Below are 56305 nucleotides of genomic sequence, written 5' to 3'. Positions count from 1 at the left end.
CAGCCACATCGTCAGGTCATTGGCGTACGCGTGCAGCAACCACATGCCCGCGCCGCCCAGCACGGCCGAGAAGATCAGCGTCTGGACGGTGGTGATCTCGCCGGTGGCCGAGGGGCGCCACGCCGTACGGCGCATCCGCGCGTCGATCTTCTGTTCCACCAGGCAGTTGATGGCGAATGCCGCGCCGGCCAGCAGCCAGATACCCGCTGCGCCGCCGATCAGCACCGGCCACGGCACCATGCCCGGCGTGGCCAGGAACATGCCGATGACGGCGCAGAACACGGCCAGTTGCGTCACGCGCGGCTTGGTCAGCGCGGCGTACTGGCGGGCCAGGTGGACGAATCGGCCCACCGGGGAACGGGGATGGGCAGCGGTGGCGGAAACGGCGGGGGGCATCTTGTCCTTCATGTGACGCGCGCGGCTATCCGGGTAGGAGCGGCGGCGCCTGCGGAGCGGGTCGCGAGGCCGATATTGTAGTTGAGACGGAGTAACAGTATCAAAAGCAGGGCTGCTCCACCATTGTGTAACACCGCCGCGCCGAGCGGCCAGTCGAACACGATGTTCGACAAACCCGTCGCCAATTGCAGCGCCAGCACCGCCAGCAACCATTTGCCGTGGCGCGCCAGACCCTCCAGCCGCATCGTCCGCAGGCCGAACCAGAGCAGGTAGCCGAGCACCACGAATGCGAAGCCGCGATGCACCCAGTGAATGGCCACCAGCGCCGCGTGCGGGATGTAGTCGCCATCCGCCGTCATCCCGAGTTGTCGCCACAGCGTGAAGCCGTGCCGGAAGTCCATCTCGGGCACCAACTGGCCGTTGCAGAGCGGGAAATCGGTACAGGCCAGCACCGCGTAGTTGGTGCTCACCCATCCGCCCAGGAAGATCTGGATGACGAGCAGCACCACGGCCAGCACGCCGGCCCGGCGCAGCGACGCCGCCTGCGGCGCCACCGGATGCGGCGGATCGTTGCGCGAACCGAGCCAGATCAGCGACGCGAGCAGCAGCATCGCCAGCATCAGGTGCGTGACCACGATGATCGGCTGCAGCTTCATCGTCACGGTCAGCGCGCCGAACAGCCCCTGCACGCAGACCAGCACGAATACGCCCGTGGAGAACCACGGCGATTGCCGCAGTTCGCGCCGCTTGACCCAGGCCAGCACCATCAGCGAGATGATCAGCACGCCCACCGCCATGGCGAAGTAGCGATGGATCATTTCGATCCACGCCTTCATGAGCGTGACCGGGCCGCTGGGCAGCGCGGTCTCGGCAGCGCGGATCGGCTCCATTGCCGAATGGGGATTGGAGTGGCCGTAGCAGCCGGGCCAGTCCGGGCAACCCAGCCCGGAATCGGTCAGCCGCGTGAAACTGCCGAACATGATCAGGTCCAGCGTCAGGAACGCCGTGATCCACACGAGCTTGCGGTATTTGTCACGGCTGCCGCGCACCATCACATAGGACAGTGGCAGCAGGGCGATCAGGATGCCAATGATGGCGAGCTGGAGCAGCATTGCGATACAACCGGTGAAATCGTAAAAACCTTAGAAGCCGACCATTATCCGATACGCGAGTACTTGAGCAGCTTCTTGAGGTCGCTGCTGACCTTGGCCGGATCGGGATCGGCGGGCCAGCGCATCATCAGGTTGCCGAGCGGGTCCACCAGGAAGATCGTGTCCTCGACGCGGCCACCCTCGCGGGCCGGCAGCCATTTTGCGATGGCCCCGGCGTCCATGCGCAGGAATCGCACCCCCGCATAGGGTTCGTTGTAGGCGGCGGCGAGCCGTCCGTCCACCTCGCCCGCATCCTGGATCAGCCAGACCGGCACGATCCGCTCGCGGTTCTCGCCTTGCCCCGCCCGGATCTGACGCATCGTGAACAGCTTGCGCGCGCAGGCTTCGCCGCAGGCCGACGGATCGGTCATCAGCATCACCCACTTGCCGCGCAGTTGCGCCAGCGGCATTGGCTGGCCGCGCTCGTCGGTCAGCGTGACGGCCGGCATGGGACGTTGCGGATCGATCAGGGCGCCGTAGTTGGTGCTGCCGCCCTCGGGCTTGATCACGTAGTACGTGAAGTACGAGAACAGCACCGGCGAGGCGCAGACCAGCAGCAGCATGAGCATCTGCAGGCGGCCACGGCGTGTGCGCGCATCGATGCGGGCGTCGGCAGGTGGCTGGGGCGTGGCCGAAGGATCTTGCTGCGACATGGGTTCGGTCTGTACGTTCATCGTTCGGTTAGGTTCTGTGCCGATGCGGCCTGCGGCCCCTCCCGGCGTTCGAGTCGGGCGCGGCGCCAGCCGAGCACGGCCAGCAGCACCAGCGTCAGGGCGGCCAGCCCGAACCACTGCGCGGCGTAGCCATAGTGACGATCGGCGCCGAGGTCGGCCGGCGCCCAGTCGCGCGCCAGGCCGTCGGCGTTATCGCTGGATTGCTCCAGTACCAAAGGCAGCAGTGGTGCGCCGATCTCGCGCGACAACGCGGCGAGGTCCACATTCTGGCGGATCTTCTGCCCGGCTTCTGCCGCCGGGTCACGGCCCATGCTGTAGACACGCGGCACACCGGCAAGTGCCGTGCCGTCGATCTGCACCTCATCGGATGGCGTCGAAAAAGGCGCGATCCGCGTGCGGTCCTGTACATTGCGCGGCAGCCAGCCCCGCAGCACCAGCACCGCGGCACCATCGGCCAGACGCAACGGCGTCAGAACCAGAAATCCCGCGCGCGTGTCCGTGCCGTTGCCATGCGGACGGTTGTCGAGCAGCACGGTATGCGCCGCGTCGAACGTGCCCCATGCGCGGACCTTGCGATCGACGAGTTGCGCGTCGCTGCCTGCAGCAAGTTCCACCGGCGGCTGTGCCGCCAGCGATGTCAGCCGCTCCGCGCGATCGATCTTCTCGTGCGCGCGACGCAGTTGCCAGTTGCCGAGCGCACAGGTCACGGCAATCACCACCAGCGCCGCGATGATCGGCACCGCACCGGGTGAGCGCCACAACACGCGCTTCGTACGGGTCGTCACGGGTTTTCCCGCTGCGATGCGATGCCATAATGGGCGCTTCCCAGAACAGGCCCCGCCATGCGCTTTGTCATCATTGTTGCCTTCATCCTGATCATCGGCAGCCTGGCCTCCGCGCTGTTCTTCATGATGCGCGACCGGGGCCGCACGCCCAACATGATGCGCTCGCTGATGCTGCGCGTGGGCTTCTCGGTGGCGCTGTTCCTGTTTATCCTGTTTGCCAACTGGATGGGCTGGATTCACAGCACCGGCATCCAGATGTCGCCCTGAGCGAGCAACCTTCCCCGACAAAAACAGAAGCGCCGCCGGACCCCTGGCCCTCGCGGCGCTTCGACTCTGCATCGGTACGGCAAGCCGCCACGCGGGCGGCCGCGCTTACAGCCAGTACACCACCACGTAGAGACCCAGCCACACCACGTCCACGAAGTGCCAGTACCAGGCGGCGCCTTCGAACGCGAAGTGGTGATCCGGCGTGAAGTGGCCCTTGAGCACGCGGCCCAGCACCACCGCCAGCATGATCGCGCCCATCGTCACGTGGAAGCCGTGGAAGCCGGTCAGCAGGAAGAACGTCGAACCATAGACACCCGAGGTCAGCTTCAGGTTCAGGTCGCGGTAAGCGTGGATGTACTCGTACGCCTGCAGCCCCATGAAGATCGCACCCAGCAGCACCGTCAGCGCCAGGCCCTGGATCACCTGGCTACGCTTGCCGGCCAGCAGTGCGTGGTGCGCCCAGGTCAGCGTCACGCCCGATGTCAGCAGCAGTGCCGTGTTGATCGTGGGGATCGGCCACGGACCCATCGTGCGGAAGTCTTCCACCACGCCCGCCGGGCCGGTGTTGGGCCACACGGCGGCAAAGTCCGGCCAGATGATCTTGTTGTTCAGGTCACCGAGCCACGGCATGGCGATGGTCCGCGCGTAGAACAGTGCGCCGAAGAACGCCGCGAAAAACATCACCTCGGAGAAGATGAACCAGCCCATCGACCAGCGGAACGACACGTCGATGTTCTTGCCGTACAGCCCGCCTTCGGATTCGCCGATGGCGTCGCCGAACCAGCTCTTGAGCACGAACAGGAACCAGATCAGCCCGAAGCCGCAAACATAGGGCGCCCAGGGCTGCCCGTTGACCCAGCCGGCCGCGCCGGCACCGGTCAGCAGCAGGCCGAAAGCCGCCGTGATCGGATGGCGCGACGGGCCCGGCACGAAGTAGTACGGGGCGTTTGCGCGATTCGCACTCATTCTTCTATCTCCAGCTCAAAGTCTCGATTTCATGGTTTTCCGCCCATCCGGCCCCAGACGTCTGCCGGTGGCGTGCTCGCTTTGTATCTGCTGCCCTGCTATGCCTGGCTGACTACGATCTTCACGATGACGATCAGGATCGCCACGAATGCCGCCGCCGCAATCAGCCCTGCGATGATCACGTGAATCGGATTGAGCCGCGCCATATCAGACTCGTGCTCCGATCCCTTGCGCAACCCGATGAACGACCACAGCACCGCGCGTATCGTCTGCCCGAAAGACAGCTTGCGATTGACGGGATCGTTCGTCGGCATCTCAACTCCCCTTCTGCTCGGTGGCCGGTTCCGCCGGGGCCTGTGCCACCGGGGTGCCAACCTCGAAGAACGTGTACGACAGCGTGATGTTCTTCACATCCTTCGGCAGCTTCGGATCGATCACGAACACCACCGGCATCTCGCGCGCCTCGTTCGCCTTCAGCGTCTGCTGCTTGAAGCAGAAACACTCCACCTTCCTGAAATACTCGGTCGCCTGCTTCGGCGCGTAGCTCGGAATGGCCTGCGCCGAGATATCGCGCGTCTGGCCGTTCGCCACTTCGTACACGATCGTCGTCAGCTCGCCCGGATGCACTTCCATCGAGTGCTTCACCGGCCGGAACGCAAACGGTCCACGCGCGTTGGAATCGAACTCCACGGTAATCGTGCGGCTCTTGTCCACCTGCGTATTCTTCAGCGATCCGGCGCCGTGCAGGTCGCGCGTGGTGACCACGTTCAACCCGGTGATATCGCAGATCGCCTTGTACAGCGGCACAAGCGCGTAGCCAAAGCCGAACATGAGCGTCACCAGCACCAGCAGCCGCATCAGCATGCCGCGGTTGAAACGCTTTTCTAGGGCTTTGTCCTGCGCATCCACGCCTGTCTCCTGCTATGTCATTTTTCTTTTCTGGGTTCAGCCGCCAAGGAAAACCATCTTGGCGAAGAACCCCAGGAAGAAGACCGCCACGATCGACAGCAGGATCAGGCCCAGGCGCCGGTTGGCGGCTTTCTGGCTGGCTTGTCTTTCGGTGTGCGACGGGCTTTTTGCTGGGGTCTGCATGATTCTCGTGTTTTCAACTGAGTGGCCGGATGCGCGAGGCATCCGGCCCTGCTGCAAATACCTGTTACCGAACGTGCGGCGGTTCTTCGAAGGTGTGGAACGGTGCCGGCGACGGCACGGTCCACTCCAGACCTTCGGCGCCATCCCACGGCTTGTCACCAGCGGGTTCGCCGCCACGGTACGACGGCAGCACCACGGCGAAGAAGAAGTACACCTGCATCAGACCGAAGCCCAGCGCACCCAGCGAGGCCACGGCGTTGAAGTCCGTGAACTGCGTCGGGTAGTCCGCGTAGCGGCGCGGCATGCCGGCCAGGCCCAGGAAGTGCATCGGGAAGAAGGTCACGTTGAAGAAGATCAGCGAGCCCCAGAAATGGATCTTGCCGCGCATCTCGTCGTACATGAACCCGCTCCACTTCGGCCCCCAGTAGTAGAAGCCGGCGAACAGCGCGAACAGCGAGCCCGCCACCAGCACATAGTGGAAGTGGGCCACGATGAAGTATGTGTCCTGCAACTGGATGTCGATCGGTGCCACGGCGGGCATCAGGCCCGTGAAGCCGCCAATCGTGAACACGAAGATGAAGCCGATGGCGAACAGCATCGGCGTCTCGAACGTCATCGAGCCGCGCCACATCGTGGCAATCCAGTTGAAGATCTTCACGGCCGTAGGCACCGCGATCAGCATCGTCGCGTACATGAAGAACAGCTGGCCCGTCACCGGCATGCCCGTGGTGAACATGTGGTGCGCCCAGACGATGAACGACAGGATCGCGATCGACGCCGTGGCGTACACCATCGAGCTATAGCCGAACAGACGCTTGCGCGCGAAGGCCGGCACCACGTGCGACACGATGCCGAACGCGGGCAAGATCATGATGTAGACCTCGGGGTGCCCGAAGAACCAGAAGATGTGCTGGTACATCACGGGGTCACCACCACCGGCTGCCGAGAAGAAGCTCGTGCCGAAATGGCGATCGGTCAGCACCATCGTGATGGCGCCAGCCAGCACCGGCATCACGGCGATCAGCAGGTAGGCGGTGATCAGCCACGTCCAGCAGAACATCGGCATCTTCATCAGCGTCATGCCGGGGGCGCGCATGTTGAGGATGGTGACGATGATGTTGATCGAGCCCATGATCGACGACGCGCCCATGATGTGCATGGCGAAGATCGCCATGTCCATGCCGGGGCCCATCTGCACCGACAGCGGCGCGTAGAGCGTCCAGCCCGCGGCGGTGGCGCCGCCCGGCACGAAGAACGAACCCACCAGCAGCAGCGCGGCCGGCGGCATCAGCCAGAAGCTGAAGTTGTTCATGCGCGCGAACGCCATGTCCGATGCGCCGATCTGCAGCGGGATCATCCAGTTCGCGAAGCCCACGAACGCAGGCATGATCGCGCCGAACACCATGATCAGGCCGTGCATCGTGGTGAACTGGTTGAACAGTTCGGGGCGGAAGAACTGCAGGCCCGGCTCGAACAGCTCCAGGCGGATCAGCAGTGCCAGCGCGCCGCCTGACAGCAGCATCGTGAACGAGAACAGCAGGTACAGCGTGCCGATGTCCTTGTGGTTGGTGGCAAACAGCCACCGGCGCCAGCCATGCGGATGATCGTGCGCGTGGTCGTGATCGTGGTCATGGCCGTGGCCATGCCCTTGATCGTGCGCGTGGTCGTGCGGATGGCCCAGTGTCTCCGGGGTAACGGTACTCATCGCAATGACTCCAATTGCTGAATGCGGGGCAGCCGCGGGTCAGCCTGCGACGCGGTTGCCCGCGAGGCTGGCCTGCTTGTCTTTGGACTCGGTCGGCGTTGCGGCCTTGGGGGCTGCATCGCCAGCGCCGGCTTGTGCGCCGCCGCCTTCCGGGAACTTGCCCGCACGGGCGTTCACGAAGTCCGCCGGCTGAATCACTTCGCCGGTCTTGTTGCTCCAGCTGTTGCGCGTGTACGTCATCACGGCAGCCAGCTCGGTATCGGACAGTTGCTTCCACGACGGCATGCCCGCCTTGCCTTCCAGCAGGATGTGCATCTGGCCGGCCTTCGGGCCGGTGACCACCTTCGAGCCGTCCAGCGCCGGGAATGCGCCGGCGCCCTTGCCGTTGGGCTGGTGGCAGACCGCGCAGTTGGCGGCGTAGACCTTCTCGCCGCGCACCTTGATCTCGTCCATCGTCCACGTCTTGTTGGGATCGTCGGCGGCAGCGGCCATGGCCTTCTTGCGATCGTCGACCCACTTCGTGTACTCGGCGTCGGACACCACGCGCACCACGATGGGCATGAACGCGTGTTCCTTGCCGCACAGCTCGGCGCACTGGCCACGGTACACGCCGGTCTTCTCGGCGCGGAACCACGTGTCGCGCACGAAGCCGGGGATCGCGTCCTGCTTGACGCCGAAGGCCGGCACCATCCAGGCGTGGATCACGTCATTGGCCGTCGTGACGATACGGACCTTCTTGTTGACCGGGACCACCAGCTCGTTGTCCACCTCCATCAGGTAGGTGTTCGATTTTTCCTGCTGGTTGTTGATCTGCTCGCGCGGCGTGGTCAGCGTGGACACGAACGAGATGCCCTCGCCCGGCCCCTTGAGGTAGTCGTACCCCCACTTCCACTGGTAGCCGGTGGCTTTGATCGTGATGTCCGAGTTGGTGGTGTCCTTCATGGCCACCACGGTCTTGGTGGCAGGCAGCGCCATTGCGATCACGATCAGGAACGGGATGACGGTCCAGACCACTTCCACGGTGATGCTTTCGTGGAACGAGGCTGACTTGGCGCCCTTGCTCTTCCGGTGCTTGAAGATGGAATAGAACATCACGCCGAACACGGCGATGAAGATCACCGTGCACATGATGAGCATCATCCAGTTCAGCCAGTGAATCTGTTCGGCGATTTTTGTAACGGGTTCGGTCAGGTTCAGCTGCCGTACGGCGGGACCGCCTGGCATGTCGCTGACAGCAGAGGCCGCCTGGCTGACGAGCAGGGATGCCCCCGCCAGACATGCTGCGGATGCCTTCTTCCACATTTTCATTGTTTATCTACCTAATCTGCAGATTCAAATCTGTCCCCGCCCTGCCCTGCGTCGCATCCGGTCCGGATGCCATGCAGGGCCGCCACGAGTTCCTGCGCGAACTTGCGCCGCCGATACGGGTCCAGATACGACCCCACCCGTACCGTGCGCTTGTCCGACCGCAAGACCACCAGCGCCCGGAACGATTCACCCAGTTCAACCCGCACCCAGTGCGGATTGAAGACTTCCCGCGTGATCCGGCTGGCGCTGGCTGTCTCCACGACCAGCATGCCGTCGGTTACACACACGCGTTCATAATCCGTCGCATGGCGCGCATACGCCAGCAGGGCAATCCCCAGCCCCGCGAGTTCCAGGCTCGCAAACGGCAACACGAGCCAGGCCCCATGCCACACGGTGACAAACGCCGCGACGGCAATCGAGAAACATGCGATGGAGAAGTAGAACCAGGCAACCTGGCGGGGAGAGAGCGAGCAATTCCGCTTCATCAGCCAGTTGCTCGGCAAGGGGGTGCGTCCGTCGAGATTTCCGCCGGAGTCACCTACTGCCGTCTGGAATGCGATACCCAAGTCTTGCATCGCCAACCACTCTGCATCGGATGCACACCCGGGACGAAAGGCGCCACAAGGAGAGCACGTGCGAAGTGCATTCCAGAAGCGTTCTTGTGCCAGGGGACCACTGCGACAAACCGGGCCATTATATGACCCTTCGCATACTCGAACAACTTAGGATTTGACCGAAGTGCTTGCCTCGTGCGCATTTTTGTGCATGACACCACAGGCCCCGATAGGCAACACAAACGATGCGGTCCGATTGTCGGGCAACCGTGGTGCCCCCCGCGCGTCAGCGGGGGCGAGGTGCGCGGCCGATCTTGTCGACCGGGATGATGGCACGCCCCTGATCGTCAGTCGCCTGTTTGCCACGCGGGGGAATTTTCCATGCGTGGCCGTAGACAATCTCGAATGTCAGCGGGATCACGCCATCCGCGTTACGTTGCCGATCGAGCGCGGCCAGCACGGCGCGATGCCAGCGGCGGCCCCGTAGCCCGGGGTTGCCCGGACGACGGAAGCCACCGAACGCCTGCACTTCCTGCAACAGCTTCTCCGGGGATTCGTAGGTGACGGTCAGCGTCTCCATGTCCATCACGGGTGTGGACCAGCCGCTGTGCACGAGCATGTCGCCGATATCGTGCATATCGACGAAACGCAGCGTGTGCGCGTCCAGATCGACATCGGCAAACGCGTTGCGCAGTTCTTTCAGCGTATCGGGCCCGAACAGCGAAAACATGACAAGGCCCTCATCGGCCGTCACGCGGTGCCACTCGGGCATGACGCGATGCGGCTCCGGGTGCCAGTGCAGCGCGAGGTTCGACCACAGCAGGTCGAAGCTGGCGGCGCCGAAGGGCAATGTGGCAAGATCGCCCTGCACCAGATCGAACATCGGCCGCTTGCCCAGCATGCGGCCGATCCAGCCGGGCCGGCGCTGCGGATCGCGCTGCCCGGCCTGTTGCAACATCGCGCCGGAGATATCGAGCCCGGCAATCTGCGCGTCGGGAAAGCGTGCACGCAAACCCGCCAGACCCTGCCCGTGGCCGCAGCCGATATCGAGCGCGCGGCGCGGTTGCAGCTTGACCACCTCCATCCGCTCCTGCATGCGCTGGCCAATCTCGCCAAGCAGGAAATCGAGTTGGCCGAAGCGCGGGCTGCGGCGGTCGAAGGCAAGCCGGGTCAGCCGCGCGGGCGGCAACCAGGCATCGGGGGATTCAGAAGCATGCAGGGACACGGACGGACAGGGCAGCAAGAAACGGATGGGGATCGGCGGGCGATGCGACAAACTGTCGCACCTTCCATGGACGAGGCCGCGCGAGGCGGCCGGGCAGGCCCCGAAGTATACGCGCGCGGATGGAAGGCTGCCGGAGCGGCCCTCGTCGATCACGTGACAAGCCTGTGGCCAGATCTGCTGCCGTCGGCGTGCCTGATCTGCGAGCAGGTCCAGCGTGAAGTGGTCTGCACCGCTTGCGCGGACGCGCTGCTGCGGCCCGTGCCACGCTGCCCCCGATGCGCCATGCCCGATAGTGTGGGCCTGTGTGGCACTTGTGCCGACGACGATCCGATCGACGCCACGCTGACGCTTGGCGACTACGCCGCTCCATTCGACCGATTGATCCTGCGGCTCAAGTTCGGCGCCCGGCTGCCCGCCGCCGGGTGGATCGCTGTGCAACTGGCCAGCCAGCTTCGCGCGACGCCCCTCCCCGACCTGCTGCTGCCCATCCCGCTTTCATCGCACCGCCTGGCAGAACGCGGATTCAATCAGGCATGGGAGATCACCCGGCCGCTGGCCCGGCAGCTCGGCATCGCCAGTTCTGCAACCCAGCTGGTCCGCGACCGCGACACGCCAAGCCAGCGTGCACTCGATCTCGCGTCCCGGCATGCCAACCTGCGCGATGCGTTTGGGCTGAGCGATGCCGGGGCCGTATCTGGCACCCATGTCGGCCTGATTGACGATGTGATGACAACCGGCGCCACGCTGCGCGAAGCCGCCAGATTGCTGAAAGCGCACGGCGCGGCGCGCGTCACGGCCATCGCGGCACTGCGCACGCCGTGACACCCGCGCCGGTAAGCGGTAAGCTGCGCCCCGTTTCCCGAGTCCATCCCATGTTCAACGTCGTCCTGGTCGAACCCGAAATCCCGCCGAACACCGGCAATGTGATCCGCCTGTGCGCCAATACCGGCGCGCAGCTGCATCTGGTCAAGCCATTGGGATTCCCGCTGGAAGATGCGCGCATGCGCCGCGCCGGACTCGACTATCACGAGTTCGCGCCGATGCGCGTGCATGAGAACTGGGAGGCGCTGATGGCTACCGAGCAACCCGACCCGTCGCGCATGTTCGCGCTGACCACGCATGGCTCCACGCCTTTCGCGCAGATGAGCTTCCAGCCGGGCGACTGGTTCGTGTTCGGTTCGGAAACACGCGGCCTGGCGCCGGAACGCCGCGAGTGGTTTCCTGCTGCGCAGCGCATCCGCCTGCCGATGCGCCCCGACAACCGCAGCCTGAACCTGTCGAACACGGTGGCCGTGGTGGTCTTCGAAGCCTGGCGCCAGAACGGCTACGCAGGCGGCGCCTGATCAGTTCTCGGGCGTGACGCCCGCCGCGCGGATCACGCGCTCCCAGCGCGCTTTCTCCAGCGCCATCATCTGTCGCAATGACGCAGGCGCCGTGCCGGCTGGCGAGAAGTACTGCGCCCGCATCCGCTCGCGCACGTCCTCGCTGCCGATGATCTTCACCAGTTCCCGATAGAGCCGATCCACGATCGATACCGGCGTACCCGCTGGCGCAAGAATGGCCTGCCACGAGATCGCCTCGAATCCCGGATAGCCCGATTCCGCAACGGTCGGCACCGACGGCAACAGTGCCGTGCGTCCCGTGGTCGTCACGGCCAGCAGCCGCAACTTTCCCGCATTGACCATCGGCATCGCAATCGCTGGCACCATGAAACCCGCCTGCACCTGCCCGCCCACGATGGCCGTGGTGATCTGCGGAAAGCCGGGATACGGTACATGCGCCAGATCGATCCCGGCCATGGCCTTCAACTGCTCCATCGCCAGATGCGCGGCGCTGCCATTGCCGACCGACCCATAGTTCAGCGCGCCCGGCTTCGACTTCGCCAGCGCCACGAACTCGCGCAGGTTATGCACCGGCAGCTTTGCATCCACCACCAACACATTGGGTGACGTGGCCACCAGTGTGATCGGCGCCAGCTGCTTCATCGGATCGTAGCTCAGGTTCCGGTACAGCGACGGCGCGGTGACCAGCGGCCCATTGATCGTGAACAGCAGCGTGTAGCCATCGGGGGCTGCCTTGGCGACGAGTCCCGTGCCGATATTGCCGCCCGCCCCGGGCCGATTCTCCACGACGACCGGCTGGCCCAGCACATGCGCCAGTTTCTCCGTGACGATGCGTGCAATCAGGTCGGGGGAAGACCCGGCAGGAAACGGCACGATCATGCGGATCGGGCGGGTGGGCCAGGTGTCGTTGGCGAAGGCGGGGAAAGCTGTCGCAGTGGTGACGGCGAGCAGGGCTTGAAGGGATTGGCGGCGGGTTGGCATGTTTTCGAAAGAGATGCGCCTGCCCTCTCCCCAGCCCCTCTCCCGCGTCGCGGGAGAGGGGAGAAACCACGGGCATATCGAACCCAATCGGTTTGCTCCCCTCTCCCGCCTGCGGGAGAGGGGCGGGGGAGAGGGCTAGCAGTTCAACAGAGACAGCGCAGGGATTTCACTCATCCCGCGCATCCCGCTGCAACAACCTCGCCACGGCATCCGCCACAGGCAATCCCTCAAACAGCACCGCACACACAGCCCGCGTGATCGGCATCTCCACACCCAATCGTCCCGCCAGCGCGGCCACGGCCTGCGCGCAACGCACGCCTTCGGCCACATGACCAAGATCCGCCAGAATCTGCTCAAGCGTCTTGCCGCCCGCCAGTTGCTGGCCGACCTTGCGATTGCGCGAGAGGTCGCCCGTGGCGGTCAGGATCAGGTCGCCCATGCCGGCGAGACCCATGAAGGTTTCGGTACGCCCACCGAGCGCCAGCCCGAGGCGCGTCATCTCGGCAAGTCCACGCGTCACCAGCGCCGCGCGTGCGTTGAGCCCAAGACCCAAACCATCGCTCGCGCCCGTGGCAATCGCCAGCACGTTCTTGACCGCGCCGCCGACCTCGACGCCCGTCAGGTCATCGCTGCCATAGATCCGCATCGCGTGATGGTGGAAGGCCGCCTGCGCGCGATCGGTCAGCGCGTGCGTCGTGCCTGCCACGGTCAGCGCGCACGGCAGGCCCTGTGCCACTTCGCGGGCAAAGCTCGGACCGGTCAGCACGCCGTACTCGATCTCGCCGGGTGCCACGCCAAGCGCGTCCAGTTCCTCGCGGACCATCTGGTGCGGCAACGCGTGTGTCTCCGCTTCAAACCCCTTGCAGAGCCAGAGCATGGCCAACGTCCCCTTGCGACGCGCAGCCAGTCGCCGCGTCATCTCGCGCAGGCCCGACACGGGCGTGGCGACGATCAACAGGCCATTGGCATCCGACACCGCATGGTCTACGGCGCGGTCGAAATCGGGATCGTAAGCAAGACGTCCGGACAGTGGTACGCCCGGCAGGTAGGCCGCGTTGATGCCGGTGGCGAAGATAGCGGCCAACTGGTCCGCGTCGCGGCCCCAGAGCACCACATCGTGGCGGGTATCGGCAGCGGCGTGGCTGGCCAGCGCGGTGCCCCAGGCGCCTGCACCGAGTATCGTGATTTTCATGGCTGTTCCGCGAGATTGGCGGTGGGCAGTGTCATGGCGACAGTATGGACGCCAACGGATCGATCAGCGCCCGACAAAGCAAAACGGGGCCGAAGCCCCGTTTGCCGAAATCCGAATGCGATTCGGATCACGCGCCTGATCAGTGACGCAATCAGTGGCGAGCCTGGCTGCCGTCCGGCAGCACGATGCCCGACTCTGCGCCCTGGCCTTGTGCTTCTTCCATCGCGGCTTGCAGGCGTTGCTCGTACAGCGCCTGGAAGTTGATTTCCGACAGGTGGATAGCCTGGAAGCCGGCACGCGTGATCACGTCGGCGATGTTGCCGCGCAGGTACGGGTACAGGATGGTCGGGCAGGCGATGCCCAGCAGCGGGTCGAGCTGCTCGGCGGGCACGTTGCGGATATCGAAGATACCGGCCTGGTGTGCTTCCACGAGGAAGGCAACCTTGTCCTGCACCTTGGTCGTCACGGTGCCGGTCACCACGACTTCGAAAATGCCTTCCTGCAGCTGGGCGGCACCCACATTGACCTGCACCTCGACGGACGGCGCTTCCGATTCGAGGAAGATGCCCGGCGAGTTCGGCTGCTCGAGCGACATGTCCTTCAGGTACACGCGCTGGATGTTGAAGAAGGGCTGGTCGTCCTGCTGGGTAGCTTGTTGCTGGTCGCTCATGAAAGGCTTCCGGATGGATCGGTTTGGGCGCGCTGCGCCATGCGCTGCCGGCGGTCTAGATCCGCCGGCCGGCGGTTGGGAGGGTAGGAGCATACCATTGCTGGTTTGCTCCCCCCTAAGAACCGTACGTGCGAGTTTCCCCGCATACGGCTCAAGCCCTTACAAAATGCTGGACATCTCCAGCACCGGTTTCACAACGGTTCGACCATGATGGTGTACTTGGACGTGGCAGTTGGGATGCAGCAATACGCGATTTCCTAGAGCGTCTGAACCTCCGTGGGTTCTGTAGACGATGTGATGGTCATCCCACCCGGTCTCTTTGGTTATCTTGCACTGACACACCGCGCATAAGCCCCGCTGATCGACATATAGCCTGATCCACTGTTTCCGGTGAGACATGCTTTCCAGCATGCGGTCCCGGCGTAGATTTTCGCCATACATCTCTTGCGCTGGATCGAAAGGATTGAAGTCCCCCCGAATCTTCTTGTGCCGTCTGATGGGCGTGCTAGCAAGCGAATACAACTCCTGCCAGCGCCGTTCCCCATCGTCTTCCACAAACTCAGTCCCGAACACCCAGTTTCGATCACCAAACGAAGCGAAGTATTTCTTCCGCACCCATTCGGCGTTCTTCCCTCTGTGTCGCCGTTTTGTCCACCAGAGCAGCGCCCGGAAAACTCGGCTCTGCATCTTGCTGAACGCTTCTTTTGCCACTACCGGGCTGTGATACTGCGCCCAGCCTCTCAGCATCGGGTTCAGCAGGCGAATGATGACCTCCTGCTTTACCGTCTTGTTAGCACTGATAACCTCCTTAACCTTGCGATAGAACGCTTGCGCGTTTTTCCTGCTTGGCTTAATGAGCAGCGTTCCGGAATACTTCCGGAAATTCCACCCAAGGAAGTCAAAACCCTCGTCAATGCTCACGATCCGCGTTTTCTCCGTGGACAGGGACAATCCTCGAATTGCGAGGAACTGTTCCACCCACGGCTTCACCTCGTGTTCCAAAACTTCCGGCGTGCTGCCGGTGATCACGAAATCGTCCGCATAGCGCACAACATTTACTTTGAGCTTCCGGGTCTGGTTGACACCCAGCGTGGTTTCGAGAAACCGAGCTAGCTGTTGTTCCAGTCCGTTCAGCGCCACATTGGCTAAGGTCGGGGAGATGATGCCCCCCTGTGGCGTACCGGCTTCGGTCGCCTGAAACTGGCCCTGAAATACCACGCCAGCTTTCAACCACTTCCGAAGGATCGCTTTGTCCATAGGGACATTGCGCTCCAGCCAGTCGTGACTGATATGGTCAAAACACCCGCGGATGTCCGCCTCCAATATCCATGAGGCCGAGACCTTTCTGGATAAGTTGACGAATAGCTGGGACATAGCATCCGCAGTAGAACGATTGGACCTGAACCCATAAGAGTTCGGATCGCTCGTCCCTTCGGATACCGGTTCCAGCGCCAGCAGATATAGCGCCTGCATGGCCCGGTCCAACATGGTCGGGATACCCAGAGGGCGTTCCTTTCCGTTGGCTTTGGGGATGAAGACCCTCCGTAATGGCATGGGCCGATACCCCCGGCGTCTCAACCGTCCAATGGCTACCCATCGAACTTCAGGCGAGTCCCAGAGTTCGCGGTCGACACCTGCCGTCCGTTTACCTTGGTTCTCCGTCACTCGTCGCACCGCCGATGCCTTGGCGGAAAACGAGCGGGTCAGAGACCGCTGCAGAGCTTTCACCCTGCGCCAGTCCCGTTCCTGTGTCGCCTTCGCAATTCGAATCTGCATTGCTCGAACATTCTGTTCGACGCGGCGCCAATTGATGTCGCCCCATCGCTGCGGAATGCCGGAGGGCGCAGATTCATCCTCGCGGATCAATGCTTCCATGCTGCTCTCCTATCTTGAGGACTTCCCCAACTAGCAGAGACAACATGCCCCTTGCGGGGTATGTCACCCCCCAAGGGAAGAAAATTAAACAAGCGAGTTCAGTCAGCCGTCTTGCGACGAAAGACCAGTTGGAAGTCTGCCCGCTTTCGCGTGGGATGATGTTTCAACCCCTATCCGGACCATTACAGCCCGACGTTCGCTTTCTCCAACCTCCCATACCCGCACAGCCAACAGCGTTCCTTGCGGTTCGCTTGCCAGAGCCATACAGCGCCCCGGCAGCCATACGGGCTTACCACGTTCCCTGCACGTTACAAGACCGGGTTAGGGCCTGCCTCTTCGCCGGTGGTCTTACAGCGACGTATTCCGAGCTTCCAGCGGAATAACCGACCACGTACCTTTTGGTTAGTGCCACGCAGCAGCTTAGGCACCGTCATATTCACGGCGTTTATCAGCAGTTCACTTACATTACCCATACCAGCCAGCCTGGCTCCTTGACCCCATTGCTGCTCGGAGTCTCTGCGCCCTTATCTCACGATAATGACGCACCCTTGCGGGGGCTACGTTGTCAGGAAAGCTTCACACCCCACCGTTGTCAGTGACGCATGTCTCCCTAGGCTACTGTCAGTCGCATGACAGGTTCTCTATCGAGGTACCCTCGCGGGTGTGTTCGACCGAACCATAACGCGCAGAGCTAGACGCTCCGGGAAACCTCACTTCATTACTTCAGTGCCTCCATAGTGGCAGGCGCTTGACGGCGGCGGTCTCTTTCGAGCGCAGACCCGTCCCAAAGAACGTAGCGCCGACCCAACCGGGCCGGTTTGAATGCTATGTAGCGGAGATGCAACGAAAACTACAGTTGCAAACCCACCCGCACCTACCGAAGTAGGGCGTTTAAAGAGAACTTGCCCAAAGGCAAGCGTCCCCGCCTTTGGGCAATGGCTGGACATATATCCAGCAAATAGCAAGCTGCGAGTCAGCCGATGGTCTGGCCTTCCCACAACACATGGACTCGCTCCAACCTTACGGCTGGGCTTGTCAAAGCAAGAAATGGTTGAGATTGGACGGTTCTGGCCGAAGCCTTTCCCTTGTCTCAACAAAGGTCGATGCTCTTAACGTAGAGCTGCCGGACACGAAAGTGCGTGTCGCACGAAAGCGCATATGGTACATGACGCCGATGTCGAATTCACCGTACGGCGGCAGAATCAGAATCGTCTATTGATTTGCCGCCGCACGGCATGCCGCGTGGGTCGGAGCAACCTCAGGCCGCGAGCAGGGGCACGAGTCCGCCCTGGCGGTCGAGCGCCGACAGGTCGTCGAAGCCGCCCACATGGGTATCGTCGATGTAGATCTGCGGTACGGTGCGCCGGCCGGTGCGGGTCATCATTTCCTCGCGGCGGCCGGGTTCACGGTCGATCAGCACTTTCTCGATCTCTTGCACGCCACGCTGCTTGAGCAGGCGCTCTGCCATCTGGCAATACGGGCACACAACCGTGCTGTACATGACGACGCGGGCCATGCGGGTTCTCCTTTGACTAAAAAAACAACGGCGCGGACCACCCAGGGCACCCCGGGCAATACCGCGCCGCGACTGCGTTCGAAAATGGGGCTTTGCTTTCGTGCTTACTTGACGACCGGCAGGCCGGCCTGCTGCCAGGCAGCCAGGCCGCCCTCCAGCGCGTAGACCTCACTGTAACCGGCTTCCTTCAACGCTGCTTGGGCCTTGCTTGAGCGCTGGCCCGTCTGGCACACCACGATGATGGGGACCGCCTTGTCCTTTGCAAGGCCGGCAGCGCGGCCAGGCAGGTCGGCAAGTGGCGCGCTCTTGGCCTGGGGCAGGTGACCCTTGGCAAAATCGGCGGCGTCGCGGATATCCACGACCACCGCATTGCGACGGTTGATCAGCTGCGTCGCGGCAGCCGTATTCAGACGCTTGCCGCCCGTACCGGCCTTGATTTGCGGCCAGGCCAGCAGGCCGCCCGAGACCACGGCGATCGCGATCAGGGCCAGGTTGTTGTAATCGGCGAAGAAATTCACGTTGGCATTCCGTTGGGTTGGGTCGGCGGCATTATAAAATACGCGGTTTCGCGCCAGCGCCGATATTTGCAGGTCGTGTTTCGCGCACCCGCGCCGACCCGCCGGCCCAGAGCCTCGATAGCCTCGATGGCGCCACAGGTTACCTACTACCCTGGAAGCTGCAATGTACAAGCTCGTCCTCATCCGCCACGGCGAATCCACGTGGAACCTCGAAAACCGCTTTACCGGCTGGGTCGACGTCGACCTGACCGATACCGGCGTGGCCCAGGCCAAGCAGGGCGGCCAACTCCTCAAGGAAGCCGGTTTCGGCTTCGATGTGGCCTATACGTCAGTGCTCAAGCGCGCCATCCGCACGCTGTGGCACGTCCAGGACGAAATGGACCAGATGTGGATTCCGGTGCGCAATGAATGGCGCCTGAACGAGCGCCACTACGGCGCCCTGTCCGGCCTCAACAAGGCGGAAACCGCCAAGCAATACGGCGACGACCAGGTGCTGGTGTGGCGCCGCAGCTACGACACGCCGCCTCCCGCACTGGAGCCGACCGACGAGCGCGCCTCGTTCGACGATCCCCGCTATGCCAATGTGCCGCGCGAGCAGATCCCGCTGACGGAATGCCTGAAGGACACCGTGGCCCGCGTGATGCCGTTGTGGAACGAATCCATCGCTCCGGACATCAAAGCGGGCAAGCGCGTGGTGATTGCCGCCCATGGCAACAGCATCCGCGCGCTGGTGAAATACCTCGATCAGATTTCGGATGACGACATCGTCGGCCTCAATATTCCCAACGGTACCCCGCTCGTGTACGAGCTGGACGCCGACCTGCGCCCCCTGCGCCATTACTACCTGGGTGACCAGGCGGCCATCGCCGCGTCGCTGGCCGCCGTGGCCAACCAGGGCAAGGCCCGCTGACAACCGGTGCGCCGCAGCGCCGGCCCGGACTGCGTCCGGGTAGGCGCTGCACCCGTTGTGTGGCCACCCCCACCGTGGTCTGGTGGCCCGCAGGCCTTTTTCTGCGCACGCTCTTATACTGTCGGTCAAATCCGCGCCGGTCGCCCTCCGCCTTCGGCTGGATTTCACCTTGCAAAAATCCTCACACGTTCAGGCTGCCCTCATGCGTAAGACGCTCAAGAACATTAGCCTCGTCTCGGTCGGCGTCGTTGCCGGCGTGCTGGCCACGCTGCAAATCTCGGCCACGGCCCAGAATTCCTCCGGGCCACTGCCACTCGACCAGTTGCGGCTGATGTCCGACATCTTCGGGCAAATCAAACGCGAATATGTGGAGCCCGTGGACGACAAGAAGCTGCTGACCGAAGCCATCAAGGGCATGGTCGCCAGCCTCGATCCGCATTCGGCCTATCTCGACGAGAAGGATTTCAAGGAACTGCAGGAAGGCACGCGCGGCCGCTTTGCCGGCCTCGGTATCGAGATTTCGCAGGAAGAGGGCCTGGTCAAGGTCATCAACCCGATCGAGGACACGCCGGCCTTCCGCGCTGGCATCCAGCCGGGCGACCTGATTACCCGTATCGACGACAAGCCGGTGCGCGGCCTGCCGCTGGAGCAAGCGGTCAAGCGCATGCGGGGCGAGCCGGGCACCAAGGTTACGCTGACCATCTATCGCAAGAGCGAGGAACGCACGTTCCCGGTCTCGATCACGCGCGCCGAGATCCGCGTGCAGTCGGTCAAGACCAAGATGCTCGACAACAACACCATCGGCTGGGTACGCCTGACGAGCTTCCAGGAGCGCACCGTGGCCGACCTGGGCCGCCGCCTCAAGGAAATGGCGGAGAAGAACCCGAACCTGAAGGGCATCATCCTGGACCTGCGCAATAACGGTGGCGGCGTGCTGCAGGGCGCGGTCGGCGTGGCCGCGGCGTTCCTGCCCGACGATTCCACGGTGGTGTCCACCAACGGCCAGGTGCCCGACGCCAAGCGCGTCTACAAGGCAACGTTCAACAACTATCGCCTCTCGTCGCTCGAGGATGATCCGCTCAAGGATCTGCCGCCGCAGTTCAAGAAGCTGCCGATGGTGGTGCTGACCAACGCCTACTCGGCATCGGCTTCGGAAATCGTGGCCGGCGCGCTGCAGGATCACAAGCGCGCGCTGATCATGGGCAAGACCACGTTCGGCAAGGGCTCGGTCCAGACCGTGCGTCCGCTGACCAACGACACCGGCATCAAGCTGACGATCGCGTACTACTACACGCCGTCGGGCAAGTCGATCCAGGCCAAGGGCATCCGTCCTGACATCCCGGTCGACCAGAATCCCGAAGGCGATCCGGATGACGCACTGATCACGCGCGAGATCGACACCGAGCGCCACCTGCACAACAAGCAGGAATCGGAAGAGCCGGAAATGAACGAACGCGAGCGTCGCCGCGTGGACGAACTGCGTCGCCTGGAAGAAGAAAACTCGAAGAAGACGGCTGAAGAGCGCGAAAAGGAACGCAAGAAGAAGCCGGTGGAGTTCGGCTCGCCGGAGGACTTCATGTTGCAGCAGGCCATCGCGCAGCTCGACGGCAAGCCCGTGCAACGCTCGAAGTCACGCCTGGAAGCCACTGGCACCGCCGGCAAGCCGGACACCAAGGAAGAAAAGCAGGACGGCAAGGCCGCGAAGCCCGCTGCCAAGCCGGCGCCCGCCAAGCCTGCGGCACCGGCCAGCCAGCCGCCTGCCAGCGCGCCGATCGGCCAGCCGCTGGGCACGCCTACCGGCAAGAAGTAAGCAGAAGGCGCGCGGCTGCGGCGGCGCGTTTTCGCCCATATTCACGGCCCACGGTATCGCACCGTCGGGCCGTTTTCATTGGTATCGAGCCATGAATGACGATCAGTTGCTGCGCTACTCGCGCCACATCCTGCTGGACGAACTGGGCATCGAAGGCCAGCAACGGCTGCTGGCCGGCCACGCGCTGGTCATCGGCGCGGGAGGCCTGGGCGCTGCGGCACTACCCTTCCTGGCCTCGGCTGGCGTGGGACGGATCACCATCGTCGATGATGACGAGGTGGACCTGACCAACCTCCAGCGCCAGATCCTGCACACCATGGCCAACGTCGGCCGTCCCAAGGTGGAGTCAGCGCGTGAGGGCCTGCTGCGGATCAATCCCGATATCGACATCCGCCTGGTGCCGCAACGCGTGGGCGATGCCGAACTGGACGCCCTTGTGGCGCAGGCCGATGTCGTGCTGGACTGCTGTGACAATTTTGCAACGCGACAGGCTGTGAACCGCGCCTGCCTGACACATCGAAAACCGCTGGTGTCCGGCGCCGCGTTGCGGTTCGACGGCCAGGTCAGTGTGTACGACCTCCGCCAGCCCGACGCGCCCTGCTACGCCTGCCTGTTCCCGCCATCGGAACCCGCTCCCGAAGCCGCGTGCGCCACGATGGGCGTCTTCGCGCCGCTGGTCGGCATGGTCGGTACGGTCCAGGCCGCCGAGGCTTTGAAGCTGCTGACCGGCGTCGGTCAGACCCTCTCGGGACGGCTGCTGATGGTCAATGCACTGTCGATGGAATGGACCACGATGCGGCTGGCACGCACCCCGGGCTGCGAGGTCTGTAGCGGAAAAACCGAGGGGATTTGAGAGGGTCGGCGCCGGTGCTGCCGGCGACCCGTCGGTGGAGCCCCCTCCCCGTTGGGTCGCCGTGACTGGCGCGATGCGTCGCAGAAGACGAACGACTGGATGAAGACAAGAATCCGAATGAGAAAGGTTATTGCACCGCTTCACACTCGGGCGCGGCGCCATCCTGCGCCACGCGCCTGACCCGCCACCCCGTTTCCGGAGGCGGCCGGCCGTGGACCGGCGCGCTTATTGCGCGCCCGGCTCCATCTGGGACTGCAGGTAGTTCTGCAGTCCAACCTTGTCGATCAGGTCCAGTTGCGTTTCCAGGTATTCGATATGTTCCTCGGTGTCCGTGAGGATATCGACCAGGAGTTCGCGGCTGACGTAGTCACCGACCGACTCGCAATACGCAATACCTTCCTTGACCGTGCCGTGCGCAGTCTGCTCGAGCTTCAGATCGCACTTGAGGATCTCGGGCGTGTCTTCGCCGATCATCACCTTGTGCAGGTCCTGCAGGTTCGGCAGGCCGTCGAGCATCAGGATGCGGTCGATCAGGCGGTCGGCGTGCTTCATTTCGCCGATCGATTCCTTGTACTCGACATCACCGAGCTTCTTCAGGCCCCAGTGGCGATAGATACGTGCGTGGAGGAAATACTGGTTGATCGCGGTCAGCTCGTTCTTGAGCTGGGCGTTCAGATGCTGGATGACCTTCTTGTCACCTTTCATGGGGGCTCCTGTTGGATTGCAGACAACAATGAACCCGGCTTCCACGAAGGCCAGCACGACAAAACACGCAAGCAACAAAGCGCGCCGCGGATATCCTCCGTGGGCGCGCTTCTCAATTCACGCTTTGTTCTGTGAACAGTCTCGCTGTGCTAAGTGAGCTAACTCAGCCAAAAAGGCTTCAGGCAACCAGCGCCGTGCGCTGATCGTTCGCAACTGCCGGGTCACGAGCCTCGATTATGGCATGTGACGAAGCAGTCGAACAAACGGAAATTTCCACGACCTTGATGGCCGAGAGGCTGGAGACCTTCATATCCTGTACGGCGGCCACGCCTTCGCACAGCACTTGCTTCGCGCAATCGCGGCAACGGCCACAGCAGGTTCCTACGCCAAGCGTTTCGGCAAGCTCGTCCATCGTGGTCACGCCAAGATGCACAGCGCCGTGAATCTCACGGTCGGTAACCTGGTTGCAAATGCAAACGTACACAAAAGCCTCCTGCGGAGCAGCGTCGGCACCGGCATGCCGAACGCGATGAGAGGCAGAATAACAGAGAACCAAAATGATAACAATTCCCATTAAACGAATGAGAACTGCCGTGCACGCGACGCATTGCCTGGACAATTTCAAGGATCGATTGCCGCACTTTCACTGATGAAAAGTGGCGCAATCGGTAAAACGCCAACGTAAAAAAACCCTTCACAAGGAAGGGTTGGTTGGCTCGGCCGCCTTCACGCTGCCAGCTGCTTCAGGGCGCTGGCCAGTTCGTCGGGTTCGTAGCAGTTCAGGATCTGATCCACGACCTTGCACAGGCGCTCGCAGTCGGCGTGGATGATCTCTTGCTTCACGCGGAGCAATTGCGCCGGGTGCATCGAGAACTCGCGCAGACCCATGCCCAGCAGCAGTCGCGTCATGACAGGGTCTCCTGCCATTTCGCCGCAGACCGCCACAGGCACGCCGGCGTGGTTGGCTTCGCGGATGGTGCGGGCGATCAGTTGCAGCACGGCCGGATGCAGCGGGTCATAGAGATGCGCCACGGCGTTGTCGGCGCGATCAATGGCCAGCGTGTACTGGATCAGGTCGTTTGTGCCGATCGACAGGAAATCCATGCGCTTGAGGAACAGTGGCAGCATCAGCACGGCGGCCGGAATCTCGATCATGGCGCCGATCTTGATGCCAGGGTCGTACGGCAGGCCGCGCTGGTCCAACTGGCGCTTGGCCTGCGCAATCAGGTCCAGGGTCTGATCGATCTCACTGGCATGGGCCAGCATCGGAATCAGCAGGCGAACCGGTCCGAAGGCCGACGCCCGCAGCAGCGCGCGCAACTGCGTCAGGAACATCCCGGGCTCCGACAGCGACCAGCGGATGGCGCGCAGTCCCAGAGCCGGGTTCAGTGCCGTCTCGAAATCATCGCTCAGTCCGTCCAGCGGCTTGTCGGCGCCCACGTCGATGGTGCGGATCGTCACCGGCAAGCCGTGCATCGCCTCCACGGCGTTGCGATAGGCCAGGAACTGCTCTTCCTCGTCCGGCATCTCGCTGCGCCGGTTCATGAACAGGAATTCGGAACGGAACAGACCCACGCCCACGGCACCGGCGGACAGCGCTGCGCCGGCGTCCTCCGCCAGTTCGATATTGGCCAGCAGTTCGATTTCCAGCCCGTCCAGCGTCACCGCCGGCATATGGCGCAGGCGCTGCAGCCGCTTCTTCTCCAGCGCGCGTTCGCTCTGGCGGTGGCGGTATTCCTCGAGGATGATGGCCGACGGATCCACGATCACCAGGCCGGCATCGCCGTCGATGATCACCCAGTCGTCCTGCCGGATCAGCTCGCTGGCGCTCTTGACGCCGACAGCGGCCGGGATATCCAGGCTCCGCGCGACGATGGCCGTGTGCGAGGTGCGCCCGCCCAGGTCGGTCACGAAGCCGTGGAACATCGTGTGCTTGAACTGGAGCATGTCGGCGGGGCCGATATCGTGGGCCACGACGATCACGCCCGGTGCCGCCTCGCCATCGGGCGCCAGCGCCGGTACAGGCGCCGGGGCCAGCACAGGCGCGCCGGCCAGCACCTTCAGGATCCGCTCCACCACCTGCTGGATGTCGGCCTTGCGCTCGCGCAGGTATTCGTCCTCGATTTCGTCGAACTGGCGCATCAGCTCTTCGAGCCGCGTGGTCAGCGCCCACTCCGCGTTGTAGCGGCGAGTCAGGATCAACTGTTCGGGTTCGCGCGACAGGGCTTCGTCGTCGAGGATCATCGCGTGGACATCCAGGAACGCGCCCATCTCCTCGGGCGCATCGCGCGGCAGGTCGCGCTTCAACGTGACAAGCTCGGCGCGCACGGCGGCACGCGCCGCGCGCAATCGCTCTACTTCCGCATCGAGCCGATCCTCATCGACCAGGTAATGCGAAACATCGAGCGCCGCGGGCGCCAGGATGTGGGCGCGCCCGATGGCGACCCCACGCGAAACCGGAATGCCGTGCAAGGCAAAGGGCATGACCCGCTCCGTCAGGAACGTTTAAGAAATTTTTATTGTGGCGACACTCACTCGCCCTCGCCGAACCGGTTGGCGATCAGCGCCAGCAGCGCATCCATCGCTTCCTGCTCGTCGGGGCCATCGGTCTCGATAGAAACCGTCGAGCCGATGCCGGCGGCCAGCATCATGACGCCCATGATGCTCTTGGCGTCAACCTGGCGACCGTTTCGCGACATTTTGACCTGGCTTGTAAACTTTCCGGCGAGCTGTGTCAGCTTGGCGGACGCACGGGCATGCAGCCCGAGCTTATTGATGATGGTTGTGTCCCTCTGCAGCATATTTGTCGGGATGATTTGCGGTTTGGTTCTGGACTGAGGTGGTACCCACCTGCAGCACCCCCTGGGCGCCACCGGCGAGGGCCTTGGTGGCCAGCTGGTCGAGTTTTTCGGTGCGATAGCAGATCGCGCGCACGAGCATCGGCAGATTCACGCCTGCCAATACCTTGACCCGGCCTGACTCGGCCAGCTTGGCGGCGATGTTGGCGGGCGTGGCACCGAAGATGTCGGTCAACACCAGCGCGCCGTTTTCTTCGCAGACGGCTTCCAGGCCGCGGCGCGCCTCGGCCAGCACGGCTGCCGGGTCGGCGTCGGCGGCCACGTCGATGGCTGCGAGCCGGGGTGGCTGGCCGCAGTACACGTGGGCAGCACAATCGCGCAGCGCCGAGGCTAGCGGCGCATGCGCGATGATCAGAATTCCGGCCATGATGTGAATCCGTTGGACTGCTGCGAATTGTAGCAGGCAGCCTTACGGCCCCTTCCCGTCTTTATGGCTGAGATCCCCACTGTGGCACTTCCGCATCGGATTGCCAAATTTCGTGGATAACTCAGCGCCGCTCGGCTGCCACCGCGGCTTCCAGCGCATCCACGAACATCCCCGCCACATTGAAACCGGTCTGCTGCGCGATTTCCTGGAAACACGTTGGACTCGTCACATTGACTTCGGTGAGGTAGTCGCCGATCACATCCAGTCCCACCAGCAGCAAGCCCTGCTTCCACAGGCCCGGCGCCAGGGTTTCGGCAATCTCCAGGTCACGCGCGCTCAGTTCCTGCGCACGGCCCAGGCCGCCTGCGGCCAGGTTGCCCCGGATCTCGCTGCCCTGCGGAATACGAGCCAGCGAATACGGCACTGGCTTGCCGCCGATCAGCAGGATGCGCTTGTCGCCCGCCTTGATCTCGGGGATGTAGCGCTGGATCATCAGCGTCCGCGCCCCGTTGTCGCCCAGCGTCTCGACGATGGCACCCAGGTTCAGCGCGTCCGGGCCCACCCGGAAAATGCCCATGCCGCCCATCCCATCGAGCGGTTTGACGATGATGTCCTGATGCTCGGCGTGGAAGGCGCGAATCCGGTCGGCATCGCGCGTGACCAGCGTCGGCGTGATGAACTGCGGAAACTGGCCGATCGCCAGCTTCTCGGAATGGTCGCGGATCGCCTGCGGCTTGTTGAACACGCGGGCGCCCTGCTTCTCGGCCAGCTCCAGCAGCCAGGTGCTGGTCACGTATTCCATGTCGAACGGCGGGTCCTTGCGCATCAGCACGGCGTCGAACGTGGCCAGGGGCGTCAGGGCGGCATCGCCCAGGCGGAACCAGTCGTGCGCGTCGTCGGTCAGGTCCAGCGGACGCGTCACGGCCTCGACTACGCCTGCCGACAGCGAGAGTTGCGACTGCAGGCAGAACGCCAGTTCGTGGCCGCGCGCCGCGGCCTCCTTCATCATGGCGTAGGTGGAATCCTTGTAAGTCTTGAAGGATTCCAGCGGATCGGTAATGAAGAGGATGCGCATGATGGGGTGTCGCGTTCGCGTCAGGAAATGAACATCCGGCTCAGCCGAGCCGGACCGGGGGCGGACAGGGAGGCGGGCGGCCCGTGGAGACCGCGCCTCGCATCAAAGGATCGGATTCGGGTCGGTCTTCTCGAGTTCCACCGAAGCGGCCAGCAATGCCAGCCGCGCCACCACGCCGTACATATAGAAACGGTTCGGCACGGCCGCGCCCGGCTTGGCGTGGCTGTCCGGAATGCCGTTCGGCGCAAACGCCAGCGGCACGAAATGCATGCCCGGCGCATTCAGGTTCTCGTCGTTGCCCCGGCCCGTGTGCACGCGATAGAAGCCACCCACCACGTAACGGTCGATCATGTAGACCACGGGTTCCGCCACGGCCTCGTTGACCTTCTCGAACGTGTGAACGCCTTCCTGGATGATGACGTCGGAGACTTCCAGCCCCTCCTTCACCACGCTCATCTTGTTGCGTTCCTTGCGGTTCAGGCCCTTGATCTCGGACGGATCGCGCACGGTCATGATGCCCATGCCGTAGGTGCCCGCATCGGCCTTGACCACCACGTAGGGGGTCTCCTTGATGCCGTATTCGCGGTACTTCTTGGCAATCTTCTTGAGCACGCCTTCCACGGAATCGGCCAGTTCTTCCTCGCCGATGCGCTCATGGAAGTTCACGCCAGTGGCGCGGGCAAAGTAAGGGTTCACCATCCACGGATCGACGTCGATCAGCTTGGCGAACTTCTTGGCCACCTCGTCATAGGCTGCGAAGTGGCTGCTCTTGCGGCGCGTGGACCAGCCCGCATGCAGCGGCGGCAGCAGGTATTGCTCGTTGATATTCTCCAGGATCGGCGGGATGCCGGCCGAGAGGTCGTTATTCAGCAGGATCGAGCAGGGATCGAAGTCCTTGAGCCCCAGGCGGCGGCCCTTCGAACCCAGGCGCGCCAACGGCTCCACGACCAGTGTCTGGCCGTCGGGCAGTTCGATCGGGGTGGGCTCGGTGATTTCCTCGGACAGCGAACCCAGGCGCACGTTGAGGCCGGCCTGGCGCATGATCAGCGACAGTCGCGCCACGTTCTGCAGGTAGAACATGTTGCGAGTGTGGCGTTCGGGGATCAGCAGCAGGTTCTTGGCATCCGGGCAGATCTTCTCGATCGCGGCCATGGCGGCCTGCACGGCCAGCGGCAGCATTTCGGGCGCCAGGTTGTTGAAACCGCCCGGGAACAGGTTCGTGTCCACCGGGGCCAGCTTGAAGCCGGCATTGCGCAGATCGACGGAACAATAGAACGGCGGGGTATGTTCCTGCCATTCCAGCCTGAACCAGCGCTCGATGGACGGTGTGGCGTCCAGGATCTTCTTTTCCAGCTCGAGCAGTGGACCGTTCAGCGCGGTGATGAGGTGCGGGACCATATCCATCCTAAATTTTCAGCTTTATTGTCCGCCCCGATTGTAAGGGAACGGCCAAGGGGCTGCTGGCCCACAACAAATAACCTTATGCGGAGCCAGCTTGAGGGAGGAAGATATTGGGCCGATCCGCCTATTTCAAACCCCGCGGCGGCGGGCGAGCCGCATGCGGCATGCGGCTCGCCCGCCAGGGGCAGGGGAAAAAGCAGACAAAAAAAAGCGCGGCTGGCGCCGCGCTTTCAAATGGCCTGACAGATACGGGGAGCGTTCTGCAGGTGGAGGAAACTGCCTCACTGGCACTCTATGCCCGCGCTCACCTAAAGACAATTGAGACTTTTTAAGATCCGATTTAAGCACTCTGCGAATACTGCATCCACGCCCATTCAGCCGCTGATTCGCGTGCCGCCAGCGCCAGCCAGTGCGGCGCCCATGTTGGAAATGTCGGTCACGATCCCCTCCCCCTGCGGGTTGGCGCGCACATAGTCGAGCACTGCCTCGATCTTCGGCCCCATCGATCCCTTGCCGAAATGCCCCTCCTGCATGTACCGCTCGGCCTCCGCCACAGTCAGATGATCCAGCCAGCGCTGTTCGGGCTTGCCGAAATTGATCGCCACCTTGGGCACCGCCGTGACGATCAGCAGGCGTTGCGCCCCCAACTGGCGTGCCAGCAGCGCGGACGCCAGGTCCTTGTCGATCACCGCCTCGCGATTGCATAGCGTGCCGTCCTCGGCCATCGTGACCGGAATCCCGCCGCCGCCGCAGGCGATGACGATGTGGTTCTGCGCCAGCAACGTCTGGATCGTGTCCGTTTCCACCACGGTTTTGGGCTGTGGCGACGCCACGCACCGGCGCCAGCCGCGACCGGCTTCCTCCATGATGCTCCAGCCATTGGCCTGTGCCCGCTGGCGCGCCGTGGCCTCGTCCATGACCGATCCGATTGGCTTGGTCGGGTTCAGGAAGGCCGGGTCATGTTCATCGACCACCACCTGGGTCACCACCGTCACCACGCGCGTGGAAACCCCCCGGCAGTGCAAGGTGTTGTAGAGGCTGCGCTGGAACATGTCGCCGATCGCGCCCTGCGTATCGGCGGTGGCATAGTCCATCGGCACCGGGGGCACCTCCCCCATCGCCAGTTCCGACCGGCGCAGGATGTAGCCCACCTGCGGCCCGTTGCCATGCGTCAGCACGATGCGCCACCCCTGCTCCGCCACATCGACGATATGGCTGGCCGCGTCGGCCGCCGCGCGCGCCTGGTCGTGCAGGCTCGTGCCGCCGCCCTCGGGGGCCAGTGCATTGCCGCCGACCGCAATCACCGCGATGGGCGCGTCCTTGTCCGCAACGTTATGCATGCTCGACTCCTTACTGGGGGGCCGGCAGCGTGGCTGCCAGAGCCTCGATTGCCTGGCTGAAGCACGCCAGTGGCGCATGCGTGATCCCCGCGCCGATCTGGCCGACCCCTGCATCCTTGTGTGCGATACCCGTATTGATGACGGGCTGGATGCCGGTATCGAGCACGCGCCGGGCATCGATGCCCGCCGGCGTGCCGGTGAAATCAAGCGCCGGCAGCGTGAACGCGCCGTTCTGTCCCAGCGTGATATGGAGCATGCGGCGCGTGTTGGCCACCGCATCGCGCGGCGTGCCGCCAATGAACTGCACGATGGCCGGGGACGCCGCCATGGCGAAGCCGCCTACCCCAGCCGTCTCCGTGATGGCACTGTCGCCCAGATCCCGTGCGGCATCTTCCGTGCCGAAGCCGGGAAAGAACAACCCGTCGATGATCGCGGCAGGTGCCACGAACCATTGATCAAGTCCGGACAGCCGGATACCGAAGTCGACGCCATTGCGCGCCATGACGGTCACCATCGACGCATGCGGTACGCCGTGCGCGGCGTCGAGCATGACCTTGCAGGCTGCCATCGACAGGTTCAGGAAGAAATGGTCGTTGCTGGCGATGAACGCCAGTGACTCGGACACCGCCCGCGCATCGAGCCGGGTGGATGCGAGCGCCGCCACGGTCAGCTTGCGGAACAGCAGCGCGCTGGCCGCCGCATTGCGGTTGTGGACTTCATCGCCCATATGCAGCGCCTGCGCCATCAACGGCTTCAGTTCGATGCCGCCAATCTCCTCGACCAGCGTGGCGAGTGTCGGCCCCAGCGTCTGCGCCATCCAGCGCAGCCGCTGGACCACTTCCTCGCTGTTGGCGCCGAATCGCAGCACCTTGCCCAGGCCCTCGTTCAGGTTGCAGTAGGCCACGTTCTCCCCGGCCGCATTCCGCACGATCCAGACCGGCATCGACGGGCTGATGATGCCGGCCATCGGCCCGACCGCACCATGGTGATGGCACGGCGACAACTCGACCGCGCCCGCTTCCACCAGCTTGCGCGCATCCTCCAGCGACGGCGCCCAACCTTCGAACAGGATCGCGCCTAGCACCGCGCCCTGCTGCGGTCCGCACATGCGCGCCCATTCGATCGGCGGGCCGGAATGCAGGATGCGCTTTTCCGTCATGCCGGGGAGCACCTGCGCGGCAGTCGACACGCCGCTCAGCACAGGCTGCGCGGCAAGGTAGCGGGAATAGGCGATCCGGTTGGCTTCCTCGACGCGGGGATGGGCCAGCAGTTGCGCCAGGGCCCAGCCAGCGGTCACATCGCCTTCGGCAGGCGGCTGCCATTGCAGTGTCTGTACTTCGCCGCCGCATTGGCGCAGGTTGTCGGCAAAGGCTGCCAGGCCGACGTTGATGACCACGGGTTTCTGCTTGATCAACGGTGTCATGCCTGGGCTCCCTTGTCCGTTGCCTTGGAAGCCTTGCCAGCCTCCAGTACTGCGCGGCACAGCCGGATCGCCTGCGCATTGCTCTCTGCCAATTCCACACCGGCGCCCACCAGCGTGGCGCGCTGTGCGTCCAGTTGTTGCGGATCGTTGCGCGTGCCACAGACGTGGCCGATGAAGAGCACTTCATGGCCCGCGGCGGCGGCTGCTTCGCGCGCCGCCTGGATCGACGGCACGATGTCTCCCGCCGGGTCTTCATGCGCGCCATAACCCAGCACGAAATCGAGCAGGATGATGCCAATGCCGGGGACCGCCGCCTCGGTCACGATCCGTTCGTTGCGCAATCCGGGATCGATCATCGGGTGTGGCCGACCGCGCGTGAAATCGTCGTCACCAAGATCGAGAATCGTGTTGCCGACGCTGTTCCACAGGTCTTCGACGCGCGCGACCTTGCCGGTAGGCGTGTTCGATCGAAGGTCTGGCAGAACGTCCTGCAGCATCAGCAACGCTTCATAGCAGAACGTACCGCCGCAGTAGAGGCCACGCAGCATCGTCTGCTCCGGCTTCAACCGCGCGGCCAGTGCGGCAGCGCGTTCCTGCAATGCTTCGGCGCCATCATCCTGCCGCGATGGCTTCCCGGTAGATAGCTCGGTGGCTCGCTGCGCGGCTTCCTCCAGCGTGCTGGCCGGCACCACGCCGGCCGCGCGCAGCGTATCCGGATTGGCACCGAGGAAGCACACCACCACCGGCTTGCCAGTCTCGCGCGCGGCGGCCAGCACCTTGTCGGCCACCGTTGCGGCTGGCGGTTTGGAAATCAGCACGATGACGCGTGTCGCAGGGTCTTCCGCGAGTTGCTGCAACGCAGTCAGCATGGTGATGCCGCCCACTGCTTCGGACAGGTCATGTCCGCCCGTGCCGATGGCATGCGTGATACCGCAACCGTACTGATCGATCAGGCAGGTCACCTGTTGCAGTCCCGTGCCCGATGCGGCAATGACGCCGATATCGCCCCGCGCCACCACGTTGGCAAAGGCCAGCGGCAAGCCGTCGATGATGGCGGTACCACAGTCAGGTCCCATGACGAGCAAGTTGCGGGACTGTGCGTAGCGCTTCAGCGCGATCTCGGACGCCACGCTGACGTTGTCCGAAAACAGCATGACATTCATGCCGAGTCGCAGCGCCTTCATGGCTTCCGCAGCGGCGTAGTCGCCCGGCGTAGAGATCAGCACGAGATTCGCGTGTCCGTCGCTGGCGTCGTGCGCCATCTGCACGCTGCGCAGCGGCTCGCGTTGCGTGTCCTCGGACGAACCAGATGCGGCTTTCTCGTCGAGCAGTGCGGCGGCCTGTTCCAACGCGCCTTCCAATGCAGCGGCATCGCCGCGCAGCACGAGCAGGATGTCGTTCGGGCGTGGCTCGGGCACCGCATCGAGCAAGCCCGCGCCGGCCATCTGTTCGAGATTGGCGCGAGTCGCCATTTGCGCCGATGCCGTCGCCACGCCCGGCAACTTGCCGAGCCGCGCGGACAACTGCATCAACGCCACGGAATCGCGATACAGATTCGGGAAATACTGGCAGGTCGTGGTGCTCATGCCGGCCTCCCCTCCAGCGCGGCCACGACGGCGGCGGATGACGCCACCCAGCCAAAGATCCCGCCCTGTGCCTTGATCATTTCGAGACCCACGCGCTGGAACTCCGGAAAGTACGATCCGGTGGCATCGGACACCACGAGGCATTCGAAGCCCCGGTCGTTCCCTTCGCGCACCGTCGTGTTGACGCACACCTCGGTGGTCACGCCGCACACGATCAGCGTCTTGATGCCGCGATTGCGCAGCCGGGCTTCGAAATCGGTCGCGTAGAAGGCGCCCTTGCCCGGCTTGTCGATCACCGGCTCGCCCGCGATGGGATACAGCTCGGGAATGATGTCGTGTCCAGCCTGCCCGCGGACCAGGATACGGCCCATCGGGCCGACATCGCCGATGCCTGTCTGCAATTGTCCGCGCGCCAGCTTGGTCGGCGGACAGTCGCCCAGGTCAGGGCTGTGGCCTTCCCGCGTGTGCACCACCAGCATTCCCCGCGCGCGGGCAGCTTCCAGCAACGCCTTGCACGGGGCAATCGCGCCACGCAGCAGCGACACGTCGTTGCCAAGCATCTCACCGAATCCGCCGGGTTCCAGGAAATCCCGCTGCATGTCGATGATGACCAGCGCGGTCGTCGCCGGCGTGAAGGACAACGCGTACGGCTCCGCTTCGATCGTCTTCGTCCGCGATGCCATGTAGGCGCGCCAGTCGCCGAAGCCCGAGATATCGGTGTGCGCCGCCGTGATTTCCTTCTGCGGATAGAGGATGCCGTCCACCACGCGGCCATCCTCAAGCTCCACCGGGCCGCAATACAAGTGCGGCGGCTCTCCCGCCTCCACACGCGCCCAGGTTTCATCGCTCATGCAATACATCTCGCCGGCCACCGCCACGCCGCCTTGCTCCACCCGGTACATGCCAGGATGAATGTCGTGGATCGAGTGAATGCGGTACACCGGCTTGGTGCGGAACTCACCCAGGAATTCGGCACCGGCAAGGTTGCCGTGCAGCGCCAGGCCGCGCATGAGAGTACCGTTCACGAATAGCGTTTTCGCCATGATGGATCTGCTCCTGTTCAAACGTGTGAGGGTTCTTCCTCGTCATCATTGGATGGTGCCCAGCTGATGCGCTCGCCGTTTCGCTGCTGCTGCCAGGCCAGCCCCACGAAGATCAGCGTTGCCACGCCGTAACCGAACGACACACTGGGCGATGCGTTGATCGCCAGTTGCGAACCGTGGATGAAGCCGAAGAATGAGAGAACGGTGGCGGCGCTGGCATAGACGGCCGCCCAGTTGAAGCGCTTGTCGATCACGAACACCGCGATGGCGCCGATCATCAGCCCGGCCAGCACGGCGCCGCCGCCGGTCAGTTCCATGCCGTGGTAGAGCACGCCGGCATTCGCCATGTTGTTGTGGATGGCTTCGGGAATGGCCGCGATGTTGACGCCGTTCGCTCCGAGCGCACCATCGACCTGCGTCTTCGCCCATTCGGCAATGTTCGGCACGAGCGCCAGCACGATGGCCGGGGCATGGCGCTTGGGCGATGCCTGGAATGCCTGCGCGCCGATCACGAGTCCGATGAACAGCAGGATGGGCACGATCGACACCAGCGGAATCACAGACAGCAGCAATGCGGTCAACCCGAGGAAACAGAGCAGCCCGACACCGATGCCGGTGGCCAACGAGTAGCCGATGCGGCCGCCCATCGCTTTCCAGCCCGGATGCCCGATATAGACCGCTGGAGGGAAGGGGGAGCCGAGGAAGGCGCCCACGATGGCGCCCAGGCCATCGGCCGTCAGGATGGCGCGCAGGTTGTAGTTGTCACCACCGACGCTGGCCGATTCGACGTTGTTGATGCCTTCTGTGAAGTTGTAGATGCCGAGCGGAATCGCCGTGACCAGCAACGGCCAAATCTGCTTGAGCGGTATCGACAGGACATCGCCGCTGACCACCGGCAGATACAGAGAGAAGTGCTGCATGGCCTCGCCGACGGCTGTGGGCTGCATCATGTCGCTCCAGCCCAGTGCCGTGGCAATCCACGCCATCGCCGAGCCCACCACCACGACAGCCAGCCCACCCGGTATGTTGAATGGCAGCCGGACGTTGCCGATCCATGCGAGCAGGATGATCATGAAGCAGACCAGCCCGATCCACGCACCGTCGAACATCTGGTACGCCGGGCGCATCGAGATGAACGCGATCGAGATACCGGCCAGTGTGCCGAGCATGGCGGCGCGCGGCGTGTACTTGCGGATGGTGGGGCCCACGAAGGCGCCGAGCAGCACGATGATGCCGACGATCAGTGCCCACACGAGGCCGAGCTTCCAGGCCAGGATCGGATCCTTCGTTGCGAGATACGTCGGGAGCATGACCACGAACACCACGATGAACATGTGCGGCACGCTGGGCCCATAAGGCATGGCGGTGACGTTGTTGCGCCCTTCCTTCTTTGCGAGTTGCCACGCCAGGTAGGCATAGAACAGGTTGCCGAGCGGCAACGCGATGCCGAGCGCCGGAAGGATGCGTCCATAGACCGTATCGTTCGGCATCTGCACCACGTACAACGCGAGGCTCGACAACACCAGCACGTTCAGCAGCACGTTTGTGAACAGGCCGAAAAAGGCGTTGAGGTCCCCTGCCACCCACAATCGCGGATGCATCTCGGTAGACGGCGACGACTGCGCTTCCGAAGAAGTCTGGCTCACGATAGCACTCCTTTCACATCAGAATTTGTCGATCCGGAAAAGACGTTGTTATCGCGCCGGATACTGGGCGGGACGGCCTGGTGTCCCGATTGGGACGCCTTAGGAAATCTAGTTCAGAAATGGCGAAACGGTGGCGCGCATCGCGTTTGCAAATTCTGAGTCCGCCAGGCATCAAACCCCTCTCTGCCCCGACGCATCCGTGGCTGCGTCAGCGTCAAAACCAATCCGGCGATAGTAAAGACCGGCAACTGCCATCGCGCTGCCCGAAATCAAAGGCGGGAACGACTCCCATGCCAACGACAGGGGATCGTTCCAGTAACGTGGCAATGCACTCGGCCTCGTGACGCTTCGGGAAAAATGGGCATAAAAAAACCCCGGCGCAAGGCCGGGGTCAAACTCCTGAGAGAAGATTCCCAATCAGCTCTCCAGCACAACTCTGTTGTCGGGCATCAGCCTTCGTAGGCGGTCTCGCCGTGCGAGGTGATGTCCAGGCCTTCGCGCTCTTCCTCTTCCGGCACGCGCAGGCCAATCAGCATGTCCACCAGCTTGAAGGCCACCAGGGCCACCACGCCGGACCACACGATCGTGGTCAGTACGCCTTCGAACTGGATCCACAGTTGACCGGCGATCGAGTAGTCGTCGGCAACCTTGTTCGCCACATAGTCGTAGATGCCCACGCCGCCCAGGCTCGGGGCTGCGAACACGCCGGTCAGCAACGCGCCGACGATACCGCCCACGCCGTGCACGCCGAACACGTCCAGCGAATCGTCCACACCCAGCATGCGCTTCAGGCCACTCACGCCCCACAGGCACACCAGGCCGGCCACCAGGCCCATCACGATCGAACCCATCGGACCGACGAAACCGGCTGCCGGGGTGATGGCCACCAGGCCAGCCACCGCACCCGAGGCACCGCCCAGCATCGACGGCTTGCCCTTGCCGATCCACTCACCGAACGTCCACGACAGCACTGCTGCGCAAGTTGCCAGCAGCGTGTTGACGAAGGCCAGTGCAGCGCCGCCGTTGGCTTCCAGGCCCGAACCGGCGTTAAAGCCAAACCAGCCGAACCACAGCAGCGACGCACCCACCATCGTGAAGGTCAGGCTGTGCGGACGGATCGCTTCGCGGCCGAAGCCGATACGCTTGCCCATCATGAACGCACCGACCAGACCCGCCACAGCGGCGTTGATGTGCACCACGGTGCCGCCTGCGTAGTCGAGCGCGCCCTTCTGGAACAGCCAGCCGGACTTGGCCGTGGCAGCCGTAGCGGCAGCGGCGTCGGTGTACGCATCCGGACCCGGCCAGAACCAGACCATGTGGGCCATGGGGATGTAGGCGAACGTGAACCACAGCACCACGAAGACCAGCACGGCCGAGAACTTGGCGCGCTCGGCGAAGGCGCCGATGATCAGGCCGCAGGTGATGCAGGCAAAGGCGCACTGGAAGGCGAAGAAGCCCAGTTCCGGAATCACCACGCCCTTGCTGAACGTGGCCGTCACCGCATCGGGCGTCAGGCCCTTCATGAACAGCCGATCCACGCCGCCGAAGAATGCGTTGCCCTCGGTGAACGCGAAGCTGTAGCCGTAGATGGCCCACAGCAGCGCCACGACCGAGAAGATCACCAGGCACTGCATCAGCACCGACAGCATGTTCTTCGAGCGGACCAGGCCGCCGTAGAACAGCGCCAGGCCCGGCAGCGTCATCAGGATCACGAAGGCCGTGGCCACCAGCAGCCAGGCGGTGTCACCCTTGTTGGGAACCGGTGCGGGGGCAGCGGCCGGTGCGGCTTCGGCTGCCGGCGCTGCCGGCGCTGCGGCGGGCGCGGCGGGCGCGGCAGGGGCTGCAGCGGCAGCGGCAGCGGCCGGAGCGGCGGCTGCCGCTGCAGGTGCCGAGGCTTCGGCGGCGGGCTTGTCCTGTGCCACCGCGTGGGTGGACAGGCCAAGGCCGGCTGTGCCGAGTGCCAGCGTCACCGCGCCGGCCGTCAGGAATCGCTTGATCCAGGTTTTCATTTCCGTTGCCTCTGTCTCTTGTCTCTCTGGTGTCACAGCGCGTCGCCGCCGGTCTCGCCGGTACGAATGCGGATGACCTGTTCGATCGGCGCGATGAAGATCTTGCCGTCGCCGATCTTGCCGGTGCGGGCGGCTTTCTCCACGGCTTCGATGGCACGCTCCACCACCTCGTCGGGCACTGCCACCTCGATCTTCACCTTGGGCAGGAAGTCGACGATGTATTCCGCGCCGCGATACAGCTCGGTGTGGCCTTTCTGCCGGCCAAAGCCCTTGACCTCGGTCACGGTGATGCCGGACACGCCTACGTCCGAGAGCGCTTCGCGCACCTCGTCGAGCTTGAACGGCTTGATGACTGCAATGATGAGTTTCATCGGGTTTCTCCTCGGGGCGGCCCGGTCAGGCGGGCCGCCATGCCTCAGGGGTGTGGTTTAGAAAGTCTTGGTGATCGATGCCCAGGCGGCGGCCTTGCCGAGATAGCGGCCACGGTTGGCGCTCGTGTAGAACGACTCGCGGGCGTTGGTATCCACATAGGCCACGGCCAGCGAGAAACCCTTGCCCAGATCCTTGGTCAGGCCCACCTTCCAGTCCGTGTACGAGGCATCGCTGTTGCCGTCCACACGCTGGTAGCCCACGTGGGCATTGAAGGTCAGGTCCCAGAAGTTCAGCGGCACGTTGGCGGTCAGGTCCACGTAGTAGCTGTTCTTGCTGTCCGGAATGCCGAAGAGGTTCGTGACCGAGTGCGAGTACTTCAGGAACACGGGGCCATAGCCAATGCCGGCGTAGAGTTCGGTCGTGTACGGACGGGTGGTCGTGTAGCCGCCCGGGTAGAAGTACTGGAGCACGCCCAGGTCGTAGTTGAACTCGAGTTCGGAGACCTTGAACGTGTTCTTGAAACCGCCGTAGAAGTCCATCTCGACCGGTGCGGACACCGAACCGTCCGAATCCTCGAGCCAGCTGATGCTCGAGTTCCAGTTGCCGAGGTAGAAGCCACTTTCGTGCGCGTAGTCGAACCCGCCCTGGATGGCCGGACGCAGGTTGGTCTGGCTGATACCGCGATAGCGGTAGTCGGACACCAGCGACACGTTGGCCGTGAACGTGTGGGGCGATGCCGGCTCGGCGGCGGGTGCGGCGGGCGTAGCGGCGTCCGGGGCGGTCTGCGCGAACGCGACCGGAGCGGCCAGGCTGAACAGTACCGCAGCGGCGCTGGCTGCAAGGCTCGACGTCTTCATCGGGTTTCCTCCATTTCCTAAAGTCTTAGCGGGCTCGTTTTGAGGGATCTGCTGCTTTATTGCTTTTAGGGTGACGCTCCTGACCACCATTACTGCAACTGCCATGCCAGCCATGTCGGGCGGGGCCGCCCTGCTTAAGAAACGTCCGAAACAATGTGTCGAAGATATGCAAGAGGCACATATGACGCGCCAGCAGCGGGCTACGAAATGTCCTGGATCTGGCAAAAAATCGGGGGCAAGCCTTGCTGGAGCTTTCATGGCGGGCGCTGAAGCGCCATAATCCGCGTCATGAAGGGTCAAGTGCTGCGCGCTTGGCGTCCGGAGGTGGAGAACGCATGCCCGGGATCGCCCAAGCAAGCGCGCGCCCCAAGGCGGTGCATCGGAAGGCGGAAAGCGAGGGCGTGATGCCCGGGTTGGCTTCCCCATTTCGGTGCGAACGTGGCCGATGCGCCATGGCATGCACGCCTCGGGGCCACGCGGCACGGGCCTTATCCGAATCGGGTCACCTAAGGAGCGTCACCATGAAACCGACCGATCTGTTCAACGACCTGCAGAGCAAGGTCAGCGAAGCGCTGCGCAACTCGCCGGCCAAGGACATCGAGAAAAATGTCCGCAGCATGATGACCCAGGGCTTTGCGCGGCTGGACCTCGTCACGCGCGAGGAATTCGACGTCCAGTCGCAGGTGCTGGCCCGTACGCGCGCGCGACTGGAAGAACTGGAGGCACGGGTCGCGGCGCTGGAGGCCCGCGCTGGCGCCGGCACGCCGCCGACACCGGGGGTATGAGCCCGAGCGCTCTCCTCTCCCTGCTTCGCCAGAAAGGCCACCGGATTCCGGTGGCCTTTTTCTTTAACACTTCCGAAAAGGTATTCGCCACGGTATGAGTCTCGCCGTCCTCCGCAGCCGCGCGCTGACCGGCATCGAAGCGCCACCGGTATCCGTCGAAATCCACCTCGCCAACGGGTTGCCCGCGTTCAACATCGTCGGGCTGGCCGACACCGAGGTACGCGAAAGCCGGGAGCGCGTACGCGCCGCCCTGCTCAACAGCGATTTCGAGTTCCCCAATCGCCGCATCACAGTCAATCTGGCGCCCGCCGACCTGCCCAAGGAATCGGGCCGATTCGATCTCGCCATCGCCATGGGCATCCTGGCCGCCAGTGGCCAGTTGCCGGTCGATGCCCTCGACCGCTTCGAATTTGCAGGGGAGCTGTCGCTGGCTGGCGACCTGCGTCCGGTGCGCGGCGCCTTGGCCATGGCGATGGGACTGGCGCGCGACAACCAGGCGCGCGCGGCCGACGATCTGCCGCCGCGCGATTTCCTCGTGGCCGCCGAGAATGGCGCGGAGGCAGCGCTGGTAGAGGGCCTGGCGGTGTACGCGGGCAAGACGCTGCGCGCGGTGTGCCATCACGCCGGGCTGCTGCCGGAATGCCGGCTGCCCCGCGCGCGGCCCCCCTTGCGCAGCGAGGTACCGGCCGATGTCCCCGACCTGCGCGACGTGCGCGGACAGATACAGGCCCGGCGGGCCATGGAGGTTGCGGCGGCGGGTCAGCATTCGGTGCTGCTGGTCGGCCCGCCGGGCACGGGCAAGTCGATGCTGGCGCAGCGCTTTCCCGGGCTGCTACCGCCGATGACCGAGGCCGAAGCGCTCGAAGCCGCCGCCGTGCTGAGTCTGACCCCGGGCGGCTTTCATCCTGCGCGATGGGGCCAGCGGCCGTTTCGCAGCCCGCACCACACCGCCAGCGGACCGGCGATGGTCGGCGGCGGCGGCAATCCTCGTCCCGGCGAAATCTCGCTGGCACATCTCGGCGTGCTATTCCTCGACGAGCTTCCTGAATTCGAGCGCCGCGTGCTGGAGGTCCTGCGCGAACCGCTGGAGACCGGCCACATCACGATCTCGCGCGCCGCCGCGCAGACGGACTTCCCCGCCCGGTTCCAGTTCGTGGCCGCGATGAACCCGTGCCCGTGCGGCTACCTTGGTCATCCCACCCGAATGTGTCGCTGCACGCCAGATCAGATCCAGCGCTACCAGTCGCGCATCTCGGGCCCGCTGCTCGACCGCGTGGACCTGCAGATAGAAGTCCCCGCGCAAAACCAGCGCGACATGCTCGACGGCCCACCCGGCGAACCGAGCGAAACGGTGCGTGCCCGCGCCGTCATCGCACGCGACCGCCAACTGGCCCGCCAGGGCATGCCGAACAGCGACCTGTCGGGCCGTGCCATCGACACGCACTGTCCGCTGAACACCGAAGCGCAATCGCTGCTGCGCGGCGCGATGGAAAAACTGGGCTGGTCTGCCCGCGCGTACTTCCGCGTCCTGAAAGTAGCCCGCACGATCGCGGACCTGGACGGCGCGGAAGTTCTCAATGCGAAGCATGTGGCCGAGGCGATCCAGTATCGAAGGGTGTTGCGAACGGGTTAGCGCCAACGAAAAAGCCCGCCAACATTCGGCGGGCCTTCTCCCTTCAGACCGGCGGCTCCAGCGGAGGCGGCGGCGGTTCCTCGATGGGATCCTGGTCGGGTGGGAAGCCGGGTGGCGGCGGATCGCCGGGGCCGGGTTCGCGGTGCGCATGGTAGCGGCCCATCGGAATGGTCTGGGCGCGGGCGATGAGCATCGGGGTCTCCATGGTGAACGGGGTCACTCCCATTGAAGCAAACCCGGACGCGATGTGCCACCCCGGGCAAGGTGGCCGCTCAGGCGTGATGGCGCCGGACGAAGAACAGCGCGGCGCCCACGGCCATCAGCACACTGCCGAAGAAACGGTTCTGCCAGCGCACGGCGCGCGCGTTGCGGAACAGGCCCTGCATCCGCGACGCCAGCAGCGCGTAGCCATGCATCACGATCAGATCGACAAAGCACATCGTGGCGGCCAGGATCGCGAGTTGCGGCCCCAGCGCGTGGGCCGGGTCGATGAACTGCGGCAGCACTGCCACCATGAAGATGATGCCCTTGGGGTTGGTCACGTTCGTCAGCAGGCCCGTGGCAAAGCGGCGACGACGGCTCATCACGGCCACGCGCACCGCGCCCGGCGCTGCCTCGGCATCGGTCTCCACCTTCGAGCGCCACTGCTGCACGCCCAGATAGATCAGGTACATCGCGCCAATCGTCTTCACGACGAGGAATGCATCTTCCGATGCCAGCAGCAGCGCGCCGAGTCCGCCCCCGGCAATCAGCAGGATGATGACCAGCCCGGTCTGCAGACCGAGGATCGTGGTCGACGTCTTGCGCAGTCCGTAGGACAGGCCGTGGCTCATCGACAGTACGGCACCGGAACCCGGCGATACAGCGATCACCCAGCACGCCGCAAAATAGGCCAACCAAACTTCCCAACGCATACTGCACTCCCTGATGGATACGACGACGAAACGAATCTAGAACGGATGAAAGCCCGTGAGGAACTGTTCGACCTGCTCGGCCTGGCGCGTATCGCGCGCGGCATCGCCGGCTTCGAGCACCACGGCCTGATAAGCGTGTATTCCGGTTGCCACGAGCCGCGCGGTCAGCCGGCGCGGCGACTGGTCCTGCGGCGAGACGCCGGCCACTGAAACCTCGATGCCCTCCAGCGGCACTGGCGGTTGCGTAGCCGACATGACGGTCACCTGCCTCGCGCGCGCTGGCGTATCGGGATGCGCGCCGAGGTTGGCTACCAGTCCCGCCTGCATGGCATCGATGGCCTCGCGCCGCAATGCCGGATCGTCAACCGGCAGCGTCACCACGCCAACGGCAAACAGTGTGCCGCCGATATTCGCGGCTTCCATCGTCATGGGCAGCTTGCGCCCCGCGATGGAGACATCACGTGCGGCGTTGGTCGGCTTGGCGGGATACATCGCGGCGTACTTGCCATCGTTGGACACAATCGTGCGCCAGTCGTAACGCGGCGAGCAGCCCGCCAGCACAAGCCAGAGCAGGGTGAACAACAGCAGGAAGGACTTCCGGGGGCGGATGTGTGCGGGTGCGGGCATTGGGGGGCGGCGCATTCTGGCGCAAGCCGCTATTATCCGGGAAGCCGCGCGGCCACGCATCCCCTGCCTGTCGCCGGCGTCGCATTTTGTGAGGCCCCCTATGCCAGTTCGCCCCCTGCTCCCCGCCGTCCGGTCCATGCTTGGCACTATGCTGCTGGCTGGTGGTATCGGCGTGGCTAGCGCTGCGGCCCATCTGCCGCCCGTCACCGATATCGCGGCCCAATCGGCCGCCGCAGCCAGGGACGGAGAACCTCTCGTCGTGCTGGTCACGCTGCCGGGCTGCTCCTATTGCGAGACTGTGCGCCGCAACTACCTCGGCCCCCAGCTTGCCGCCGGGGAAATCGCCGCGCGGGAAATCGACATGACAGCCGATACGCCGATTCGCGATGTCGATGGCACGATGACCACGGCCAAGCGTTGGGCGCAGGCCCGCAATATTTCGATGGCCCCGACTGTACTGTTCCTCGACCGCCAGGGCCGCAATCTGGCCAATCCGCTGCGCGGCATGCAGGCCGATTTCTACGGCGCATACCTGGAGCAAGCGCTCGACGAGGCACGCGCGCGCGTATCGGCGCGGTCCGCAGCACGATGAGGTCACCTGATGCCGATTCAGGCCAGTTGAGGCGCCGCAGCCCCCACATCCGCGCGCGGCAGTAGAATAGCCGCAGTCCGCCGCGTGCTGATTTCCAAAAGGCTGTATCCATGTCCGCCACTACACCCGCAACTTCCCGCAAGCGCTGGCCCATCGCCGCCGCCGTCATCGTCATCGCACTGCTCGGCTTCTTCGGCTATCGCGCCATGACGCCCACCAGCAGCGTGCCCGACGCCACGTTCACGCTGCTGTCCGGTCAGAAGGTCAGCACCGGAGACCTCAAGGGCAAGGTGTACCTGGTCAATTTCTGGGCCACGAGCTGCGTCACCTGCGTCAAGGAAATGCCGCAGATGATCGATACCTACAAGCAGTTCAAGGACAAGGGACTCGACTTCGTGGCCGTCGCCATGAACTATGACCCACCCATGTACGTAGCGAACTACGCCAAGACGCGGGAGCTGCCGTTCAAGGTGGCAATGGATTCCGATGGCACCAACGCCAAGGCATTCGGCGACGTGCAACTGACACCTACCACCTTTGTCGTGGACAAGAACGGCAAGATCCTCAAGCGCTATGTCGGCGAGCCGGAGTGGGATGCGCTGCACAAGCTGCTGGAAGGGGCGCTGGGGGCGGCGTAGTTCTTCAGATGTTCAATATTCTGGACAGAATCGCTTGTTTTGCATGGAATACTGGACGGCCTCACCAAGTTAAAGGTGCCCATGTGGCACCTTTTTTGTTCTGTGCTTCGACCGCATTTGGTACAACTTGTCTGAATTTGTACCGCTGGCCCTCTCCCCCGGCCCCTCTCCCGCAAGCGGGAGAGGGGAGCAAACCGGCGTGTGAGACAGGACTAACGCCACTAGCTATGCGCTCCCCTCGCCCACTTTTGTGGGAGAGGGGTGGGGGTGAGGGCATGGCGTCCAAATTGCGACGTGTGGTGATTGCACCGCTTACCCTCTCCCCGGCCCCTCTCCCGCAGGCGGGAGAGGGGAGCAGACTGCCGTTTGCGATCACGAGCCTTGCCATCCCAAGCTGTATGGATATACAGTGGGCGCCAGATTTTTTTATTCCTGCCCTCATCCCCCGTGCTGCCGGATCTTGCCCCCGACGCCGATGTTGCCGATCCGGCATCTGACGCCCCCGCCTATCTCGCCCGATTGAATCCGGAGCAGCGTGCTGCCGTGGAGTACGACGGTGATGCGCCGTTGCTGATCATTGCTGGCGCCGGATCGGGCAAGACCAATACGCTGGCGCATCGCGTGGCGCATCTGGTGGTGGGCGGTGCCGATCCGCGTCGCATCCTGCTGCTGACGTTCTCGCGGCGGGCCGCCGCCGAGATGGGGCGACGGGTCGAACGGATTGTCGATCAGGCGCTGGGCACACAGACGGGTGCGGGGCGCGCCGCGTTGCAGTGGTCGGGCACGTTCCACGCCATCGGCGCACGGCTGTTGCGCGAATATGCCGAGACACTCGGGCTGGCCCCAACGTTCACGATCAGCGACCGCGGCGATGCGGCCGATCTGATGCATGTGGTGCGGCACGACCTCGGTATGTCCGAGCAGACGTCGCGCTTTCCGCGCAAGGAAACTTGCCTCGCGATCTACTCGCGCGTGGTCAACACGCAGTTGCCGCTCGAAGTGGTGCTGAAAACGCAGTTTCCGCGCTATGCAATGTGGGCCGATGCGCTGAAGACGCTCTTCGCCGGCTACGTGGAGGCCAAGCAGAAGCAGCAGGTGCTCGACTACGACGATCTGCTGCTCTATTGGGCGCAGGCTTTGACTGAGCCCAGCATCGCGCAAGACATGGGCGCGCGTTTCGATCACGTGCTCGTCGACGAGTACCAGGACACCAACGCGCTGCAGGCGTCGATCCTGCTGGCACTCAAGCCGCAGGGGCGTGGCTTGACCGTCGTCGGCGACGACGCGCAATCGATCTACGCATTCCGTGGCGCCACCGTGCGGAACATCCTCGACTTCCCCGCGCAGTTCACGCCCGCCGCGCAGCAGGTCACGCTGTCGCAAAACTATCGATCCACGCAGCCGATCCTGCACGCCGCGAATGCGGTGATTGGTCTCGCTGCCGAACGCTTCACCAAGGACCTCTGGTCGCTGCGCGAATCGGCGGAGAAGCCCGGCGTGGTGGTGGTCAATGACGAGGCCGATCAGGCGCGCTTCGTCGTGGAACAGGTGCTGGCACGGCGCGAGTCGGGGCTCGCACTGATGCAGCAGGCCGTGCTGTTCCGCGCGGCCGATCACAGTGCGCAAGTCGAGATCGAACTCGCACGTCGCAACATTCCGTTCGTGAAATTCGGCGGGCTGAAGTTTCTGGAATCGACCCACGTAAAGGATGTGATGGCCGTGGTGCGCTGGCTCGAAAATCCGCGCGATCGCATGGCCGGCTTCCGCACGCTGCAGTTACTGCCCGGCGTCGGGCCGAAGACCGCTGCGCGCGTGCTCGAAGGACTGGAGGCCGCCACCGAGCCGCTGCTCGCACTCGAAGCGTTCGAAGCACCGCCCGCCGCCGCGCCTGCATGGGATGACCTGCTCTCGCTGGCGCGCACGTTGATGGCGCCCACCTCGCCGTGGCCTTCGGAATTCGAGCAGGTGGTGGCGTGGTATCTGCCGCATCTGGAACGCATGCATGACGATGCGCCCGCGCGGCAGGCCGACCTGCAGCAGATCGAGCGCATCGCAGCCACGTATGGCTCGCGCGAACGTTTTCTGACTGAATTGACGCTCGATCCGCCGAGCGCGTCGAGCGACGAATCCGGCGTACCGTCGCGCGACGAAGACTATCTGATTCTCTCTACAATCCACTCGGCCAAGGGTCAGGAGTGGAAAGCAGTCTACGTGCTCAATGCGGTGGATGGCTGCATGCCATCGGACCTCGCCACGGGCACCACCGAGGAAATCGAGGAAGAGCGCCGCCTGCTCTACGTGGCGATGACCCGCGCTCGCGATCACCTCGACGTCATCGTGCCGCAGCGCTTCTACGTGCATAACCAGGTGGGCTTTGGTGACCGCCACGTCTATGCATCGCGCACGCGCTTCCTGCCCAACCGCGTGATGCCGAATTTCTACAGCCGCTCGTGGCCGCCCCCACCCATGCCCGGCGACGCACCGCCCAAGCCCGCACTGCCGCAGGTGGATCTGGCGGGACGGATGCGGAATATGTGGAAGTAGGCGGCGTCGCAGAGTTACCTTGACTTGGCTGGTGGCGGATTGTCTTGTCTGTAGGTGCGCTTGGGATGGATGACCAGACGTTTGACCTGTGCGTCCAGTTCCGCGCTGTGATAGAGATCCATGCACTTCAGCAAGTCGAAGCGGACGCCCTTGATTTCAGCGTCAACGAGCGGGTTGTGATAATCGCGCGCCAGGTAACGATCCACCAGTGACTTGATTTCGTCTGGAGCTTTCTCCAGATCGTAAGCAGTCCAGTCCCGCAATGCGCTGACGCTGCTTCCCGCGTCAATGGCGGCATCCTTGTCGTGCCGGTAAGCGTTCGCGATACAGGTCGCCAGCACCATGTCCTTGTAGTTCTGCCTGTGGGTACGAGTCCCCGATTGTGGAGACGCGCGTCGTTCGTCCTTGGCATAGACCACCGACGCGCAGGAAACGAAAGCTGAAGCGGTCAGGACACCGACCCAAAACTTCTTCATGAAAGACTCCAGAAGTTCGCACGGTCAGTGCGATATCTTGCCTCTGGCTCGTTGAAGTAACAGTTGTCGTAGCAGACATTACCGTTGAACCAATGAAATGAGGTCGAGTCATTCGCACATTCCCCAGTGCAGTGTTTAGTGCCACAGCGACTCTTGGCGACGAAATCTAGCAGCAGAGCATCGACAGCATTTTGTCGTCAGTCATCGTTTAGCTTGTCCGCTCGGACCGCCCATGCCCGGTGACGCACCGGTCAAGCCCGCACTGCCGCAGGTGGATCTGGCGGGGCGGATGCGGAATATGTGGAAGTAGGGAGGGGCTTTCTCCCCTCTTCCGCTTCACGGGCGAGGGGGGAAGAAAGCGTAGTCGAACTACAGTCCGTAGCGCTTGATCTTGTCGTACAGCGTGGCCTTGCCCACCTGCAGCAGATCGGCCGCCTGGCTCACGGCCCCACCGGTGTGCGCGAGCGTGTCCGCGATCACCGCGCGCTCGTAACGCTCCATACGCTCGCGCAGCGGTGTGGTGTCATCGACGGATTCCGCCTTCGCTGCGGACCCGCCCTCGGGCACGCCCAGCACGAAGCGGTCGGCGGCATTGCGCAGCTCGCGCACATTGCCCGGCCAGGGCCGCTGCATCAGTTGCTGGCGTTGAGACTCCGAGAGGATCGGCGCTGGGCGCTGGTAGCGCACGGCCGCCACCAGCGTGAAATGCTCGAACAGCGGCACGATGTCTTCGCGGCGATCGCGCAGCGGCGGTAGCGGAATCGTCACCACGTTGAGCCGGTACAGCAGATCCTGCCGGAAGGCGCCTTGCGCCACCAGCGCTTCCATGTCGCCCTTGGCGGCGGCCACGATGCGCACGTCGATCGGCACCGATGCATTCGATCCCAGCCGCTCCAGCGTGCCCTCCTGCAACACGCGCAACAGCTTGACCTGCAATGCCAGCGGCATGCTCTCGATCTCGTCGAGGAACAGCGTACCGCCCGATGCATGTTCGAGCTTGCCGATGCGGCGCTTGCCCGCGCCCGTGAAGGCGCCCGGCTCGTGGCCGAACATCTCGGACTCGAAAATCGCTTCGGGCACCGCGCCGCAATTCAGCGCGATGAACGGTGCATCGCGGCGCGTTGACAACGCGTGCAGGCTGCGTGCCACCAGTTCCTTGCCCGTACCAGTCTCGCCGTTGATCATCACCGGCACATCGGTGGCTGCCACGTTGGCAATCAGGTCACGCACCTGCCCCATGGCGGGGGAGCGGCCGATGATGCGCGTGCCGGCGGCCTGGCCTGCCAGTTCGCGGCGCAGGGCGAGGTTTTCGAGTTCCAGCGCGCGGCGCTCCAGTGCGCGGCGTACCGTCTCGGTCAACCGGTCGGCGCCGAATGGCTTCTCGATGAAGTCGTAGGCGCCTTCGCGCATGGCCTGCACGGCCATCGTGATATCGCCATGGCCGGTGACGAGGATCACGGGCACACCGGGCGCCACGTTGCGGCTGTGCTGGAGCAAGTCGAGTCCCGATGCGCCACCGAGCCGCACATCGGTCACCAGGACGCCGGGGAAATCCGCACTCAGATGCGGCATGGCCGCTTCCGCCGATGGCAGCGCCAATACCGCAAACCCGGCCAGTTCCAGGCTCTGCGCCGTGGCCTGGCGCACCAGGGGTTCGTCTTCCACGAACAGCACGCGCAGTCCGTCTTGCATCGCCATCATGTCCCTGTCCTCGTCATGCGCATGTCGATCTCATGCGGCCACCGGCTGCCGCGCCCGCCGCAGCGTCACTACGAACTCCGCCCCGCCCTCTGCCAGGTTGCCGGCCGTCAATTGACCGCTGAACTCCCGCACGATCGACGACGAGATGGCGAGCCCAAGACCCAGCCCCTGGCCGATCTCCTTGGTCGTGAAAAACGGTTCGAACAGGCGCGGCAAGGCTTCCGGTGCGATGCCCGGGCCGTTGTCGCGCACGGCAATGCGCACGCGCTCTTCCGCCGCTTCCACGGTCACGTCGATGTGACCATCGGGCCGGCCTTCGCCAGCAATGGCGTCGAGCGCGTTGCCAACGAGGTTGAGCAGTACTTGTTCGAGCTTCAATTCATCGGCCCAGACGCCGAGGTCCGGGCAGTCTTCCAGACCATGCACGGCCAGCGTGGTGGTGCCGAGCCGGGGCGCAATCAGTTGCAGCACATGATCGATGGCCGCGCGGACCTGCACCGCATTGCGCCGCTGCCGTGCCTTGCCTGCGAACAGCTTGAGCTGGCTGGTGATCTTGCCCATGCGCTCGGTGAGTCCGGCGATGGCCGTGAGATTGCCTGTGGCCGCGTCGAGCTGCCCGCGCTCCAGCAGCACGCGCGTGTTATCCGAGAACGTGCGCAGCGCCGCCAGCGGCTGGTTCAGTTCATGCGTGATGCCGGCCGCCATCTGTCCCAGTGCCGCGAGCTTGCTGGCCTGTACGAGTTCGTCCTGCGTGGCGCGCAGTTCGCTCTCGGCGCGCGTGCGTTCGGCCACTTCGCCTTCGAGTTGTTCGTTGATGGCCATGAGGTCGGCGGTACGCGCCTCCACGCGACGCTCCAGTTCGTCATAGGCCGCTTCGAGCAGGCGTCGGCTGTACTGCATGTCCCGCGCGCGCTGGCGGCGCTGGCGCAGGTTCACCAGCAGCAGGCACACGCACGCATAGGCGAGCGCCGCGCCGATGGTGGCGCCACGCGCATTGGCCAGCACCGGGTCGAGCGGCGCCATGACCTGCATGTTCCAGCCGGCCGGCCCCACCGAGCGGTTGATTTCGAGATAGCGGTCCGCGCCGTCCGCAGAGAGTCCGAAGCGCATGCCTGCCTCGTCGATGCCATCGGGTACATCGGGCGCGCCGCGTTCGGCGTTGCCTACGCGCACCAGCCGCTCGCCATCGCTCAGCGTGGCATTGGCCAGCCAGCGCGTGACCGGCGAATCGAGCGGCTGCAGCGGCAACGGGCGCACATCCACATCGTGATACTGGCGGCTGTTGACGATCTCCGCCTGCAGGTCGCGCGGCAGCGGACGCAGCGTGCGGTACTGCCATCCGGGCACCGATGAGAGGAAGATCACGCCGTGATCGTCGGAGACCAGCAGCGGCTCGCCACGTCCCGATCCGGCGCGCTGGAACCACTCCAGGTTCAGCTTCACGACCGTGACGCCGATGAACTTTCCACCTGCCTCGATCGGCTGGGCGATGTAGTAGCCCGGTTCGTCGCTGGTGATGCCGATGGCGTAGAAACGCCCGATCTCGCCACGCGCGGCGCGCTGGAAGTACGGACGGAAGCGATAGTCGGTGCCCACGAAACTGCCGGGCTCCCCGTGATTGCTGGCGGCCAGCGCGATGCCATTGGCGGCGATCACATAGGTGGCCGAGGCGCGTGCGCGCCGATTGACATCGACAAGGTAGTCGTTGACCGCGGCAATGCGCGCGGGGTCCTGCGGCGAGGCCAGCAATGCGCGCACCGAGGGGTGCAGCGACACCAGCGCTGGCAGGAATTCGTAGCGGTCGAGCGTGGATTCGAGCGTGGCGGCGTAGCGATCCGCGCGCATGGCGGTGGACTGTTGCAGCGCCGCAATGCCACGCTGCACCGACAGCAGCCACGTCAGCGAGCAGAGGATCAGCAGCCCCGCCAGCAGCGCGACGGCGAATCCCCACCAGCGCGAGCCGTTCTCCGGCGCGTGCAGTGCGTCGGGGGCGGTGGGGTCGTGCACGGCGAGGAAGTCGTCGGAATGGGGCATCGATGGGCGCGGAAGCTCTCGCGCCGATGATACCCGCTGGCCGGACTGACCGCCGCCCGGCCCGGCTTCCCCGCTGCCCGCGGGAGAGGCCGCCTCCCCAGGGGGCGCGGCCAGCGTCACGTCAGCGAGCGTCGGCGAGCGCGACGCTGTCATCGTCGCCACCCTGCAGCACGCGGTTCAGGCGCGCACGGTCGAGTTCGCGTTCCCAGGCAGACACCACCACGGTGGCCACGCCGTTGCCGACGATGTTGGTCAGCGCGCGGCACTCGCTCATGAAGCGGTCGATACCAAGGATCAGCACCATGCCCGCCACCGGAATCGTCGGCACCACGGCCAGCGTGGCCGCCAGCGTGATGAAGCCCGAGCCGGTCACGCCGCTGGCGCCCTTGGACGTGATCATGGCCACACCGAGGATCGTCAGTTGCTGCAGCAGCGTCAGCTCGATATTGGTGGCCTGCGCGATGAAGATCACCGCCATCGTCATGTAGATGTTGGTGCCGTCGAGATTGAACGAGTAACCGGTCGGCACAACCAGGCCCACCACGGACTTCGAGCAGCCCAGCTTCTCCATCTTCTCCATCAGGTGCGGCAGCGCGGCTTCAGACGAGCTCGTGCCCAGCACGATCAGCAGCTCTTCCTTGATGTACGCGATGAAGCGGATGATCGAGAAACCCGTCAGCCGTGCCACGGTGCCCAGCACCACCAGCACGAACACGATGGCCGTGAAGTAGAACGTGCCGATCAGCTTCAGCAGCGGCACCAGCGAGCCCAGGCCGTACTTGCCGATGGTGAATGCCATGGCACCGAAAGCACCGATCGGTGCCACCTTGGTGATCACATGGACGATGTGGAAGAACACCTTCGACACCTGATCCACCATCTCGTGGATCACGCGCGCGCGGTCACCCACGATGGCCAGCGCCGAACCGAAGAACAGCGAGACCAGCAGGATCTGCAGGATGTCGCCGTTGGCGAACGCGCTGAAGATCGTGTCGGGGATGATGTGCATGAAGAACTCGACCGTGCTCTGGCCGTGGGCCTTCGACACGTATTGCGAGATCGACTTGGTGTCCAGCGTGGCCGGATCGATGTTGAAGCCGACGCCCGGCTTCAGCAGGTGCGACGCCAGCAGGCCGATCACCAGCGCGAACGACGAGACGATCTCGAAATAGAGCAGCGCCTTGCCTCCCACGCGCCCTACCTTCTTCATGTCGCGCATGCCGGCAATGCCGGACACCACGGTACAGAAAATGATCGGGCCGATGATCATCTTGATCAGCTTGATGAAGGCATCGCCGAGCGGCTTCATTTCCACGCCGGTCTGCGGCGCGAAATGGCCGAGCATGATGCCCACGGCAATCGCGAACAGAACCTGGACGTACAGGATCTTGTAGAAGGGTTTCCTCATGGTGTCTTCCTCGGTGTGTTTGACCGGTGCCGGGCGCTCGGAAGGCGCCCACGTCGCGCGCCTCGGGCGCGTCTGCTGTAACTAATTGCAACGGCCATGCCAACGCCCGGCGAATCCACAAGCCCTTGATTTCAAAGGAAAACCCTTTTCAACGCCCGCGCAGCCTCTCCGGCGTTCCGGAATTCCGGAATCGGGGCTTCCGGAGATTCGGACAGTGACAATGCTATCGATGCCCCAAAAAGTGGCGCATCGGGCATGAAATCGCCATGAAAGCCAGGTTTCCGCGCGCAAATGCCGGTCCCGGGTGCCATGCGCACATCGTCGATTCCGGAATTCCGGTCGCCGTCCGCATGCGGATGCGCCGGCACGAACACGTATAATTCCGACCTTTCCCGATTCCGCCGCGCGCGGCTGCCAGCCTCATGCCGCTGGTGCCTCGATTGCCGGCTCGCCGTCATGAGCAGCTACTACAAACACCACGTCTTCTTCTGCCTGAACGAGCGCGACGACGGCAAGGCCTGCTGTGCCGACCACAATGCCAAGGCCATGCAGGAGTACGCCAAGAAGCGCTGCAAGCAACTGGGCATTGCCGGGGCCGAAGGCCGCGTGCGCATCAACAAGGCGGGTTGCCTGAACCGTTGTGAACTCGGCCCGGTGCTGGTGGTCTACCCCGAGGCCGTCTGGTACACGTTCGTCGACGAGCAGGACATCGACGAGATCATCGACAGCCATCTGGTCAACGGCGTCCCCGTCGAACGACTGATGGTGGATCACTGATCCGCACCACGCGCCCGCGCCGGGTCCAAAGCCCGGTTTTTTGTTGTGCCGCTGCCTGTCGTCCAGTCGTTCCGTAGATCCGTAGCCCCCTGCCCCTGCCACCATGAACGCGCATACCCAGGTCACCACCATCGCCGGCCCCGTCGGCGCCATCGATATCTCGATCGATCTGCCGCAGAACGAACCCGTGCGCGGGCTGGCGCTCGTGGCGCATCCGCATCCGCTGTTTGCCGGCACCAAGGACAACAAGGTGGCGCAGACGCTGGCGCGCACCTTCGTCGCGCTCGGATATGCCACGGTGCGTCCGAACTTCCGTGGCGTGGGCAATACCGAGGGCGAGCATGACAAGGGCATCGGCGAGCAGGACGACCTGTTGGCCGTGATCGACTGGATGCGCACGCAGACCGCGTGGTCCGCAGACGTGGCTTCGCTGCCGTTGGCGCTGGGCGGTTTCTCCTTCGGCAGCTTCGTGCAGACGCACGTGGGGCGCCGCCTGGCCGAAGCGGGCACGCCCGCACAGCGGCTGGTGCTGGTGGGCACGGCCACGAGCCGCTGGGAGGTGGCTACCGTGCCGGCCGACACCATCGTGATCCATGGCGAGCAGGACGAGACCGTGGCACTGGCCAGCGTGCTGGACTGGGCGCGGCCACAGGAACTGCCGGTCATCGTCATTCCCGGCGCCGACCATTTCTTTCATCGCAAGCTGCACCTGATCAAGCAGCTCGTTGTCAACGCGTGGGTACGGTGATTCGTCCCGTCCGCGCAGCAACCTTTTTTTCGTTGGATATCCGCACATGCTGAACAGAGCCACGCCGCACTTTGCATCCGCCTTTGCCCCGGTCGCCATTGCCGCGACGATTGCCACCGCGCTTGCCGCCGCCCCCGCCGCCGTAATGGCGCAAGGCGTGCCGATGCCGCAGGTTGCCGCCAAGTCCTGGATGCTGTTCGACGTGACCAGTGGCCAGGCCCTGGCGTCGCAAAACGCCGATCTGCGCATCGAACCCGCATCGCTGACCAAGATCATGACCGCCTACCTGGCGTTCGAGGCGCTCAAGGAAAAGCGCCTGACGCTGGACCAGATCGTCACCCCCACGGACATCGTGCGGAAGGTGAAAAGCGATGAGTCGCGCATGTTCATCGAGGCTGGCAAGCCGGTGAAGGTGCAGGACCTGCTGATGGGCCTGATCGTCCAGTCGGGCAACGACGCGGCGCTGGCGCTGGCCGAGGCCGTGGGCGGCTCCGAGGAAGGCTTCGTGGCGATGATGAATCGCGAAGCGCAGCGCATGGGCATGAAGAACACGCACTTCACGAACACCGATGGCGTGCCCGACCCGGAGCACTACACCACGGCCGTGGACCTGGCCACGCTGACCACGCGCCTGATCAAGGACTTCCCCGAGTACTACGCGATGTACTCGCAGAAGGAGTTCACCTATAACAAGATCAAGCAGCCTAACCGCAACCGCCTGCTGTACATCGACCCGACCGTCGATGGCGTGAAGACCGGCCACACCAAGTCTGCCGGCTACTGCCTGATCTCGTCGGCCCAGCGTCCGCTGGCCAATGTGCCGAACGGCCAGCGCCGCCTGATCTCGATCATGATCGGCACGGCGTCCGACCAGGTGCGTACGCAGGAAAGCCTGAAGGTGCTGAACTACGGCTTCCAGTTCTTCGACACGCTGCGCCTGTACGACAAGGGCCAGGTCCTGGCCACGCCCGAGATCTACAAGGGCAAGTCCGGCACGGTCAAGATCGGCGTGGCCAACGAGACGTTCGTCACGGTGCCCAAGGGCACGGGCGGCCGCCTGAAGCCGGTGCTGGAGCGCCAGGAACTGCTGCTCGCGCCGATCTCGGCCGGCCAGCAGGTAGGCACGGTCAAGCTGATGGACGGCAACAGCAAGGTGGGCGAGTTCCCGGTAGTGGCGCTGGAAGAAGTGCCGGAAGCCGGCTTCTTCGGCCGCCTGTGGGATACGATCCGCCTCTGGTTCAAGCGCAAGTAAGAAGGCTCTCAATGACGACAGATCCGAAAGACGGTCCGCTGATCCCGGGCGATATCCCGCCCGAGCAGTCGCTGATCGAATACCCGAGCGATTTCCCGATCAAGGTGATGGGCGCGATGCAGGACGGCTTTGCCGAAGCCATCGTGACGCTGATCCAGGAATTCGACCCGAACTTCCACGCCGGCAAGATGGAGATGCGTCCGTCGCGCAACGGCAACTACCTGGGCCTGACCGTGACCGTGTGGGTCACCAGCCGCGAGCAGCTCGACGAGCTGTATCGCACGCTGACGTCGCACCCGATGGTCAAGGTGGTGCTGTAACCGCATGAACGTCATTACCCTCAAGCCGGGCAAGGAAAAATCCCTGCTGCGCCGCCATCCGTGGATCTACGCCACGGGTATCGCCTCGACCGAAGGCCGCTGCGAGTCGGGATCGACCGTGGTCGTCCGGGCCGCCGATGGCCGCTTCCTGGCGCGCGGCGCCTACAGTCCCGAATCGCAGATCCGCGTGCGCGTGTGGACGTTCGACGAGAACGAGCCCGTGGACCACGCGCTCTTCAAGCGCCGCGTGGCCGCTGCCGTGGCCCATCGCAAGCAGTGGGTGCGCGACACCAGTGCCGTGCGCCTGATCTTTGGCGAAGCCGACCGCATTCCCGGACTCGTTGTGGACTACTACGGCGAAGGCGAGCGCGGCCAACTGGTCTGCCAGTTCAACTCGGCGGGTGTGGAGCAGTGGAAGGACGCGCTGGTACAGGCGCTGATCCGCGAAACCGGCTGCCCGAACGTCTACGAACGATCGGACGCAGCAGTGCGCCAGCGCGAGGGCCTGGAACTCGTGACCGGCGTGCTGGCCGGTGCCGAGCCCGATCCGGAACTGTCGGTGACCGAGCACGGCGTGAAGTACTACGTGGACGTGCGCAACGGCCACAAGACCGGTTTCTATGTCGATCAGCGCGACAACCGCAAGCTCGTCGGCGATCTGGCCGAAGGCCGCGAGGTGCTGAACTGCTTCTGCTACACGGGTGGCTTCTCGCTGGCCGCGCTGCGCGGCGGTGCCACATCGGTGACGTCGATCGATTCGTCGGGCGAAGCCCTCAAGACCGCCGCGAACAACGTAACGCTGAACGGCTTCGATGCCGACCGCGCTACGTGGCTCGACGCCGACGTGTTCAAGATGCTGCGCGAGTTCCGCGCCGAAGGCCGCCAGTTCGACCTGATCGTGCTGGACCCGCCCAAGTTCGCACCCTCCGCTGCGCATATCGACCGCGCCGCGCGTGCCTACAAGGAAATCAACCTGGTCGGCATGCAACTGCTGCGCCCGGGCGGCCTGCTGTTCACGTACTCGTGCTCCGGCGCCATCGGCATGGAGCTGTTCCACAAGATCGTGGCCGGCGCCGTCACCGATGCCCGCGCCGACGCCCGCATCCTGCGTCGTCTCTCGGCCGGCACCGACCATCCGATGTCGGCAGCATTCCCCGAAGGCGAATACCTCAAGGGCCTGCTGCTCGAAAAAGTCTGAGTCCGAAACTGCCTCGGAACTGACTTCTGGAGGTCATATTGACCACCTAAGATTCATCTCACGGTTGGGCATTGGCAGGTGTCTGACCGTCTCTTCTTATCAGTCTTCGTGGTAATGGCCCCGTCTCTCACGAGCGGGGCGTTTTTTTTGGGCGCTCGATGCCCTCGGACACGTAGACCCCACCC

56 protein-coding genes (1 of these 56 cut by a window edge) are annotated in these 56305 nt (G+C 64.1%); 16 read left to right on the top strand and 40 right to left on the bottom strand.

What is annotated here, in order from left to right; translation table 11 throughout:
• The 4 genes in view from cyoE to FFS21_RS17115 are tightly spaced (at most 44 nt apart) and all read right to left on the bottom strand, a layout consistent with a single transcriptional unit that may run on beyond the window.
• A protein-coding gene (gene cyoE / locus FFS21_RS17130; RefSeq protein WP_171020434.1) for a heme o synthase crosses the window boundary here: on the bottom strand, positions 1-408 show its start. The gene continues 537 nt to the left of window position 1, outside the view; only the first 408 of its 945 coding nucleotides appear in the window; the start codon lies at positions 406-408; the stop codon falls past the left edge of the window.
• Positions 405-1508 (bottom strand): COX15/CtaA family protein, encoded by a 1104-nt coding sequence (locus tag FFS21_RS17125; protein WP_137925976.1) that lies wholly within the window; start codon positions 1506-1508, stop codon positions 405-407. Before FFS21_RS17125 ends, cyoE begins: the two co-directional genes overlap by 4 nt.
• Positions 1509-1552: 44 nt before the next feature.
• Positions 1553-2200, bottom strand: coding sequence for an SCO family protein (locus FFS21_RS17120; protein ID WP_237380020.1), 648 nt, complete (start codon positions 2198-2200; stop codon positions 1553-1555).
• A gap of 17 nt (positions 2201-2217) precedes the next feature.
• Complete coding sequence (locus FFS21_RS17115; RefSeq protein ID WP_137925974.1) at positions 2218-3006, bottom strand: SURF1 family protein; 789 nt, start codon at positions 3004-3006, stop codon at positions 2218-2220.
• Between the two features lie 57 nt (positions 3007-3063).
• Here FFS21_RS17115 and FFS21_RS17110 point away from each other — a divergent pair, with 57 nt between their 5' ends.
• A complete protein-coding gene (locus FFS21_RS17110; RefSeq protein ID WP_130392173.1) occupies positions 3064-3273 on the top strand; it encodes a twin transmembrane helix small protein in 210 nt (69 codons plus the stop codon).
• Between the two features lie 105 nt (positions 3274-3378).
• On the opposite strand, the gene FFS21_RS17105 is transcribed toward FFS21_RS17110, so the two are convergent.
• From FFS21_RS17105 to FFS21_RS17075, 8 genes are all read right to left on the bottom strand, one after another.
• A complete protein-coding gene (locus FFS21_RS17105) occupies positions 3379-4239 on the bottom strand; it encodes a cytochrome c oxidase subunit 3 (RefSeq protein WP_137925973.1) in 861 nt (286 codons plus the stop codon).
• A gap of 98 nt (positions 4240-4337) precedes the next feature.
• The gene (locus FFS21_RS17100) at positions 4338-4553 is read right to left on the bottom strand and encodes a DUF2970 domain-containing protein (RefSeq protein WP_137925972.1); all 216 of its coding nucleotides are present in this window, start codon (positions 4551-4553) and stop codon (positions 4338-4340) included.
• A gap of 1 nt (position 4554) precedes the next feature.
• Positions 4555-5148 carry a cytochrome c oxidase assembly protein gene (locus FFS21_RS17095; protein WP_137925971.1) on the bottom strand — a complete coding sequence of 198 codons (594 nt, stop codon included), beginning with the start codon at positions 5146-5148 and terminating at the stop codon, positions 4555-4557.
• 36 nt (positions 5149-5184) lie between these two features.
• Positions 5185-5331, bottom strand: a complete 147-nt coding sequence (locus FFS21_RS32045) for a cytochrome oxidase small assembly protein (RefSeq protein ID WP_171020433.1) — start codon at positions 5329-5331, stop codon at positions 5185-5187.
• A gap of 64 nt (positions 5332-5395) precedes the next feature.
• A complete protein-coding gene (gene ctaD / locus FFS21_RS17090; RefSeq protein WP_137925970.1) occupies positions 5396-7036 on the bottom strand; it encodes a cytochrome c oxidase subunit I in 1641 nt (546 codons plus the stop codon).
• Positions 7037-7075: 39 nt separating this feature from the next.
• Entirely contained in the window at positions 7076-8344 is a 1269-nt protein-coding gene (gene coxB / locus FFS21_RS17085; RefSeq protein ID WP_137925969.1) for a cytochrome c oxidase subunit II, read from the bottom strand.
• An 11-nt stretch (positions 8345-8355) separates the two neighbouring features.
• Entirely contained in the window at positions 8356-8919 is a 564-nt protein-coding gene (locus tag FFS21_RS17080) for a DUF2244 domain-containing protein (protein WP_137925968.1), read from the bottom strand.
• A gap of 265 nt (positions 8920-9184) precedes the next feature.
• Positions 9185-10123 carry a methyltransferase domain-containing protein gene (locus tag FFS21_RS17075; protein WP_137925967.1) on the bottom strand — a complete coding sequence of 313 codons (939 nt, stop codon included), beginning with the start codon at positions 10121-10123 and terminating at the stop codon, positions 9185-9187.
• Between the two features lie 42 nt (positions 10124-10165).
• Between FFS21_RS17075 and FFS21_RS17070 the strand changes: the two genes are divergently transcribed.
• Together FFS21_RS17070 and trmL are read left to right on the top strand one after the other, a co-directional pair.
• Positions 10166-10945 (top strand): ComFC family protein, encoded by a 780-nt coding sequence (locus tag FFS21_RS17070; RefSeq protein ID WP_249359455.1) that lies wholly within the window; start codon positions 10166-10168, stop codon positions 10943-10945.
• A gap of 50 nt (positions 10946-10995) precedes the next feature.
• A complete protein-coding gene (gene trmL, locus FFS21_RS17065; RefSeq protein ID WP_137925965.1) occupies positions 10996-11466 on the top strand; it encodes a tRNA (uridine(34)/cytosine(34)/5-carboxymethylaminomethyluridine(34)-2'-O)-methyltransferase TrmL in 471 nt (156 codons plus the stop codon).
• Here trmL and FFS21_RS17060 read toward each other — a convergent pair whose 3' ends face one another.
• From FFS21_RS17060 to FFS21_RS17030, 6 genes are all read right to left on the bottom strand, one after another.
• The gene (locus FFS21_RS17060) at positions 11467-12447 is read right to left on the bottom strand and encodes a Bug family tripartite tricarboxylate transporter substrate binding protein (RefSeq protein WP_137925964.1); all 981 of its coding nucleotides are present in this window, start codon (positions 12445-12447) and stop codon (positions 11467-11469) included.
• Between the two features lie 166 nt (positions 12448-12613).
• The gene (locus tag FFS21_RS17055; RefSeq protein WP_137925963.1) at positions 12614-13639 is read right to left on the bottom strand and encodes an NAD(P)H-dependent glycerol-3-phosphate dehydrogenase; all 1026 of its coding nucleotides are present in this window, start codon (positions 13637-13639) and stop codon (positions 12614-12616) included.
• A 151-nt stretch (positions 13640-13790) separates the two neighbouring features.
• The gene (gene secB / locus FFS21_RS17050; protein ID WP_137925962.1) at positions 13791-14309 is read right to left on the bottom strand and encodes a protein-export chaperone SecB; all 519 of its coding nucleotides are present in this window, start codon (positions 14307-14309) and stop codon (positions 13791-13793) included.
• 159 nt (positions 14310-14468) lie between these two features.
• Positions 14469-16184, bottom strand: a complete 1716-nt coding sequence (gene ltrA / locus FFS21_RS17045) for a group II intron reverse transcriptase/maturase (RefSeq protein ID WP_008642654.1) — start codon at positions 16182-16184, stop codon at positions 14469-14471.
• Positions 16185-17442: 1258 nt separating this feature from the next.
• Positions 17443-17700 (bottom strand): glutaredoxin 3, encoded by a 258-nt coding sequence (gene grxC, locus FFS21_RS17035; RefSeq protein WP_137925960.1) that lies wholly within the window; start codon positions 17698-17700, stop codon positions 17443-17445.
• A gap of 104 nt (positions 17701-17804) precedes the next feature.
• Positions 17805-18218, bottom strand: coding sequence for a rhodanese-like domain-containing protein (locus tag FFS21_RS17030; RefSeq protein ID WP_137925959.1), 414 nt, complete (start codon positions 18216-18218; stop codon positions 17805-17807).
• A gap of 163 nt (positions 18219-18381) precedes the next feature.
• Here FFS21_RS17030 and gpmA point away from each other — a divergent pair, with 163 nt between their 5' ends.
• The 3 genes from gpmA to FFS21_RS17015 all read left to right on the top strand — a co-directional run bounded on the left by gpmA (position 18382) and on the right by FFS21_RS17015 (position 21791).
• Positions 18382-19128 (top strand): 2,3-diphosphoglycerate-dependent phosphoglycerate mutase, encoded by a 747-nt coding sequence (gene gpmA, locus FFS21_RS17025; protein ID WP_137925958.1) that lies wholly within the window; start codon positions 18382-18384, stop codon positions 19126-19128.
• A gap of 202 nt (positions 19129-19330) precedes the next feature.
• Entirely contained in the window at positions 19331-20938 is a 1608-nt protein-coding gene (locus FFS21_RS17020; RefSeq protein ID WP_137925957.1) for a S41 family peptidase, read from the top strand.
• Positions 20939-21029: 91 nt separating this feature from the next.
• A complete protein-coding gene (locus FFS21_RS17015) occupies positions 21030-21791 on the top strand; it encodes a HesA/MoeB/ThiF family protein (RefSeq protein ID WP_137925956.1) in 762 nt (253 codons plus the stop codon).
• A gap of 225 nt (positions 21792-22016) precedes the next feature.
• Here the strand turns inward: FFS21_RS17015 and bfr are convergent, their stop codons facing one another.
• The 15 genes from bfr to FFS21_RS16940 all read right to left on the bottom strand — a co-directional run bounded on the left by bfr (position 22017) and on the right by FFS21_RS16940 (position 38473).
• Positions 22017-22496 carry a bacterioferritin gene (gene bfr / locus FFS21_RS17010; protein WP_137925955.1) on the bottom strand — a complete coding sequence of 160 codons (480 nt, stop codon included), beginning with the start codon at positions 22494-22496 and terminating at the stop codon, positions 22017-22019.
• A 178-nt stretch (positions 22497-22674) separates the two neighbouring features.
• Positions 22675-22917: a (2Fe-2S)-binding protein gene (locus tag FFS21_RS17005; protein WP_370459255.1), complete on the bottom strand. Its 243-nt coding sequence runs from the start codon at positions 22915-22917 to the stop codon at positions 22675-22677.
• Between the two features lie 305 nt (positions 22918-23222).
• Positions 23223-24980 carry a phosphoenolpyruvate--protein phosphotransferase gene (ptsP, locus tag FFS21_RS17000; protein WP_137925954.1) on the bottom strand — a complete coding sequence of 586 codons (1758 nt, stop codon included), beginning with the start codon at positions 24978-24980 and terminating at the stop codon, positions 23223-23225.
• 47 nt (positions 24981-25027) lie between these two features.
• A complete protein-coding gene (locus tag FFS21_RS16995) occupies positions 25028-25297 on the bottom strand; it encodes an HPr family phosphocarrier protein (RefSeq protein WP_137925953.1) in 270 nt (89 codons plus the stop codon).
• Complete coding sequence (locus FFS21_RS16990; protein WP_137925952.1) at positions 25266-25721, bottom strand: PTS sugar transporter subunit IIA; 456 nt, start codon at positions 25719-25721, stop codon at positions 25266-25268. Before FFS21_RS16990 ends, FFS21_RS16995 begins: the two co-directional genes overlap by 32 nt.
• A gap of 121 nt (positions 25722-25842) precedes the next feature.
• Positions 25843-26796 carry a glutathione synthase gene (gene gshB, locus FFS21_RS16985; protein WP_137925951.1) on the bottom strand — a complete coding sequence of 318 codons (954 nt, stop codon included), beginning with the start codon at positions 26794-26796 and terminating at the stop codon, positions 25843-25845.
• Between the two features lie 102 nt (positions 26797-26898).
• The gene (gene gshA / locus FFS21_RS16980; protein WP_137925989.1) at positions 26899-28194 is read right to left on the bottom strand and encodes a glutamate--cysteine ligase; all 1296 of its coding nucleotides are present in this window, start codon (positions 28192-28194) and stop codon (positions 26899-26901) included.
• 377 nt (positions 28195-28571) lie between these two features.
• Positions 28572-29537, bottom strand: coding sequence for a carbamate kinase (arcC, locus tag FFS21_RS16975; protein ID WP_137925950.1), 966 nt, complete (start codon positions 29535-29537; stop codon positions 28572-28574).
• Positions 29538-29547: 10 nt separating this feature from the next.
• Entirely contained in the window at positions 29548-30960 is a 1413-nt protein-coding gene (locus FFS21_RS16970; protein WP_137925949.1) for a YlbE family protein, read from the bottom strand.
• Positions 30957-32546, bottom strand: coding sequence for an acyl-CoA synthetase FdrA (gene fdrA / locus FFS21_RS16965; protein WP_137925948.1), 1590 nt, complete (start codon positions 32544-32546; stop codon positions 30957-30959). The genes FFS21_RS16970 and fdrA overlap by 4 nt, the downstream gene beginning before the upstream one ends.
• The gene (locus FFS21_RS16960; protein WP_137925947.1) at positions 32543-33589 is read right to left on the bottom strand and encodes an isochorismatase family protein; all 1047 of its coding nucleotides are present in this window, start codon (positions 33587-33589) and stop codon (positions 32543-32545) included. Before FFS21_RS16960 ends, fdrA begins: the two co-directional genes overlap by 4 nt.
• Positions 33590-33606: 17 nt before the next feature.
• Positions 33607-35235, bottom strand: coding sequence for a hypothetical protein (locus FFS21_RS16955; RefSeq protein WP_212745248.1), 1629 nt, complete (start codon positions 35233-35235; stop codon positions 33607-33609).
• Between the two features lie 449 nt (positions 35236-35684).
• Positions 35685-37244 (bottom strand): ammonium transporter, encoded by a 1560-nt coding sequence (locus FFS21_RS16950; protein ID WP_137925946.1) that lies wholly within the window; start codon positions 37242-37244, stop codon positions 35685-35687.
• 32 nt (positions 37245-37276) lie between these two features.
• Positions 37277-37615, bottom strand: a complete 339-nt coding sequence (locus FFS21_RS16945; protein ID WP_137925945.1) for a P-II family nitrogen regulator — start codon at positions 37613-37615, stop codon at positions 37277-37279.
• Positions 37616-37672: 57 nt separating this feature from the next.
• A complete protein-coding gene (locus tag FFS21_RS16940) occupies positions 37673-38473 on the bottom strand; it encodes a TorF family putative porin (RefSeq protein WP_137925944.1) in 801 nt (266 codons plus the stop codon).
• A gap of 521 nt (positions 38474-38994) precedes the next feature.
• On the opposite strand from FFS21_RS16940, the gene FFS21_RS16935 reads away from it, so the two are divergent.
• Together FFS21_RS16935 and FFS21_RS16930 are read left to right on the top strand one after the other, a co-directional pair.
• Positions 38995-39258, top strand: a complete 264-nt coding sequence (locus FFS21_RS16935) for an accessory factor UbiK family protein (protein WP_137925943.1) — start codon at positions 38995-38997, stop codon at positions 39256-39258.
• Positions 39259-39352: 94 nt separating this feature from the next.
• Entirely contained in the window at positions 39353-40891 is a 1539-nt protein-coding gene (locus FFS21_RS16930) for a YifB family Mg chelatase-like AAA ATPase (RefSeq protein WP_137925942.1), read from the top strand.
• Positions 40892-40934: 43 nt separating this feature from the next.
• Here the strand turns inward: FFS21_RS16930 and FFS21_RS32040 are convergent, their stop codons facing one another.
• From FFS21_RS32040 to FFS21_RS16920, 3 genes are all read right to left on the bottom strand, one after another.
• Entirely contained in the window at positions 40935-41084 is a 150-nt protein-coding gene (locus FFS21_RS32040) for a hypothetical protein (RefSeq protein WP_160471311.1), read from the bottom strand.
• Between the two features lie 79 nt (positions 41085-41163).
• Positions 41164-41805, bottom strand: coding sequence for a LysE family transporter (locus tag FFS21_RS16925; RefSeq protein ID WP_137925941.1), 642 nt, complete (start codon positions 41803-41805; stop codon positions 41164-41166).
• A gap of 36 nt (positions 41806-41841) precedes the next feature.
• Positions 41842-42432, bottom strand: a complete 591-nt coding sequence (locus FFS21_RS16920; protein WP_249359453.1) for a hypothetical protein — start codon at positions 42430-42432, stop codon at positions 41842-41844.
• 136 nt (positions 42433-42568) lie between these two features.
• Between FFS21_RS16920 and FFS21_RS16915 the strand changes: the two genes are divergently transcribed.
• The 3 genes from FFS21_RS16915 (at position 42569) to FFS21_RS16905 (ending at position 46206) form a co-directional block, all read left to right on the top strand.
• Positions 42569-43024: a thioredoxin fold domain-containing protein gene (locus tag FFS21_RS16915; RefSeq protein ID WP_171020432.1), complete on the top strand. Its 456-nt coding sequence runs from the start codon at positions 42569-42571 to the stop codon at positions 43022-43024.
• A gap of 110 nt (positions 43025-43134) precedes the next feature.
• A complete protein-coding gene (locus FFS21_RS16910; RefSeq protein ID WP_137925939.1) occupies positions 43135-43662 on the top strand; it encodes a TlpA disulfide reductase family protein in 528 nt (175 codons plus the stop codon).
• A gap of 447 nt (positions 43663-44109) precedes the next feature.
• Positions 44110-46206: an ATP-dependent helicase gene (locus tag FFS21_RS16905; RefSeq protein WP_137925938.1), complete on the top strand. Its 2097-nt coding sequence runs from the start codon at positions 44110-44112 to the stop codon at positions 46204-46206.
• Between the two features lie 14 nt (positions 46207-46220).
• On the opposite strand, the gene FFS21_RS16900 is transcribed toward FFS21_RS16905, so the two are convergent.
• The 4 genes from FFS21_RS16900 to FFS21_RS16880 form a co-directional block, all read right to left on the bottom strand.
• Positions 46221-46682: a type VI secretion system amidase immunity protein Tai4 gene (locus FFS21_RS16900; RefSeq protein WP_137925937.1), complete on the bottom strand. Its 462-nt coding sequence runs from the start codon at positions 46680-46682 to the stop codon at positions 46221-46223.
• Positions 46683-47051: 369 nt separating this feature from the next.
• A complete protein-coding gene (locus FFS21_RS16890) occupies positions 47052-48374 on the bottom strand; it encodes a sigma-54-dependent transcriptional regulator (RefSeq protein ID WP_137925985.1) in 1323 nt (440 codons plus the stop codon).
• A gap of 39 nt (positions 48375-48413) precedes the next feature.
• Positions 48414-50417: a sensor histidine kinase gene (locus FFS21_RS16885; protein WP_137925986.1), complete on the bottom strand. Its 2004-nt coding sequence runs from the start codon at positions 50415-50417 to the stop codon at positions 48414-48416.
• A 121-nt stretch (positions 50418-50538) separates the two neighbouring features.
• Positions 50539-51825 (bottom strand): dicarboxylate/amino acid:cation symporter, encoded by a 1287-nt coding sequence (locus FFS21_RS16880; RefSeq protein ID WP_137925936.1) that lies wholly within the window; start codon positions 51823-51825, stop codon positions 50539-50541.
• 456 nt (positions 51826-52281) lie between these two features.
• On the opposite strand from FFS21_RS16880, the gene FFS21_RS16875 reads away from it, so the two are divergent.
• The 5 genes from FFS21_RS16875 (at position 52282) to FFS21_RS16855 (ending at position 56120) form a co-directional block, all read left to right on the top strand.
• On the top strand, positions 52282-52602 hold the full coding sequence (locus tag FFS21_RS16875) for a (2Fe-2S) ferredoxin domain-containing protein (RefSeq protein ID WP_137925935.1): 321 nt from the start codon (positions 52282-52284) through the stop codon (positions 52600-52602).
• A gap of 103 nt (positions 52603-52705) precedes the next feature.
• Positions 52706-53350: an alpha/beta hydrolase gene (locus tag FFS21_RS16870; RefSeq protein ID WP_137925934.1), complete on the top strand. Its 645-nt coding sequence runs from the start codon at positions 52706-52708 to the stop codon at positions 53348-53350.
• A 46-nt stretch (positions 53351-53396) separates the two neighbouring features.
• Positions 53397-54602, top strand: coding sequence for a D-alanyl-D-alanine carboxypeptidase family protein (locus tag FFS21_RS16865; protein WP_137925933.1), 1206 nt, complete (start codon positions 53397-53399; stop codon positions 54600-54602).
• An 11-nt stretch (positions 54603-54613) separates the two neighbouring features.
• A complete protein-coding gene (locus tag FFS21_RS16860) occupies positions 54614-54922 on the top strand; it encodes an HP0495 family protein (RefSeq protein ID WP_137925932.1) in 309 nt (102 codons plus the stop codon).
• A 4-nt stretch (positions 54923-54926) separates the two neighbouring features.
• Positions 54927-56120 carry a class I SAM-dependent rRNA methyltransferase gene (locus FFS21_RS16855; protein ID WP_137925931.1) on the top strand — a complete coding sequence of 398 codons (1194 nt, stop codon included), beginning with the start codon at positions 54927-54929 and terminating at the stop codon, positions 56118-56120.
• Positions 56121-56305: the final 185 nt, after the last annotated feature.

The sequence above is a fragment of the Cupriavidus sp. 2SB genome (genome assembly GCF_005503625.1).
GTDB lineage: Bacteria > Pseudomonadota > Gammaproteobacteria > Burkholderiales > Burkholderiaceae > Cupriavidus.
Note: the sequence above shows the minus strand (reverse complement) of the source record. Positions and strands in the feature narration are given on the sequence as shown.

Bases quoted from the DNA above. Each gene is read 5' to 3' on its own strand.
- FFS21_RS16860 (WP_137925932.1), top strand. From the start codon at position 54,614: ATGACGACAGATCCGAAAGACGGTCCGCTGATCCCGGGCGATATCCCG.
- FFS21_RS17100 (WP_137925972.1), bottom strand. From the start codon at position 4,553: ATGCCGACGAACGATCCCGTCAATCGCAAGCTGTCTTTCGGGCAGACG.
- bfr (WP_137925955.1), bottom strand. From the start codon at position 22,496: ATGAAAGGTGACAAGAAGGTCATCCAGCATCTGAACGCCCAGCTCAAG.
- FFS21_RS16990 (WP_137925952.1), bottom strand. From the start codon at position 25,721: ATGGCCGGAATTCTGATCATCGCGCATGCGCCGCTAGCCTCGGCGCTG.
- FFS21_RS16935 (WP_137925943.1), top strand. From the start codon at position 38,995: ATGAAACCGACCGATCTGTTCAACGACCTGCAGAGCAAGGTCAGCGAA.
- FFS21_RS17120 (WP_237380020.1), bottom strand. From the start codon at position 2,200: ATGTCGCAGCAAGATCCTTCGGCCACGCCCCAGCCACCTGCCGACGCC.
- FFS21_RS16915 (WP_171020432.1), top strand. From the start codon at position 42,569: ATGCTTGGCACTATGCTGCTGGCTGGTGGTATCGGCGTGGCTAGCGCT.
- FFS21_RS17055 (WP_137925963.1), bottom strand. From the start codon at position 13,639: ATGAAAATCACGATACTCGGTGCAGGCGCCTGGGGCACCGCGCTGGCC.
- FFS21_RS32040 (WP_160471311.1), bottom strand. From the start codon at position 41,084: ATGCTCATCGCCCGCGCCCAGACCATTCCGATGGGCCGCTACCATGCG.
- FFS21_RS16900 (WP_137925937.1), bottom strand. From the start codon at position 46,682: ATGAAGAAGTTTTGGGTCGGTGTCCTGACCGCTTCAGCTTTCGTTTCC.
- FFS21_RS32045 (WP_171020433.1), bottom strand. From the start codon at position 5,331: ATGCAGACCCCAGCAAAAAGCCCGTCGCACACCGAAAGACAAGCCAGC.
- coxB (WP_137925969.1), bottom strand. From the start codon at position 8,344: ATGAAAATGTGGAAGAAGGCATCCGCAGCATGTCTGGCGGGGGCATCC.
- fdrA (WP_137925948.1), bottom strand. From the start codon at position 32,546: ATGAGCACCACGACCTGCCAGTATTTCCCGAATCTGTATCGCGATTCC.
- FFS21_RS16995 (WP_137925953.1), bottom strand. From the start codon at position 25,297: ATGCTGCAGAGGGACACAACCATCATCAATAAGCTCGGGCTGCATGCC.
- FFS21_RS16880 (WP_137925936.1), bottom strand. From the start codon at position 51,825: ATGAGGAAACCCTTCTACAAGATCCTGTACGTCCAGGTTCTGTTCGCG.
- FFS21_RS17020 (WP_137925957.1), top strand. From the start codon at position 19,331: ATGCGTAAGACGCTCAAGAACATTAGCCTCGTCTCGGTCGGCGTCGTT.
- FFS21_RS16920 (WP_249359453.1), bottom strand. From the start codon at position 42,432: ATGCCCGCACCCGCACACATCCGCCCCCGGAAGTCCTTCCTGCTGTTG.
- FFS21_RS16950 (WP_137925946.1), bottom strand. From the start codon at position 37,244: ATGAAAACCTGGATCAAGCGATTCCTGACGGCCGGCGCGGTGACGCTG.
- FFS21_RS16910 (WP_137925939.1), top strand. From the start codon at position 43,135: ATGTCCGCCACTACACCCGCAACTTCCCGCAAGCGCTGGCCCATCGCC.
- ltrA (WP_008642654.1), bottom strand. From the start codon at position 16,184: ATGGAAGCATTGATCCGCGAGGATGAATCTGCGCCCTCCGGCATTCCG.
- ctaD (WP_137925970.1), bottom strand. From the start codon at position 7,036: ATGAGTACCGTTACCCCGGAGACACTGGGCCATCCGCACGACCACGCG.
- FFS21_RS16855 (WP_137925931.1), top strand. From the start codon at position 54,927: ATGAACGTCATTACCCTCAAGCCGGGCAAGGAAAAATCCCTGCTGCGC.
- FFS21_RS17015 (WP_137925956.1), top strand. From the start codon at position 21,030: ATGAATGACGATCAGTTGCTGCGCTACTCGCGCCACATCCTGCTGGAC.
- FFS21_RS16970 (WP_137925949.1), bottom strand. From the start codon at position 30,960: ATGACACCGTTGATCAAGCAGAAACCCGTGGTCATCAACGTCGGCCTG.
- FFS21_RS17080 (WP_137925968.1), bottom strand. From the start codon at position 8,919: ATGCAAGACTTGGGTATCGCATTCCAGACGGCAGTAGGTGACTCCGGC.
- grxC (WP_137925960.1), bottom strand. From the start codon at position 17,700: ATGGCCCGCGTCGTCATGTACAGCACGGTTGTGTGCCCGTATTGCCAG.
- trmL (WP_137925965.1), top strand. From the start codon at position 10,996: ATGTTCAACGTCGTCCTGGTCGAACCCGAAATCCCGCCGAACACCGGC.
- FFS21_RS17060 (WP_137925964.1), bottom strand. From the start codon at position 12,447: ATGCCAACCCGCCGCCAATCCCTTCAAGCCCTGCTCGCCGTCACCACT.
- FFS21_RS17125 (WP_137925976.1), bottom strand. From the start codon at position 1,508: ATGCTGCTCCAGCTCGCCATCATTGGCATCCTGATCGCCCTGCTGCCA.
- gpmA (WP_137925958.1), top strand. From the start codon at position 18,382: ATGTACAAGCTCGTCCTCATCCGCCACGGCGAATCCACGTGGAACCTC.
- FFS21_RS16925 (WP_137925941.1), bottom strand. From the start codon at position 41,805: ATGCGTTGGGAAGTTTGGTTGGCCTATTTTGCGGCGTGCTGGGTGATC.
- FFS21_RS16890 (WP_137925985.1), bottom strand. From the start codon at position 48,374: ATGCAAGACGGACTGCGCGTGCTGTTCGTGGAAGACGAACCCCTGGTG.
- FFS21_RS16875 (WP_137925935.1), top strand. From the start codon at position 52,282: ATGAGCAGCTACTACAAACACCACGTCTTCTTCTGCCTGAACGAGCGC.
- FFS21_RS16960 (WP_137925947.1), bottom strand. From the start codon at position 33,589: ATGGCGAAAACGCTATTCGTGAACGGTACTCTCATGCGCGGCCTGGCG.
- FFS21_RS16930 (WP_137925942.1), top strand. From the start codon at position 39,353: ATGAGTCTCGCCGTCCTCCGCAGCCGCGCGCTGACCGGCATCGAAGCG.
- gshB (WP_137925951.1), bottom strand. From the start codon at position 26,796: ATGCGCATCCTCTTCATTACCGATCCGCTGGAATCCTTCAAGACTTAC.
- FFS21_RS17110 (WP_130392173.1), top strand. From the start codon at position 3,064: ATGCGCTTTGTCATCATTGTTGCCTTCATCCTGATCATCGGCAGCCTG.
- FFS21_RS17105 (WP_137925973.1), bottom strand. From the start codon at position 4,239: ATGAGTGCGAATCGCGCAAACGCCCCGTACTACTTCGTGCCGGGCCCG.
- FFS21_RS16865 (WP_137925933.1), top strand. From the start codon at position 53,397: ATGCTGAACAGAGCCACGCCGCACTTTGCATCCGCCTTTGCCCCGGTC.
- ptsP (WP_137925954.1), bottom strand. From the start codon at position 24,980: ATGCCCTTTGCCTTGCACGGCATTCCGGTTTCGCGTGGGGTCGCCATC.
- FFS21_RS16945 (WP_137925945.1), bottom strand. From the start codon at position 37,615: ATGAAACTCATCATTGCAGTCATCAAGCCGTTCAAGCTCGACGAGGTG.
- arcC (WP_137925950.1), bottom strand. From the start codon at position 29,537: ATGCATAACGTTGCGGACAAGGACGCGCCCATCGCGGTGATTGCGGTC.
- FFS21_RS16885 (WP_137925986.1), bottom strand. From the start codon at position 50,417: ATGCCCCATTCCGACGACTTCCTCGCCGTGCACGACCCCACCGCCCCC.
- FFS21_RS17070 (WP_249359455.1), top strand. From the start codon at position 10,166: ATGCGACAAACTGTCGCACCTTCCATGGACGAGGCCGCGCGAGGCGGC.
- FFS21_RS16870 (WP_137925934.1), top strand. From the start codon at position 52,706: ATGAACGCGCATACCCAGGTCACCACCATCGCCGGCCCCGTCGGCGCC.
- gshA (WP_137925989.1), bottom strand. From the start codon at position 28,194: ATGGTCCCGCACCTCATCACCGCGCTGAACGGTCCACTGCTCGAGCTG.
- secB (WP_137925962.1), bottom strand. From the start codon at position 14,309: ATGAGCGACCAGCAACAAGCTACCCAGCAGGACGACCAGCCCTTCTTC.
- FFS21_RS16940 (WP_137925944.1), bottom strand. From the start codon at position 38,473: ATGAAGACGTCGAGCCTTGCAGCCAGCGCCGCTGCGGTACTGTTCAGC.